Here is a 56,654-nt window from a genome sequence, read left to right as displayed (position 1 = left end):
CCTGCTGCGGCGGGGCAACGGGGCGCGAGTCCAGCGGGAGCTGATGGCGCGGACCGGGAGTCTGCGGGACGTCGTCACGGAGTGCGTGCGCCATACGCAGGAGTAGCGCGGTCCGCTCTCACCGCACCTGCAACAGGGCGTAGCCGAAGAAGACGGCCGCACAGAGCATCACGAGGACGACGAACACGACCAGGAGTGCTCTGGAGCAGCCCTTGGCGAGCCTCATGTCCTCCGAGTCCCCCGATTCCACCGCGTCCCTCGGTCACGCCGGGATCACAAGTCGCACCAGTTGTCGAATCCCTGCATCGAACGGGCTCACCTCGGCTAGATTCGGGCACCGCCGATAACAGTTCTCATCGGCGGAGTCACACCCCGTAAACATCAGGAGCAGCGCATGCGCGACGTCGCCCTCGCTCCCCCGTCCGTCCCGCCGCTGACGGGCGGGCTCGCCGACAGCGTCTTCGAGACGGCGGCCCAAAACCCCACGGTGCCGATGCTCGCGCGCCGCCGCGACCCCTCCTCCGGTGTGTGGGACGAGGTGACCGCCGTGGAGGTACGGGACGAAGTGGTCGACCTCGCCAAGGGACTGATCGCCTCCGGGATCTCGCCGGGGCACCGCGTGGCGATCATGGCGCGCACCCGTTACGAGTGGACGGTCCTCAGCCATGCGCTGTGGGCGGTGGGCGCCGAGGTGGTGCCGATCTATCCGACGTCGTCGCGTGATCAGGTCGAGTGGATCCTCAGGGACGCGAGCTGTGTCGGGGTGGTCGTCGAGGACGAGCAGAGCGTGATGACGGTCGGCTCGGTGTGCGCCTCGCTGCCGCTGCTGCGCCATGTCTGGCAGCTGGACGCCGGGGCGCTGGAACAGCTCGTGGAGCGGGGCGGGTTGATTCCGCTGACCACGGTCGAGTCGCTGCGCCGCATCGTCATGCCGGACTCCACCGCGGCCGTCGTCTACACCTCCGGCACCACGGGCCGGCCGCTGGGCTGCGCGGTGAGCCATCGCGGCCTGGCGAGCGCCTGCGACGTCCTGCTGGAGGGCTGGGGTCACACGGTGATACCGCCGGGCGAGCAGGGCTCGATGCTCGCCTTCCTGCCCTTCTCCCATGTGTACGGGCTTCTGGCCCAGAGTCTGTGCATCCGTGGCGGCCTGCTCATGGCCCACGAGCCCGACCTGAGCCCCGAGACGCTCTCGGCGTCGCTGCTGTCGTTCCGGCCCACGTACTTCTGCGGCGTGCCGTCGCTCTTCGAGAAGATCTACAAGAACTTCCTGCGGATGGCCCAGCAGGCGGGCCGCGGCACCCTGTTCGAGCGGGCCGCGGAGACGGCACGCGACTTCGCCGCCGCCGTGGAGCGCCATCGGCTGGGGCAGGGACCGGGGCCCGGCCTGGATCTGCGGCTCCAGCACGCGCTGTACGAGCGCACGGTGTACCGCAGGCTCCGGGCCGCGCTGGGGGGCCGCGTGCTCCGCGCGGCCTCGGGCGGATCGCCGCTGGGCCGCGAGCTGTGCCTGTTCTACGAGGGCATCGGCCTCTACGTGAACGACGCCTACGGCCTGACCGAGACGAGCGGCGGCATCACGGCACAGCCGCTCGGCCGGGAGAAGTCGGGCACCGTCGGCAAGCCCCTGCCGGGCACGGACGTCTGGGTGGCCGAGGACGGGGAGATCCTGGTCCGCGGCCCGTCGGTGTTCCAGGGATACGTCAACGAGGAGGCCGCGACCCGCGCGGTGCTGGGCGGCGGCTGGCTGGCCACGGGAGATCTCGGGCGGCTGGACCCCGAGGGCTATCTCACGATCACCGGCCGCAAGAAGGACGTCATCATCACCAGCGGCGGCAAGAGCGTCGCCCCGGCCTTCCTGGAACAGCGGCTGCGCATGCATCCGCTCATCCACCAGGCGGTACTGGTGGGGGACGGCCAGCCCTGTGTGGGTGCCCTGATCACACTGGATCCGGACTTCCTCGCCCACTGGCGCGGCGGGCTCGCGCTGCCGGGTGACGCCCCGAGCCGGGACGCGCGGGAGGAGAACGCGCTGCGGGAGGAGATCGGACGCGCGGTGGCCGCGGCCAACAGCACCGTGTCCCGTTCGGAATCCATCCGGGTCTTCCGGGTGCTGCCCGAACCCTTCGACCGCACCAGCGCGCTGCTCACGCCGTCGATGAAGCTGCGCCGGGACGCGATCGTCCAGCACTACGCGTTCGAGATCGACGCCATGTACCAGGCCCGCACCCGTACCCCACGGCAGGGCACGCCGGAGGAGCTGGCCTGGGAGGACTCGGACAACGTCTTCCGGTGACCCGGGACGGGTCCGGGGACACGATTGACCTGTGCGCCCCCGGGAACTCGCAGGGGCGACGGCGCCACAGGGCGTCGGAGACAGGACCGATACATGCGCACCTCGTAGGAACGAACAACCACATGGCCTCCGTGGAGATCCCGAGCCGCACGATGAGCTTTGCCGGCGAGCCGCAGAGCGTCACGGCTGCGCGGATCGCCGCGGACGAGTTCCTGTACGCCCTCTCGCGCTCCTCGCCCCCCGCGACGCCCGAGCACTGGGACGACATCCTGCTGGTCGTCACGGAGCTGGCCGCCAACGCGGTGCAGTACGCACCGGGGGCCTTCACGCTGTGCATGCGGCGCACCTTCGACGGTGTGCATGTGACGCTGCACGACAGCAGTCCCACCCCGCCCGCCCCGCGTCCGTTCCGCCCGAGGACCGGGGGCGGCGGCGTCGGGTGGCATCTCATCCATGCCCTGTCGGACCAGGTGAGTGTGGTGACGGAGGCGCACGGCAAGGACGTGCATGTGTTCCTGCCCTGGTGAGACACACGACTTTCACGCGCTTGCGGTGCACTCGCGCATCCGTGCGGGCATGGTGGTCCACGACGCGTTCGTCTGCCTGCCGTACTCGGCTGGCGGAACGGCTCGATGCACGGTGGGATCGATGTTGCCATGCACCGATCCGGGGGCAGGCGAACGGCGTCCGACTCGGACCGCCGGAGCCGCAGAAGGGAAGAAAGACCGTGACACGACCCAGGATCCTGGTGGTTGGCGCAGGCTTTGCCGGTGTGGAGTGCGTTCGACGGCTGGAACGCAAGCTCGCCCCGGACGAGGCCGACGTCACGCTGGTGACGCCGTTCGCCTACCAGCTCTATCTCCCGCTGCTCCCCCAGGTCGCCTCCGGCGTACTGACGCCCCAGTCGATCGCCGTATCGCTGCGCCGCAGCAAGAAGTACCGCACCCGGATCATCCCGGGCGGCGCGATCGGCGTGGACCTCAAGGCCAAGGTCTGCGTCATCCGCACCATCACCGACGAGATCGTCGACGAGCCGTACGACTACATCGTGCTGGCCCCCGGCAGCGTCACCCGCACCTTCGACATCCCCGGCCTCACGGACCACGCGTTCGGCATGAAGACCCTGGCGGAGGCCGCCTACGTCCGTGACCACGTCATCGCCCAGCTCGATCTGGCCGACGCCAGCGACGACGAGGCCGAGCGTACGGCGCGGCTGCAGTTCGTGGTCGTCGGCGGCGGCTACGCCGGCACCGAGACGGCGGCCTGTCTGCAGAAGCTCACCCATGCCGCGGTCAAGCGCTACCCGCGCATCGATCCGGGGCTGATCAAGTGGCATCTGATCGACATCGCCCCGAAACTGATGCCCGAGCTGGGCGACAAGCTGGGCAGCACCGCGCAGCAGATCCTCACCAAGCGCGGCATCGAGATCTCCCTCGGCACGTCCATCGCGAAGGCCGGCCCCGAGGAGGTCACGTTCACCGACGGCAGGGTGGTGCCCACCCGCACCCTGATCTGGACGGCCGGTGTGGTCGCGAGCCCGCTCATCGCGACGCTCGGCGCGGAGACGGTCCGGGGGCGGCTCGCGGTCACCTCCGACATGCAGCTGCCCGGCCATGACGGCGTCTTCGCGCTCGGCGACTCCGCCGCGGTCCCCGACGAGGCCAAGGGCGAGGAGGGCGCGGTCTGCCCGCCCACCGCGCAGCACGCGATGCGCCAGGGCAAGCATGTCGCCGACAACGTCATCGCCGTGCTGCGCGGACAGCAGACCACGCCCTACCGCCACAAGGACCTCGGTCTCGTGGTCGACCTCGGCGGCACGGACGCCGTGTCCAAGCCGCTCGGTATCGAACTGCGGGGCCTGCCCGCCCAGTTCGCCGCCCGCGGGTACCACTGGGCGGCGCTGCGCACCAACGTCGCCAAGGTGCGCGTCGCGACCAACTGGACGCTCAACGCGCTCGCCGGCGACGACTTCGTGCGCACGGGCTTCCAGGCCCGCAAGGCCGCCAAGCTGCACGACTTCGAGTACACGAACGCGTATCTGACGCCGGAGCAGGTGAAAGCGCATGTCGCGGGGACGGAACGCCAGGAGTAGTCGCGCGGCGTGAGAGCGGTGGTGCCTCCGGGGCGGGCGCGGTTGCGGGATCTCGCGGCCGCGTCCGACCCCGGACTGCTGCGGCTGGCCGCCGGGTTGCGGACGGTGGGCGCCATCGCGCTCACGCTGGCCGTGCTCGGCCTGTCGGCGGTCGACGTGCCCCATCTGGTGGCGGGCGCGATCGCGGCGATGGTGGCCACCTTCGCCATCCGCGAGAAACAGCGCGGCCCGCAGGCCGTCACGCTCGCGCTGGGTCTGCCGGTGGCGCTGGCCGCCGTGACGCTGGGCGCGGCGCTGCGCTCGCATGTGGTGGCCGGTGATCTGTTCTTCGTCGCGCTGATCTTCTGCGCGGTCTACGGACGGCGGTACGGCGACCGCGGCACCGCGCTCGGGCTGATCGGGTTCCAGGTCTACTTCCTGTCGTTGTTCGTCGGCGCGACCCTCTCCGGTCTGCCGGAGCTGTACGGCGCTCTCGGCGTCGCCTTCCTGAGCAGTGCCGTGATGCGGTTCGCGATCGTGCCCGAGACGCCGGCGGGAACGCTGGAACGGCTGCGGGAGGCCTTCCGGGCCCGGCTCGCCCGGCTGGTGGCGGCGCAGCTCGAACTCCTCGACGCGGCCGGCCCCGAGGAGGTGGAGAAGGCCCTGGAGCACCTGCGGGAGGGCACCGCGCGGCTGCACGAGACGGCTCTGATGATCCAGGGCCGGCTGGAGGACGGCACAGCCGACGAGTCCGTGGCCCGGCTGGTGCAGCGGCGGATCGCGGACGCGGAGGTCGCCGCCGAGCGGCTCGGCCTGCTGCTGCTCACCGCGCGCAGCGCCGAGCGGGCCGACACGCTGACGCTGCATCTGCCGGGAGCGCCGGTTCCACCGGGCGGTCTGCTGCCCGTGCGGGACGATTCGGTCGGCACGCTGCGGCGCGATCTGCAGGCGCTGCGGCTGCTCGTACTGAGGCCGGTGCCCGGTACGGCCGTCTCCCAGCTCCGCAACCGGCTGCTGGGATACCGGGACGGGGAGAACCTGCCGGCCGCATCACCGGCCGTCCAGGACGTGTTCCGGGGCATCGGAGAGGCGGCCCGTGCGGTGCTGGGGCTGCGGATCGCCCTCGACGGACCGCAGGACGAGTCGGACGACACCCCCTCGACGGCCCGCTCGCGCGAGGAGCTGGACGCCGAGGACGCGGCCATCGACGCAGGTGAGGAGGGCGCGCAGGAGCCGACGGGACTGCGGCGGCCCACGACGCGGGCAGCGGTGCAGGTCTCGGTGGGGTCGTCGCTGGCCATCGCGGGCGGTGAGCTGCTGTCCAGTCAGCGCTGGTACTGGGCGGTGCTGACCTGCTGGATCGTGTTCATCAACACCGCTTCCACGGGCGAGATCCTGGTCAAGGGCTACCGGCGGCTCCTGGGCACGGTGCTCGGGGTGGTGGCCGGCATCGCGCTGGCGGGGCTGGTCGGACGCCACACCTGGACCGCGTTCGCGGTGGTGCTGGTGTGCGTGTTCCTGATGTTCTACAGCGCGCCCCTGTCGTACACGCTGATGTCGTTCTTCGTCACCGCCGCCCTGGGGGTGCTCTACACCCTGCTGCACACCTACAGCCTCTCGGTGCTGGTGCTGCGGATCGAGGAGACGGCGCTCGGCGCGGCCTGCGGGGTGCTGGCGGCGGCGTTCGTGCTGCCGGTGCGGACGGACCGCCGTACCGACGACCTTCTCGCCGGGGTCCTGGACCGGCTCGCGGAGGTCACGGAGAGCGCGGTGGACCAGCTCAGCGGCGGGCCCCCGACGGAGCTGCTGGACAAGGCCCGCGACCTGGACAGCGCGCTGGCCGACCTGCGGGCCGCGACCCAGCCGCTCACCCACCCGGTCACACCCCTGCGGGCCCGGCGGGACACCGCGCGGTACGTCGTGGCACTCCTGGAGACCTGCGCCTATCACGCCCGCTCCCTCGCCGCGACGGCCGAACTGCTGCCCACCCACCCCTCGATCGCCGCGGACCCACGGCTGCGCCGCGCCGGAGAGCGCATCCTGCACAACATCCGGACCGTCGCCGCGCACCTCACCGACGAGCGCTCCGCGGACGAGGTCGAGACGGGCCCGAGCATCGCCGCGCTGCTGGAGCCCGGCGTCCCCGGAGTGCCCCGCTTCGGCCGGGTGACCGACCGGGTGCTGCGGCATCTGCAGCGGCTGGACGAAGGGGTGGTGGGGCTGGCCCGGCCGCTGGGGGTGGCGGTGCGACGGCCGAAAGGCTGACGGCGCGGGCTGTCCGGGCAGCCGCGGGCGCCCGGGTCCTCAGACCCTGCGCCAGCGCGCCATCGCGAACGAGAACAGGCCGAACAGCACCAGCCCCGCCGCCACACAGGCCAGCAGCCACGGGCCGAGGGGGGTGTCGGCGAAGGACCGGAGGGTGTCGTCCAGGCCCTTGGCCTTGTCGGGTTCGTAGTCGACCGCGGCGCGGACGGCGAAGGCTCCGGCGGTGGCGAAGACCAGCCCGCGGGCCGCTCCGCCGCCCACGCCGGTGATGTCCACCAGGCGGCGGGCCCGCGGCGACATCTCGCCCAGCCTGAGCTTGTCGTGGTAGGCCCGGAGCACGGCCCGCGCGCCGATCCACACCCCGGCGACGACGATCCCGGCCCCGGCCAGTCCGACGATCCACTGCCCGCCGGGCATCTCCAGCACCTTCGCGGTGACGTCACGGGACTGCTTGTCGCTCGATCCGCTGCCGCCGTCCCCGCCGCCGCCCGAGCCCGCCGCGAACGACAGCACCGAGTAGGCGACGAATCCGTAGAACAGGAACCGGGCGACCGCCAGCAGACGCTTCTTCGCCTTGCGGCCGTCCGGTCCGACTGACCCGAACAGTGCCTCGGACAGCCGCCACAGGGCCATGCAGACCAGCCCGATGCCAAGGGCCCAGAGCAGTACGGAGCCGAACGGTTTGTCGGAGAGCTCGGCGAGGGCGCCGCCGCGGTCCGCCTGGCGTTCGCCGTCGCCGAAGGCGATCTGCAGCGCCAGCACGCCGACCAGCAGGTAGATGACGCCCCGCGCGGCGAGCCCGGCGCGGGCCGCGCCCTCCGTCATGGAACCGGTGGCGCCACTGCGTGCCTCGATCCGACTGGTCGGTGCCATCGAAGTCGGGTTCATCTCGTCCTCCCGCCCTCCGAATGCCCCCGTCCCGGCGAGGCACACTCAACGCGCGATCCGGCGGCCGTGGTTGCTCCTGCCCAGGGCGTGCAGATGCTCCAGAGCGTCCAGGACCACCGTGCGGTCGTGCCAGGCGAGCCAGCGGCCGGCCTCGGTGCCCATCACCTCCAGGGCCTTCAGCTGCACCTTCGCCGGGGTCGCCATGGTGCGCTCGACGTGCGCCGAGACCATGCCCACGCACAGGCCCGCCGAGGTGGTCAGCGGCACGCTGTGGACGGCCCGGCTGCCCGACGCGAGGATCGCCTCGCGAGCCGGTTCGCTGAACACCGGGTCGGACTCCACGTCCCGCACGGTGACCTGGGCGACGTCCCGTGCGGCCTTCGCACAGGACGTGCCCTCCTCGCCGACATGGCCGAAGAAGTCCACGAAGTCCGCCGGGTGCCCGGTGTGCTTCTCGATGCGCAGTCCGCCCCGCACCCGGTCGGCCAGCTGGACATTGCCCATGTCCGTGCCGATCACGGCGAGCGTCTGGCTCAGTACGGCCGCCAGGACGCCGCCGCGGGTGCCGGGGCCGGTCCGCCGCGCCGCCGGGAAGCTCAGGACGGGCTCGGCGAGGCGGGCGCGGCGCGGGAACCACAGTTCGTCCCGGGCGGCGGGGCGGGGCGCGGCCACCAGCACCTCGGACAGCGTGCGCATCTTGATGTTGAACCGCTGGGAGGCGAGCCGCAGCAGTGCGAACGCGCTGTCCGCGTCGGGCAGTGCGTACCGTTCCTGGAGCAGGCCCTGCGCCTGTGCGATGAGGGCGTGGGCGCGGGCCCGGGTGCGCAGGTCACGCGCCTCGGCCCGCAGCCGCTCCAGTTCGTCGTGGTCCGCTCCGTCGTCCGCGGCTGTCCGTCCGGGCTGCGTCATGAGGCTCCTTCGTTCCGTTCACGGGAACAGAACACGTGCCCGGATAGTGCGCGGACACTCAGGCCTTCGCGCGTTCGCCCAGCACCTCGGCGCGCACCCGGGCACAGCTGCGGCTGATGAGCCGGGAGACGTGCATCTGGGAGATGCCCAGACGGTCGGCGATGCGGCTTTGTGTCATGTCCTCGAAGAAGCGCATGTAGAGAATGGCGCGCTCCCGTTCGGGCAGCCTCCGCAGTCCCGCCTTCGCGGACTCGCGGTCGACCACGACGTCGTACGAGGAGTCGGAGCTGCCCAGGGTGTCGGCGAGGCTGTAGCCGTCCTCGCCGGCCGACAGCTCGGCGTCCAGGGACAGGGCGCTGAAACTCTCCAGCGCCTCCAGTCCTGTGGCCACCTCGTCCTCGGTCAGGCCCGTGTGGGCGGCGAGCTCGGTGAGGGTGGGTTCGGCACTGCCCGGGGTCTGGGTGAGCTCGCGGCGGGCGACCCGGACCTTGTTGCGGAGTTCCTGCACCCGGCGGGGCACCCGAAGGGCCCACATCCGGTCGCGGAAGTGGCGCTTGACCTCGCCGGTGATCGTCGGCACGGCGTAGCTCTCGAAGGCGCCGCGCTCCGGGTCGAAGCGGTCGACGGCCTTGACCAGGCCCAGGGCGGCGACCTGGCGCAGGTCCTCGAGGGACTCGCCGCGCTCACGGAAGCGGCCGGCGATGCGGTGGGCCATGGGCAGCCAGGCGGTGACGAGTTCGTCGCGGATCGCCTCCCGCTCGGGGCCGTCCTCCAGGACGGCGAGCCGGGCGAAGAGCGCCGCGGTTTCGGGGGCGTCGTCATGGCGCCGCCTGCCGGCCGAGTTCGTCGTGTCAGGCGTACGGGGACGGCTTGTCGACATGTCGATGGGCATGCGGAATCGCTCCTGAACGGTGGTTCCAGGGAATTGCCGCGGGAACAGACGCTGTCCGGACACCCGGAGTGGGCTCTGCGGCAGTCATACCGATCCCGCCGGCGCGCCTCCGGTCCGAAGCACGAGACTTCGCCTGCCCGCACCCCGGGGGAACAAACTCCGCTTCGCCGCGAAAGGCCGGACTCTTCTCAGGACAGGGGCACGACCGCGGTGATGCACTTCCCTCCGGAGGGCAGATCGGTGACTCGTACGTCGCGGGCCAGCCGGCACACGATGGGCCAGCCGAGGCCGCCGACCCGCCGGCGCCCGTGCCCGTCGACGGGCTCCTGGGCCACGGGCAGTTCGTCGCTGCGGTCGCTCACCGAGACCCGTACTCCGGGCTCGACCACGTCGACGCGGAAGTCGGTGACGCCACCGCCGTGCAGGATGGCGTTGGTGGTGAGTTCGGAGGCGACCAGGAGGGCGTCGGCCAGGGCTTCCCGGCCGCAGCTGGTGTGGGTGGCGCGGCAGCGTTCGGCCACGGCGCGCTCGACGGCGCGACGGGCTTCGGCCGGCCTGCACGGCCGTCGGCGCCGCTCGACGGATTCGGTTCCGTGCTTCTGGCACATCCCTGGACTCCCTGATCGGTGGGGGCAAGCCGGGGCACTCGCGAACAGCACGGCATTCCCACCCGGCGGCAGCGGATCCGTCACGCTGCGCGAGCACCGAAGGTGTCTTCCTATCGGCTCACCGCTCCCCGGCCCGTCAAACCTCGTGCACACCGGGTCATCGGAAGACGCATGCGGGGTACCCGGGGTGCATGACGGATGTCGTGGACTCAGACGAGCTGCTGCGGCGCATGCAGCGGGCCCGGGCCTGTGCTCTGGAGGAGGAACGCACCTGGCGGACCCGCAGCGACGCCCTGTGGTCGAGCGACCCGGAGGGCTCGCGTGACGCGGCCGTGCGGACCCTGGCCTACGAGGCGGTGCTCAGGGTGCTGGACGAGATCCTGACGCCGGGCAAGCAGCCCGGGAGGCCGGAGCGGAGCGATTGGCGGCCGCACCCCCGGGCACCCGGTTCCCCATGAACGTGGATCACACCAGGGCACCCGTACTCGAAGCGCTGGACGACTACCACCGCAAGGGGCGGCTGTCGTTCACCCCGCCCGGGCACAAACAGGCCCGCGGCGCCGACCCCGCCGTACGGCAGGCGCTGGGCGACGCGGTGTTCCTCGGTGACGTGCTGGCCTCCGGCGGTCTCGACGACCGGCTCACGCGGGGCCGCGTACTGGAGCGCGCCGAGGAGCTGATGGCCGACGCCGTGCACGCGGAGCACACATTTTTCACCACGTGCGGGAGTTCCCTGTCCGTCAAGGCGGCGATGCTGTCCGTGGCGGGCCCGCACGAGCAGCTGCTCGTCGGGCGGGACGCCCACAAGTCGGTCGTCTCGGGTCTGATCCTCTCCGGGATCGAACCGGTGTGGGTCGAACCCCGCTGGGACGCCGGCCGGCATCTCGCCCATCCGCCGTCCGCGCAGGAGTTCGCCGACGCCTTCGCCGACCATCCCGACGCCAAGGGCGCCCTCGTCACCAGCCCGACCCCGTACGGCAGTTGCGCGGACCTGGGTGCCGTCGCCGAGGTGTGCCACCGGCACGGACGCCCGCTGATCGTGGACGAGGCCTGGGGCGCGCATCTGCCCTTCCATCCCGATCTGCCGTCGTGGGCGATGGACGCGGGCGCCGACATCTGCGTCACGAGCATCCACAAGATGGGCAGCGGGTTCGAACAGGGGTCGGTCTTCCATCTGCAGGGCGATCTCGTGCCGCCCGAACTGCTGCGGCTGCGCGCCGATCTGCTGGGCACCACCAGTCCGTCGGTGCTGATCTACGCGGGACTGGACGGCTGGCGGCGGCAGATGGTCCTGCGCGGCAAGGAACTCATGGGCGGCGCGCTGGATCTGGCGGCCGACGTCCGGGCCGCCGTCGAGGAGATCGAGGGACTGCACGTCGAGGGCCGGGACGACTTCTGCGGTCCGGGACTCGCGGACGACTTCGATCCGCTGCCCGTCGTCATCGACCTCGACGACCTCGGCATCACCGGGTTCCAGGCGGCGGACTGGCTGCGCGAACACCGGCGGATCGACGCGCATCTCACCGACCACCGCCGGATCGGGGCGCAGATCACCCACGCCGACGACCGTTCGACGGCCGACGAACTGCTCGACGCGCTGCGGGAGATGGCGCGCCACGCACCCGAGTTGCGGCCCGCCCCGCGCGTGGACGTCCCGCCGCCGCCCGAACTGCGGCTGGAACAGGCCGTGTTGCCGCGGGACGCGTTCTTCGGCCACACCGAGGACATACCGCTCCGACAGGCCGCCGGACGCGTCGCGGCAGAGATGATCACCCCGTATCCGCCCGGGATCCCGGCCGTCCTTCCCGGCGAGCGGCTCAACGAACCGGTGCTGCGCTATCTGTCGACGGGCCAGGCCGCGGGCATGAACCTGCCCGATCCGAGTGACCCCGAGCTGGAGACGATCAGGGTGCTGCGGCGGAACGCGGAGTGAAGCAGAGTGAAACCGGTCACGTGCCCGGCTTTTTTTACGCAAAATCCTCCGAGATGGTTTACGATTCATTCATACGTGGCCGTGGAGTTGACGGCACCCGTCCTCCGCGGGCCACCCTTGTACGGCCCTGGCTGGCCTCCCCCGTCCAGCCAGGGCTTTTCCTTGTCCGCGTGACCTGAGCACCGGAAGTGCCGTCCGCCGAGGTGCCCGGACCGTCCGCAGCGGCTGAAATGGGCGTAGGGAAAGCACCGGAACCGAACCGTCGGCGAGGAGCCCCGCGTCATGACCAAAGCGACGAAACTGCTCACCACCCTGCCCCCGCCCCAGCGGCAGCGTCTGATGGCCCTCGCCCGGGAGGTCTCCTTTCCCGAGGACGCCCGGATCTTCGAGGCAGGGGGCACGGCCGACCGCTTCTGGGTCATCCGCTCGGGCGCGGTCTCCCTCGACCAGCGGGTGACGTCCTTGCAGCGGGTGACCGTGGCCAGCCTCGGCTCGGGCGATCTGCTCGGCTGGTCCTGGCTGTTCCCACCGCACCGGTGGGACTTCGGAGCGGTGGCGTTCAGCCCCGTGCGCGCCTACGAGTTCGACGCGGCGGCGGTGCTCGGCCTGTGCGAGGAGGATCCCCAGCTCGGCCTGATCCTGGTGCGCAGCGTCGCCGAGATCCTGGCACACCGGCTGGAGACGACCCGGGGCAAGCTCCTGGAGCAGTACTCGATCCACAGGCGGGCGCTGTAGCGGGGCGTCGGACGCGGGCGGGGGCGGAGATGGGGATGGAGGCCGGAGGTGGCGGCGGGCCGGGCCGTGAGGGCACGAACCGGCTCGACGGCGCGCCGGAGCGTAAGGGCGCGACCGGACTCGACGGCGGGCCGGACTCAGTGACGGAGCCTGGCTCGGGGGCGGACCTGGGCTGAGCGGATCCGGTGAGGTCGGCTGCGGTTCGGCAGCGCCCTGAAGGGGCGCGAGGCTGTGTATGTCACCTCGGCTCAGCGGCTCCGCTGCGGTACGCGACCGGCTACGACGGCGGCGCCGCAGCCGGCCGACCACCCCTCGGCGCGCCTCCAGCGGAGCGCTCGGCCGGGTCAGATCCTGTAGCGGCGCAGTGCCGGTACCGCCGCGGCCAGGACCAGCATCACGGCCACGACCAGGAGGCCGCCGCCCGTGACCGCCGCGCGAGGGCCGAAGGCCGATCCGGCGGTGCCGTGCAGGACGTCGGCCAGGCGAGGACCGCCCGCCACGACGACCGTGAAGACGCCCTGCATGCGGCCGCGCATCTCGTCGGTGGCGGCGGAGAGCAGGATCGCCCCGCGGAAGACCATGGACACCATGTCCGCCACCCCCGCCAGCGCGAGGAACAGCACGGCGAGCCACAGGCTGTCGCTCAGCCCGAAGGCGGCGATGGCGGCGCCCCACGCGACGACCGCCCCGATGACCATCCAGCCGTGCCGGCGGGCCCGGGAGAACGTTCCGGAGAACAGTCCGCCGAGCACCGCGCCGATGGGGATCGCCGCGAACAGCAGACCGAGGGCGAGACCCTCGCCGTAGGGCGCGTAGGTCTGCGACGCCAGCTGCGGGAACAGGGCGCGGGGCATGCCGAGGACCATCGCGATGATGTCGGCGAGGAACGACAGCAGCAGCACCTTGTGCAGGGCTATGTAGCGGAATCCGGCCGCGATCTCGCGGACCCCCGCCCGGCGCTTGGTCTGTGTCGCCGACGGGGGCAGAGCGGGCAGCTTGTAGACCGCCCACACCGTGACGCAGAGCGCGACGGCGTCGATCAGATACAGCTCCGGCAGACCGATGACCGGGATCAGGGCGCCGGCCAGCAGCGGGCCGACGACCTGGCCGGTCTGCATGACCGTCGAGCCGAGGGCGTTGGCGGCGGTCAGTTCCTCCGCGGGTACGAGACGTGCGATGGAGGCGTTGCGGGCCGGGGCGTTCAGGCCCCAGAACGCCTGCTGCATCGCGAGCAGGACCATCAGCGCGGCCACGGACTCCATGCCCGTGACCGCCTGTATCCAGAACAGCAGCGAGGTGACGGCTATCCCGCTGTTGGTGATGAGCAGCAGCTTGCGGCGGTCCATGCTGTCGGCGATCGCGCCGCCCCACAGCGCGAACACCATGAGCGGCAGCAGCCCGGCGAGGCTCGCGTAGCCGACCCACGCGGAGGAGCCCGTGATGTCGTAGATCTGCTTCGGCACGGCGACCGCGGTGAGCTGACTGCCGACGGCCGTGACGATGGTCGAGCTCCACAGCCTGCGGTACGCCGGGTGGCGCAGCGGCCTGGTGTCCATGGCGAACCGGCGCCAGCCGCGCCGGTCCGGTTTCTGTGCCGGCGCCGGCGCTGTCGACTCTTCTGCGGTGCTGCTCTCGCTCGTGTCCACGGGCTTCCTGGTTGGTCGTTACATCTTTCGGAACCAGGGATCACTATGACACTTCGGTCTGAGCATGCGGGACACGCGATCTCAGCTTTCGGACAAGGCAGTTGCCCGGCCCGGGTTCGGGCCGGCTCTCGGGCTCAGGCACCGGCGATGAGCATCCCGCCCATGGCGAGCATCGTCACCGCGACCAGTGCGTCGAGGACGCGCCAGGCGGTGGGTCTGGCCAGGAAGCGGCCGAGCAGCCGGGAGCCGAAGCCCAGGGCCGCGAACCAGCACAGGCTGGCGAGCGCGGCCCCGATTCCGAAGGTCCAGCGCAGGTCACCGCGGTCGGCGGCGACGGAGCCGAGCAGGAAGACCGTGTCCAGGTAGACATGCGGGTTGAGCCAGGTCAGCGCGAGACAGGTCAGCACGGCCCGCTTGCGGGAGCCCGCCGCCTCGCCCTCCGTCCGCAGGGCGTCACCAGCCGGCCGGGCCACCCGGCGGGCGGCGAGGGCGCCGTAGCAGAGCAGGAAGACGCCGCCGATCCAGCCCACCGCGGTCAGCGCCTGCGGCCATGCCACCACCACGGCCCCCAGCCCTCCGACGCCCAGGGCGATGAGCGCCGCGTCCGAGAGGGCGCAGATGCCGACCACGGCGAGGACGGATTCCCGGCGTACCCCCTGCCGCAGCACGAAGGCGTTCTGGGCACCGATGGCGACGATGAGCGAGAGGCCGGTGCCGAATCCGGCGGCAGCGGCGGCGAGCGAAGCGGTCATGGCATCGACGCTAGGGAACGCGCTCTCTGGAGTACAGCTAAAGATTCTTACGTATCATTAGCAGTTGTGATGGCAGAGCTCCCCCTCGACCAGGTCCGGACGCTGCTGACGGTGGTCGACGAGGGCACCTTCGACGCGGCAGCCACGGCCCTGCATCTGACGCCGTCGGCGGTGAGCCAGCGCGTCAAGGCCCTCGAACAGCGCACCGGGCGGGTGCTGCTGGTGCGCACGAAGCCGGTGCGGCCGACCGAGTCGGGCGAGGTCGTCGTCCGGTTCGCCCGGCAGCTGGCGCGGCTGGAGCGCGACGCGCGGGCCGAGCTGGGCATGAGCACGGCCGGGGAGTCGACGCGGGTGTCGGTGGCGGTCAACGCCGACTCGCTGGCGACCTGGTTCCTCCCGGCGCTGAACCGGGTCCCGGACGAACTCCGCCTCACCTTCGAGCTGCACCGCGAGGACGAGGAGCACACGGCGACGCTGCTGCGGGAGGGCCTGGTGATGGCCGCGGTGACCTCGTCTCCGGACCCCGTGGCGGGGTGTTCCGTGCGCCCGCTGGGACGGATGCGGTACTTCGCGGTGGCGAGCCCGGAGTTCGTGGAGCGCTGTCTCGCCGGCCCGCTGCGGGACGCACTGGCACAGGCGCCCTCGGTGGCCTTCGACCGCCGGGACTCCTACCAGGACCGCTTCGTGCGCAGTCTGCGCCATGACCGGGGCGGCGCGGGTGCCGCCCGCCACTACGTCCCCACCTCGGAGGGCTTCGTGGCGGCCGTGGCGCTGGGGCTCGGCTGGGGCATGGTCCCCGACGTCCAGGCCTCTCCCCTGCTGGCCACGGGCCGGCTGGTCCACCTCGCACCCGACCGTCCGATGGACGCACCCCTGTACTGGCAGCAGTGGAAGCTGGACTCGCCCGCCCTGGCGGCCGTGGCCGAGGCGGTGGCCGCAGCGGCGGCCGAGGCGCTCACCTCTTAGGCGCTCTCAGGCGTGCCCACCGAACCCCCGGCCGCGGTTCGACGACGCGGCGGAGAGCCTCATCGCCCGCTCACGCTGCCGAGCAGCCCCTCCGCGCTGTCGAGCAGCATCTCCAGGGCCGTGGGATAGGCGCTCTCGACCATGCGCGTCGCCAGCAGCGGTGCCGCCTCCGCGATCCGGGGATGCGTGGCGCGGGGCAGCCGGGCGTACGTGGAGCGCCACATGTCCTCGTCGGCGTGGAGCGCGGCGCTCGGCAGGGCGAGGGAGGCGGCGTCGAGGGCGGCGAAGGCCAGGGTCTGGTCGATGAAGGCGTGGTAGACGCGGACCGTGTCGGGCAACGGGAATCCGGCGGTGCGCAGCACGTCGAGGACCGCCTCGTCGGCGGCGAGTTCGTTGGGCCGCCCGGTCACCCGGTTCGTGGTCAGCAGGGCTGCCTGCGGGTGGGCGACGTACGCGGCGTGGATGCGCAGGCCGACGGCGCGCAGGTCCGCCCGCCACTGCCCCGTCGGCTCCCAGCCGCGCAGGGCCTGGCCGATCAGCGCGTCGCCGATGGCGAGGGTCAGGTCGTCCATGCCGCGGAAGTAGCGGTAGAGGGTGCTCGGATCGGCGTCCAGGGCCAGGCCCAGCCGGCGGGCGGTCAGCCCGGTGCTGCCGTGTTCGCGCAGCATGCGCAGCGCGGTCTCGACGATCAGCGCCTCGGACAGCACGGTGCCGCTCTTGGTCGGGCGACGGCGGCGGCGCTTCTCCTCCGGGACGACGGCCTTCGGCATCTGAGGTCCTCCTTATGCCAACGCCATTGACCTTACGTGACGCCGCGGCGTTGTATCTCCGTCAGGGGCCCCACCGACGTCTTGGACCTTCGACCGACGGAGTGCTTGTCATGCGTGTACTGCTCGTGGGAGCCGGTGGAGTGGGCACCGCCATCACCCGGATCGCGGCCCGGCGGCCGTTCTTCGAGGCGATGGTGGTCGCGGACTACGACCTGGCGAGGGCCGAATCCGCCGTGGCGGCGCTCGGCACCGAGAAGGCCCGCTTCCGGGCCGAGCGCGTCGACGCGAGCGACGAGGCGGCGGTCACCGCGCTGCTTCGGCGGCACGCCTGTGACGTCCTGCTCAACGCCACCGACCCGCGGTTCGTGATGCCCCTGTTCCGGGCGGCCCGTGCGGCCGAGGCGACCTATGTCGACATGGCGATGTCGCTGTCCCGGCCGCACGCCGAGCGCCCGTACGAGGAGTGCGGGGTCAAGCTGGGCGACGCCCAGTTCGAGGACGCGGCAGAGTGGGAGAAGGCCGGGGTGCTGGCACTGGTCGGCATGGGGGTGGAGCCGGGTCTGTCGGATGTGTTCGCCCGGCACGCGGCCGACGAACTCTTCGACGAGATCGAGGAGATCGGCATCCGCGACGGCGCGAACCTCACCGTCGACGGCTACGACTTCGCCCCGTCCTTCAGCATCTGGACCACCATCGAGGAGTGTCTCAACCCGCCGGTGGTCTACGAGGAGGACCGCGGCTGGTTCACCACCGAGCCCTTCAGCGAGCCCGAGGTGTTCGACTTCCCCGAGGGCATCGGCCCGGTGGAGTGCGTGAACGTCGAGCACGAGGAGGTGCTGCTCGTCCCGCGCTGGGTCGACGCCAGGCGGGTCACCTTCAAGTACGGCCTGGGCGAGGAGTTCATCGACACGCTCAGGACGCTGCACCTGCTGGGCCTCGACCGTACGGAACCGGTCACCGTGCCGGGCGCGGACGGACCGGTCCGGGTCTCCCCCCGGGACGTCGTCGCCGCGTGTCTGCCCGACCCGGCGGCGCTGGGCGAGCGCATGCACGGCAAGACCTGCGCGGGCACCTGGGTGAAGGGCGTCAAGGACGGTGCGCCGCGCGAGGTGTACCTGTACCACGTGGTCGACAACCAGTGGTCCATGGCGGAGTACGGCTGCCAGGCGGTGGTGTGGCAGACGGCGGTCAACCCGGTCGTCGCCCTCGAACTCCTCGCCACGGGCGCCTGGTCGGGCTCCGGCGTCCTCGGCCCGGAGGCGTTCCCGGCCGGCCCGTTCCTGGATCTGCTGACCGCGTACGGCTCCCCGTGGGGGCTGCGCGAGCAGTGAGACCGGGATTCCCCGAAGTCCGTTGTTTCACATACGCATCGACAGGTGACCCGAAAGCGAGTAAGCCATCCGCGAGGGCACGGACGACTTCGAGCGCAGGTGACACCGATGGACAACTGGCGAGACCATGCCGCATGCCGCCACGAGGACCCCGACCTCTTCTTCCCGATCGGCAACACCGGACCGGCCCTGGTCCAGACGGAACAGGCCAAGGCCGTCTGCCGCCGCTGCCCCGTGCAGGAGCGGTGCCTGGAGTGGGCCATGGACACCGGGCAGGCGATCGGTGTCTGGGGCGGTACCAGCGAGGCCGAACGGCGTTCACTGCAAAGGCGCCGGGCCAGGGCCGGGCGCACCTCCGGCTAGCCCCGGCACCCGCAGGGTGAAGACACTCCCCACGCCCGGTTCGCTCGCGGCCCGGACCGTGCCCCCGTGCGCGGCGACCAGGTGGCGGACGATCGGCAAGCCGAGCCCGCTGCCGCCGGTGCGGCGGCTGCGGGACTTCTCGGCCCGCCAGAACCGGTCGAAGACATGCGGGAGGTCCTCGGCCGCGATCCCGCTTCCGGTGTCGGCGACTTCGAGGACGACCTCCTCGCCGTCGCACCGCGCGGTCAGCGTGACGGTGCCGTCGGCGGGCGTGTGCCGCAGCGCGTTGGACACGAGGTTGCCCAGCGCCTGCCGCATCCGCACCGGGTCGGCGTCCAGCCACGGCTCGCCGTCGGTCGCGGTGCGCAGGGCGACGCCCGCCGTGCCGGCCGCCACCCGGTGGGCCGCGGCGACCTGACCGAGCAGCTCGTCCGCGCGGACGGGCTCGCGGTGCAGCCGCAGGGTGCCCGCGTCGGCGGCGGCGAGGTCCTGGAGGTCGTCGATGACGCGCTGGAGGACGAGGGCCTCCTCGTGCAGGGAGGCGAGCAGTTCCGGCTCCGGGGGCACGACGCCGTCCTTGGTGACCTCGAGCCAGCCGCGGATGTTGGTGAGCGGGCTGCGCAGCTCGTGGGCGATGTCGCTGACCATGGCCTTGCGTTGGGCCTCCAGCTGTTCCCGGCGTTCGGTGAGGTCGTTGAAGGCCGCGGCGAGGATGCCGGTCTCGTCGCGCGTGGTCACGGGCACCCGTACATGCAGCTGAGGCGGCTGCTGGGCGGCCGCGGTCAGCGCGCGCAACGGCCGCACCAGCCGCGTGGCCACGACGGCGGTCACCGCGACGGTGACGGCGAGCACGAGTCCGGCGACGCCGACGACCTTGGTCTTGTTGGCCGGTGACATGTCGAACCGGACGGCGGTGCGGTCGCCGCCGCCCAGGAACAGCTCGGCGGTCGGCGCCACATAGGGGTCGAGCTGGGCGCGACGCGCGCTGTCGACGCAGTTCTGCAGGGTGCGGGCGGTCTTTGACCCGGGTGGCACGTCGATCTTGCCCAGGTAGTACCGGCCGAGCCGGCTCGGGTCGGTGGCGTCGAAGGCGACCAGCAGCGATTCGGCGGACCGCACTTCGTGCCGGTCGAGGCAGTCACGGGCGCGCCGTGTCAGGTCCGCGAGGGCCTTGTTCTCGGTGGGCGTCGGGGTGTTGAGCCGTCCGTCGGCACAGTCGAAGGGCGCAGGTTCGTCCTCGCTGAGGACCGGCCGGCCGCTCGGTGTCTCGACGATGCCGGTCTCGACACCGAAACGGGCGTAGCACTTCTGCCGGACCACGGCCAGCTTCTCCAGCTTGGCGCTCTCCACGGCCGTCAGCCGGTACGGCCCCACCGCCCTCGGATCGATGCCGCTGCGCTGTGCCGCGCGCTCGGTGTAGGTGTCGGTGCGCAGGGGGTCCACGGTGGCGGCGGCGCGCGGCGGCAGGGAGGTGCCGGGCGGTGCGGAGTCGGCGATGGGGGTGCGGTCGGTGGTGGTCAGGGCGATCCGGCGGCCGGTCTTCTCCGACAAGGCGCGCACGACCTGCTCGACTCCCTTCCACTCGGGGTGAGTCGCCGCGTACCCGCTGAGCCGCGCCAGGACGTCCATGTCCTCGGCGAGCACCTGCCCCTGCTCCTCCTCCAGCGCACGGGTGGTGGTCTCCACCGCCAGCCAGGCGGTCGCCGCCACGGAACACACGGCGATGAGCACGGAGGTGATCAGCAGCCGCACCGACAGGCGTTTGCGCAGGGGTATCCGGCGGCTCATCCTCGCCCGCCGCTGAGCTTGTAACCGACACCGAACACGGTCAGCAGCCGTACCGGTCTGCGCGGGTCGGCCTCGATCTTCCGGCGCAGGTTCATGATGTGGACGTCGACGGCCCGCTCGGTGGACGCCCGGTCCATGCCCCGGGTGCACTCCAGCAACTGCCGCCGGGAGAAGACCCGTTCGGGTTCGGCGGTCATGGCGAGCAGGATGGCGAACTCGGCGGGCGTGCACTCCACCTCCTCGCCGTCGCAGCGCACTTCGTGCCGTACGGGGTCGACCTGCAGCCCGGCGGCGCGCACGGGACCGCGTCCGCTGCGCCGCAGCACCGTGCGGATCCGGGCCATCAGCTCCCGTGGGCTGTAGGGCTTGGTCATGTAGTCGTCGGCGCCGACGTCCAGGCCGAGCAGCACATCGTCCTCGGTGGAGCGGGCGGTGAGCATGAGCACCGGGATGTCGTCCGCCCGCCGCAGCGCCCGGCACACCCCGAGGCCGTCGACCACCGGCAGCATCAGGTCCAGCACGACCAGGTCGGGTCTCAGCCGCCGGACCGCGTCGAGGGCGGCCCCGCCGTCGTGGACCACGGTCGCGGTGTGGCCCTCCGCCAGCAGGGAGCGGCGTATGAGTTCGGCCTGCATCTCGTCGTCCTCGGCGACCAGCACATGTGCGCACACCTGGCGGATCCTAAGCCGCTCAGCGGGCGAGGGAGCCGGCGTCACCCATGACGACGACCGGATGACGGGCCGGGTCCAGCGCCAGGAGGAGCTCCTTCATGTGTTCCTCGGCGACGCTGACACAGCCGTGGGTCGGGCCGCCGTGGTCGACGTGCAGCCATATCCCGCCGCCGCGCCCCGCGCCGAGGGGGCGGGTCCAGTCGAGGGGCGAAGTGCCGGGCTGCCGGTTGTAGTTGACGGCGATCACATAGTCGAAGGAGCCCGCCAGGGGCTCGCCCTCGAAGCCGGTGCCGGACACCGTGAAGCCGCTGCCCTGGTCGTACGGCAGTTTCGTCCCGGGGTCGCGGAGCAGTCCGCCCGCGTCGGTGAGGCCGAAGACGCCGATGGGCGAGCGCAGGTCACCGGCGCGGTGGTCGTCGCTCCAGCCGCGCAGCGCGTTGTGCGCGGGCCATGCCGTCCCGGCCTCCCACCCCGCGTCGGTGCGCTCGTACAGGACGACGGTGGACCGCGGGGAGTCCTTGCCGCGTCCGGTGACGACGACGGCCTGGCGGGCGTCGTCCGGCACCTTCGCCCAGGTCTTCGGTCCGAGGCCGGGCAGTTGCTGCGGGGCGACCTCCAGGGAGATCGTCGGCGCGGGCTGGATCGTCCTCGTGGCCGGCGGCCGCTCGGGGGTCGCCATGGCCCCTCCCCCGCACCCGGTGAGCACGAGGGAGGCGGCGAACAGCGCGACGTGCGGTCTGCGTGTGATCATGCGTCGACCTTGGCCGACACTTGTTTGGAACTCGTCAGGTTCCTGAGCCCGTTCGGTGCCGGGGCGTCTCCCGTTCTAGGGCGCGGCCGGCTTGCCCTGCTGGTACACCCATGTCTGGAACAACCCGTCCAGGTCCTTCCCGGACTCACGCTCCGCGAGGCGGACGAGCTGCGCGGTGGTCCCGTGGCCGTCCCGGTGCTCGGTCGCCCAGGCCCGCAGGATCCGGAAGAACACCCGGTCCCCGACGGCCTTGCGCAGCTGGTGCAGGGCCATGGCACCGCGGGCGTACACGGGGGTGCCGAAGATGTTCGCGCCGCTGCCCGGGTCGCCGGGCGGGAACTCCCGCAGTCCGTCGCTCGCCGGCCGTGCGTACAGCTTGTCGAAGGTCTTCTGCGCGCTGTCGCCGCCGTGCTGTTCGTCGTAGAGCCACTCGGTGTAGGTAGCGAAGCCCTCGTTGAGCCAGATGTCCTTCCAGCTGGTCGGCGTGACGGAGTCACCGAACCACTGATGGGCGCTCTCGTGGACGAGGGTGCTGAGGTCGGGTGCCCGGTCGTACACGGGCCGCGTCTGCGTCTCCAGGGCGTATCCCACGTTCGGGGCCCGGTCGACGATCGAGCCGGCCGCCTTGAACGGATAGGGCCCGAACAGCCTGCTCTCCCATTCGAGGACGGACGGCAGCTTCTTCAGGACGGGCGCCGCGGCCGCGGCCTCGCGCGGGTCGACGGCGTTGTAGACCTGGATGCCGCTGCGGGTGGTGAACTGCTCGACCTTGAACTTCCCGACCGTGGCCGTGGCCAGGTAGGCGGCCATCGGCTCGCTCTGGCGCCAGCGGAACGTGGTCTGCCCGTGTGCGCTCCGCTTCCCGAGGAAGACCCCGTTGGCGACGGCGGTGCGGCCGTCGGGAACGGTGATGGTGAAGTCGTACGACGCCTTGTCCTTGGGGTGGTTGTTCGCCGGGAACCAGGTCATCGCACCTTGCGGCTCGCCCGCGACGAACGCGCCGTCGTCGGTGGGGATCCAGCCGTCCAGCGAGCCGTCCGGGTCGGTGACCGGGCCCGCCTTGCCGTTGTAGGCGACGGTGACACGGAACCACTGTCCCTGGTGCAGGGCCTTGCGCGGGGTGACGGTGAGTTCCTGTCCGGCGCGGCTGAAGCCGGCCTTGTCGCGGCCGACGGTGAGGCTGGTGACCTTCAGGCCTTTGAGGTCGAGGTTGAAGCGGCTCAGGTGCTGGGTGGCGCGGGCGTACAGGACGGCCTTGCCGTCGAGGTGGCGGCTGCCCGGGTCGTAGCGGAGGGTCAGGTCGTAGTGCCCGACGTGGTAGCCGCCGTTGCCGGCCAGCGGGAAGTAGGGATCGCCGACGCCGGACGAGCCGGCCGTCGGGGGTGCGGCGGCTCCGAGCAGGACGGCGAGGGCGACGGGGACGGTTCCGATGACGAAGGTACGCCTGACGGCCTGCGGCACGTTCGCTCCAACGAGTGGGGGGTGGACGACGGCCTCACACTAAAGGTGATCATCGCGGAACTCGCCCTGGAACAGGTCAAGCCGTCCCCCGGCCCGCAGTACGCTCCGGGCACCCCGCCCCCGCAGAAAGGCCCCACCGTGAACGTTCGCCTGCGCCGCGTCTACGAATCGCCCGAGCCGGAGGACGGCGTACGCGTCCTCGTCGACCGGCTGTGGCCGCGCGGCCTGTCCAAGGACGCGGCACGGGTGGCCGAGTGGCCCAAGGCCATGACCCCGTCGACCGAGCTGCGCCGCTGGTACCACGCGGGCGAGGGGTCGTACGAGGAGTTCACACGCCGTTACGAGGCGGAGCTGGCCGCGCCCGAGGCGGCCGAACTCCTGGACCACGTGCGCGAGTTGGCCCACGAGGGCACGGTCACGCTGCTGACGGCCGCGAAGACTCCCGAGGAGAGCCACGCGGCCGTACTCGCGCGTCTACTGGGCTGACCCGGGGGGCTCAGCCCGTCTGCCGCGCCGCGGCCCGTCCCGCCGCCCGTCCCGAGAACAGGCAGCCGCCGAGGAAGGTGCCCTCCAGCGCGTTGTAGCCGTGCACACCGCCGCCGCCGAAGCCGGCCACCTCACCGGCCGCGTACAGTCCGTCGATCGGGTTGCCGTCGGTCCCCAGGGCGCGCGAGTCCAGGTCCGTCTGGATGCCGCCGAGGGTCTTGCGGGTGAGGACGTGCAGCTTGACGCCGATCAGCGGGCCGGCGTCGGCGTCGAGGATGCGGTGCGGGGTGGCGACGCGGCCGAGCTTGTCGCCGATGTAGCGGCGGGCGTTGCGGATGCCCTGGATCTGGGCGTCCTTGCTGTAGGGGTTGGCGATCTGCAGGTCACGGGCCTCGATCTGGCGCCGCACCTCGGCCGCGTCCAGGAGCGGCTTGTCCGTCAGGGCGTTCATCTTCTCGACGAGCTGCTCCAGATCCGGCGCGGTCACGAAGTCCGCGCCCTTGCGCAGGAACGCGTCGACCGGGCCCGGGGCGCCCTTGCCGAGGACGCGTGTCCTGAGGAACCCGACGCGGTCCTTGGCGGTGATGTCGGGGTTCTGCTCGGAGCCCGACAGCGCGAACTCCTTCTCGATGATCTTCTGGGTGAGGATGAACCAGGAGTGGTCGTACCCGGCGATGTCCTCGGTGGTGCGCAGGTACTTGAGGGTGCCGAGGGTGTCGTAGCCGGGCAGGCACGGGTCGGGAAGCCGGCGGCCCAGGGCGTCGAACCACATCGAGGACGGGCCGGGCAGGATGCGGATGCCGTGGCCGGGCCAGATCGGGTCCCAGTTCTGCAGGCCCTCGGTGTAGTGCCACATGCGGTCGCGGTTCACGAGTCGTACACCCGCCTGCGCGCTGATGTCGAGCATGCGGCCGTCGACATAGGCGGGGACGCCGGTGACCATCTCGGCGGGCGGGGTGCCGAGGCGCTCGGGCCAGTGGCGGCGGACGATGTCGTGGTCGGCGCCGATGCCGCCGGTGGTGACGACGACGGCCTGGGCGGTGAGTTCGAAGTCGCCGATCGGGTCGCGGCTGGACTTCACGCCGCGGGCCGAGTTGTCCTCGGCGAGGACCGTGCCGCGCACCCCGCGCGCCTGTCCGTCCTCGATGACGAGCTCGTCGACCTGGTGGCGGTGGTAGAAGGTGAGCAGGCCGTCGCGGGCGGCCTGCTTGGCGTGGTTGACGAAGGGTTCGACGACGCCCGTGCCGGTGCCCCAGGAGATGTGGAAGCGCGGCACGGAGTTGCCGTGCCCGTGCGCCCGCAGGTCGCCGCGCTCGGCCCAGCCGACGGTCGGCAGGAACTTGATGCCGTGCCCCTCCAGCCAGGACCGCTTCTCCCCGGCCGCGAACTCGACGTAGGCGCGCGCCCAGCGCACCGCCCAGGAGTCCTCGTCGTCCTCGCGGTCGAACTGGGCGCTGCCCTGCCAGTCGCTCCAAGCCAGGTCGAAGGAGTCCTTGATGCCGAGCCGTCGCTGCTCCGGCGAGTCGACGAGGAAGAGCCCGCCGAAGGACCAGAAGGCCTGGCCGCCGAGGTTGGCGGCGTTCTCCTGGTCCACCAGCGCGACCCTGCGGCCCCGGCTGGTCAGTTCGTGCGCGGCGACCAGGCCCGCGAGCCCCGCTCCGACGACGATGACGTCGGCATCCATGGCGACCGTCCTTTCCTCATGCGGTGGTGTCAGCAGTACTGCCGTCGGTCAGCAGCGCGGTGAGCAATTGCCCCAGCCAGACGCGGGCCCGTTCGAGGTCCCGGTCCAGCAGCAGTTGGGTGGTGACCCCGTCGTAGGCGGCGACCACGGCATGGGCGGCGCCGTCCACGTCGCCGAGCACGGCGGGAAGCGCGGTGTGGCCCCGGGCGCGGGCCAGCCGTTCGGCGATCGCGCCGCGCAGTCGCGCCCGGTGCTCCAGCAGGGTCTCGGCCACGGCCGGTTCCCGGGCGGCGTGCACCAGGAAGTCCGTCTTCACCAGCAGCCAGTCCCGGTCGAGGAGCAGCACCTCGGTGACCCGCTCGACGGCGGCCGGTACGTCGAGGCCGGGGCCGTCGAGGGCGAGGGCGCCGGAGACCTGGTCGGCGATCAGCTCGGCCCGCTGCTGGTAGAGGGCGAAGAACAGCTCGTCCAGGCTGTCGAAGTTGGAGTAGAAGGCGCCGCGGCTGTAGCCGGCGGCCTCGCAGACCTCCTCGATGGAGACCCGGCCGAAGCCCTTCGCCGCGAACACCTCGAAGGCGGCGTCGAGCAGATTGGCGCGGGTGCGCACCCGGCGCCTGGTCACCCGCCGCGCTGTCTCCATGACCGCCCTCCGTTCGATACGCGAATGTATCCGATACACCGATGTATCAAAAGGGCGGGGCGAGGGCGGGAAGCCGCCGGAAAGCCATGGGAACAGATTTTCGAATAAGGAGTACGCTGGAACCATGACCCCGCACCTCCAGGCCTCCCTCTTCGACCAGACGGACGAGCTGCGCCTCGGCCCCCTCGACGGGATCCGCCGGACCGCCCTCGGCCACGGCGCCTGGATCGACGTGCTGCCCGGCTGGCTCGGCGGCTCGGACGCGCTGTTCGAACGGCTCGCCGACGAGGTCCCGTGGCGGGCGGAGCGCCGGCAGATGTACGACCACGTCGTCGACGTACCGCGGCTGCTCGCGTACTACGGTGCGGACGACCCGCTGCCGCACCCGGTGCTGACGGCAGCGCGCCAGGCGCTCAGCGCGCACTACGCCGACGAGCTCGGCGAGCCGTTCGCCACGGCCGGGCTCTGCTACTACCGCGACGGCCGGGACAGCGTCGCCTGGCACGGTGACCGGATCGGCCGGGGCGCCCGTGAGGACACGATGGTCGCCATCCTGTCCGTCGGCTCGCCGCGCGATCTGCTGCTGCGTCCGATGCGCGGCGGCGACACCGTACGGCGGCCGCTGGGGCACGGGGATCTGATCGTGATGGGCGGCTCCTGTCAGCGGACCTGGGAGCACTCCGTACCGAAGACGTCACGCGCCGCGGGACCGCGCATCAGCGTCCAGTTCCGCCCGCACGGCGTGCACTGAGGCAGAGAGGCGGCTGCTTCGGTCGCACGCAGGGGGCTGCCTCCGGCGGACGGTGCCGGAGGCAGCCCTTCCGCTGTGCGCCGTCCCCTCGCCGACCCGTCCACCCGCCGAGTCCGCCGTCCCGCCGGTCTGCTTTGCTGTGCCTGTCGAGCAGGCACCTCATCACTCGGGACCGATCATGCGGACGGACGTGCAGCAAGTCGCCGACGGCATCTATCTGGTGCACGGCAGCAACACCAACTGGGTGATCCTCACGGAGGGGGACGCCGTCACCCTGGTCGACACCGGCTACCCCGGCGACCGCGAGCAGCTGCTCGCCTCCCTCGCCCAGGTGGGGAGTTCACCCGAAGCGGTCGCGGCGGTGCTCATCACGCACGCCCACAACGACCACCTGGGTTCCGCCGAGCATCTGCGCAGCACCTACGGCACCCCCGTCTACCTCCATGCCGCCGAAGTCCCGCACGCCCGCCGGGAGTTCCTGCACCAGGTGACCGTCGGGGACGTCATGAGGAACGCCTGGCGGCCCGGCGTCGTGCCGTGGGCCCTGCACGCCCTCCGCTCCGGCGGCAAGGCGCACGTCCCGGTCACCGCTCCCGAGGCGTTCTGCGGGCCGGGCGCCCTCGACCTGCCCGGCCGCCCCGTCCCGGTGCACACTCCCGGCCACACCGACGGACATGTCGCCTTCCATCTCCCGGAGTCCGGCGTGCTGATCTCCGGAGACGCCCTGGTCAGCGCTCACCCGACCTCCCGGCTCAAGGGGCCGCAGCTGCTGCCGGACATGTTCCACCACGAGCGCGCCCGCGCCGTGGCCTCGCTGGACGTGCTCGCGGATCTGGAGGGCGACCTCATGCTCCCGGGCCACGGTCCGGCGCACCGCGGTCCGGTCCGTGAAGCGGCACTTCAGGCCAAGGAGCGGGCCCTCTAAGGTGAGGTGACGATCACCCGCGAGACGAGGACGAACGGCCCATGGCACTGCAGATCAGCGCGACGAACCCGGAGCACCCCGCGCTCCTGCTCGAACTGCCGTGGGACATGCCGCTGGAGGAGTGGCCGGAGGAGGTCCTGGTCCCGCTGCCGCGCGGCATATCCCGGCACGTCGTGCGGTACGCCCGCGCCGGCGACGAGGTGATCGCCGTCAAGGAGCTGGCCGAGCGGCCGGCTCTGCGCGAGTACGACATGCTGCGCGACCTGGACCGGCTCGGCATCCCCTCCGTGGACCCCCTCGCCGTGGTCACGGGGCGCACCGACGCCGACGGCGGCCCGCTGGAGCCGGTCCTGGTCACCCGGCACCTCGGCGGCTCGATGCCGTACCGGTCGATGTTCGAGACGACCATGAGACCCGCCACCATGCACCGTCTGATGGACGCGCTGGCCGTCCTGCTGGTGCGCCTGCACCTCGCCGGGTTCGCGTGGGGCGACTGCTCGCTCTCCAACACCCTCTTCCGCCGCGACGCGGGCGCCTACGCCGCCTACCTCGTCGACGCCGAGACCGGCGACCTGCACCCCCAGCTCAGCAACGGACAGCGCGAGTACGACCTCGACCTGGCCCGCGTGAACATCAGCGGCGAACTCCTCGATCTGGAGGCCTCGGGGGCGCTGCACCCCTCCGTCGACCCGATCGAGTTCGGCATGGAGATCTGCGCCCGCTACCGCGGCCTGTGGGAGGAGCTGACCCGCACCTCGGTGTACCCGGCGGGCAAGTACCACTACATCGAGCGCCGGATCCGGCGCCTCAACGAGCTCGGCTTCGACGTGGCCGAGATGCAGATCGAGCACGCGGCCAACGGCGACACGGTCACCTTCGTGCCCAAGGTCGTGGACGCCGGCCACCACCAGCGCCAGCTGCTGCGTCTGACGGGCCTGGACACCGAGGAGAACCAGGCCCGGCGGCTGCTGAACGACCTGGAGAGCTGGATGGCCACCCAGGACGACTACGCCCCGGGCGACCCCCTCGGTGCCCGCCCCGAGGTGCTCGCCCACCGCTGGGTGCGCGATGTCTTCCGCCCGACCGTGCGGGCGGTACCACTGGACCTGCGGGGGTCGATGGACCCGGCGGAGATCTACCACGAGCTGCTCGAACACCGCTGGTACCTGTCCGAGCGGGCGCAGCACGACATCGGTCTGGACGCGGTGGTCGCGGACTACATCGAGAACGTCCTGCCCAAGACGCGCGAGACGCTGCAGCCCACGACCACCGAGGAGTGACTCAGGCGGGCGGGACCACCGCCACCGGGCACCCCGCGTGATGCAGCACGCCATGGGCGACGGAGCCGATCCGGGCGCCCACGGCGGTGCGGTGGGCACGCCGGCCGACGACCATCAGCTGGGCCCGTGCCGCCACCGACAGCAGCACCTGTCCCGCGCTGCCCATCTCCACGTGCTCGACCACGGGGACGTCGGGGAAGCTCGCCCGCAACGGCTCCAGAGCCGCGCCCAGCGCCTGCTTCTCGCGCGGCTCCAGGCCGCCCGCCTCGTCGAGCAGCTTGAGCGAGCCGGGGCTGTAGGCGAACACCGGCGGCAGCGTCCAGGCCCGTACGGCACGGACCGTCGCCCCGCGGACGGCGGCGGTCTCGAACGCGAACCGCAGGGCGGCCTCGCTGTCCTCGGGGTCGCCCTGCTGACCCACCACGATCTCGCGCCCGGCGGCCTCGGCGGTGGGCTGGTCCCCGGCGCGCACGAGCACCACGGGCCGGGTCGTCTCGGCGATCACCTGTTGTCCGACGGAACCGAGCAGGAACCCGATGACCGGCCCGTGGCCGCGCGATCCCAGCACCAGCATCTCGGCGTCCGCCGCGGCCGCGACCAGCGTGTCGGCGCTGCCGCCCTCGATGACGTCGGTGGTCACGGTGAGTTCCGGGTGCCGCCCGGTGACGGCCCTGGTCGCCTCGGTCACCGTCTCGCGCACCCACCCGGCCTGGGTGTCAGGGGTCGCCACCTCGACGGCGTCGTACGCCTGGAACCGCCAGGCCTGTACCACCCGCAGCGCGAGACCGCGGCGCACCGCCTCCCGGGCCGCCCAGTCCAGCGCGGCGAGACTCTCCTCTGATCCGTCGACTCCTGCGGTGATCGGGCGCGTCATCCTGCTGTCTCCCTGTGTCCCTGTGTCACGGTCACGTCCGTCGGACGGGCTTCCTCTTGCCATGTCGTCGCCCCCAGTCTTCATTACGCTGCCGGTATGAGCTTGGAATGGGAGCAACTGAACGTGGACGCGGCCGATCCGGTGGCCCTCGGCCGCTGGTGGGCCGAGGCCCTCGGCTGGGTGGTGGTCAACGACGACCCCGACGAGTACGAGATCCGCCCGGACAAGGACCGCCTGCCCGGCCTGCTCTTCGCCCCGGTCCCGGAGGCCAAGACCATCAAGAACCGTCTCCACCTCGACCTCCGCCCCGAGGACCAGGCCGCGGAGGTCGCCCGGCTCCTCGCGCTCGGCGCCCGGCACACGGACGTCGGACAGGGCGAGCAGTCCTGGGTGGTGCTCCAGGACCCCGAGGGCAACGAGTTCTGCGTGCTCAGTGACCGCCGACCGCGAACCTGAGCGAAGCGGTACGTTCGAACATACGATGGCCGAAGTCGCAGCCGAACTCTCGGGGTGGGAGACGCATGGCACAGGCCGCCGAATCAGCGCGGACCGTCATCCTGACCGTGGACGACGACCCGGGGGTCTCCCGTGCCGTCGCCCGTGACCTGCGGCGCCGCTACGGCGAGTCGTACCGGATCGTGCGCGCGGAGTCCGGTGAGTCCGCGCTGGAGGCGCTGCGCGAACTCAAGCTCCGCGGTGACCTGGTGGCCGTGATCCTGGCCGACTACCGGATGCCGCAGATGAACGGCATCGAGTTCCTGGAGCAGGCCCTGGACGTGTATCCGGGGGCGCGCCGGGTGCTGCTGACGGCGTACGCGGACACCAACGCGGCGATCGACGCGATCAACGTCGTCGATCTGGATCACTACCTCCTCAAGCCGTGGGACCCGCCGGAGGAGAAGCTCTATCCGGTCCTCGACGACCTGCTGGAGGCCTGGCGTTGCAGCGACTACCGGCCGGTGCCCAGCACCAAGGTCGTCGGGCACCGCTGGTCGGCGCGCTCCTCCGACGTGCGGGAGTTCCTGGCCCGCAACCAGGTGCCCTACCGCTGGTACTCCGCCGACGAGCCCGAGGGCCGGCGACTGCTCGCGGCGGCCGGGCAGGACGGGCACCGGCTGCCGCTCGTGATCACACCGGACGGGACGCCGCTGGTTGCGCCCGAGGCGCCGGAGCTGGCCGCCCATGTGGGGCTGGCGACGACCCCGACGGCCGACTTCTACGACCTCGTCGTCATCGGCGGCGGCCCGGCCGGGCTGGGTTCGGCCGTGTACGGGGCCTCGGAGGGGCTGCGGACCGTGCTAGTGGAGCGGTCGGCGACCGGTGGCCAGGCGGGACAGAGCTCGCGGATCGAGAACTACCTGGGCTTCCCCGACGGTGTCTCCGGCGGCCAGCTCACCGACCGGGCCCGGCGGCAGGCCGCGAAGTTCGGCGCCGAGATCCTCACCGCGCGTGAGGTGACGGGCCTTGAGGTCAACGGGGCCGCCCGGGTCGTACGGTTCTCGGACGGGTCCTCCGTCGCCGCGCACAGCGTGATCCTGGCGACCGGTGTGTCGTACCGGCAGCTGGACGCGCCGGGCTGCACCGATCTGACGGGGTGCGGGGTGTACTACGGCTCGGCGCTGACCGAGGCGGCCTCCTGCCAGGGGCAGGACATCTTCATCGTCGGCGGCGCCAACTCGGCCGGTCAGGCGGCGATGTATCTGTCCCGGGGCGCCAAGTCGGTGACGCTGCTGGTGCGCGGCCCCGACCTGGCGGCGTCGATGTCGCACTATCTGATCCAGCAGATCAACGAGGCGCCCAACATCTCGGTCCGCGCGCGTACCGTCGTCGAGGCCGCCCACGGTTCGGACCATCTGGAACAGCTCACGCTGCGCGACGTGGACACCGGGGAGACCGAACTGGTCGATGCGCAGTGGATGTTCGTGTTCATCGGCGCGGCCCCGCTGACCGACTGGCTGGACGAGATCGTGCTGCGCGACGACCACGGGTTCATCCTGGCCGGGCCCGACCTGACCGCCGACGGGCGGCCGCCGGCGGGCTGGGAGCTGGACCGGCCGCCCTACCACCTGGAGACCAATGTCCCCGGCGTGTTCGTGGCGGGTGACGCCCGTGCGGAGTCGGCCAAGCGGGTCGCGTCCGCCGTAGGAGAGGGAGCCATGGCCGTGATGCTCGTCCACCGTTATCTGGAGCAGTCATGAGCGGCCGGCTCATGCCGTGCAGCCCCGAGGAGATCGGGTCGCTGTTCCTGTTCGAGAAGCTGTCCCCCGAGCAGCTGGGGCAGTTGTGCGCCGCGGGGCGCGTGGAGCTGTTCGAGCCCGGTCCCGTCTACACCGAGGGCGAGCCCGCCACCTGCTTCTACGTGATGATCGAGGGCACGGTGGTGCTCTCGCGCCGGGTCGGCGGCGACGACGTGGAGGTCTCCCGGACCTCCCAGCGCGGGGTGTACGCCGGCTCGATGCAGGCCTATCTCGGCGACCGGGTGCCGCAGGTCTACAACAACTCCATGCGGGTCACCGAGCCGACCCGGTTCTTCGTGCTGCCGGGCGAGAAGTTCTCGGACTTCATGCAGGAGTGGTTCCCGATGGCGGTCCACCTCCTGGAGGGGCTCTTCTTCGGCTCCAAGAGCACCCAGCGGGCCGTCGGACAACGCGAACGGCTGCTGGCGCTCGGCTCCTTGTCTGCCGGCCTCACGCACGAGCTCAACAACCCGGCCGCGGCGGCGGTGCGCGCGACGGCGACCTTGCGGGAACGCGTCGGCAAGATGCGCCACAAGCTCGCCATCATCGCGCAGGGCAACTACGCCCCCGAGGTGATGGCGAACCTCATCGACATCCAGGACCGCACCGCCGAACGCGTCGCCAAGGCACCGACGTTGAGCCCGCTGGAGGCCTCGGACCGGGAGGACGCGGTCACCGACTGGCTGGACGACCACGACATCCAGAACGGCTGGCGGCTCGCGCCCACCTTCGTACAGGCCGGGCTCGACGTGGACTGGCTCGACCAGGTCGCGGCGGCCGTGGACGAGGAGCTCCTGCCGAACGCCATCGGCTGGCTCAACTACACCGTCGAGACCGAGCTGTTGATGGACGAGATCAACGACTCCACCAACCGCATCTCGCACCTCGTCGACGCCGCCAAGCAGTACTCGCAGCTCGACCGGGCCCCTTTCCAGAACGCCGATGTGCACGAACTCCTCGACAGCACCCTGCTGATGCTGTCCGGGAAGATCGGACAGCAGATCAAGGTCGTCAAGGAGTACGACCGGACGCTGCCGAAGATCCCGGCGTACCCGGCGGAGCTCAACCAGGTGTGGACCAACCTGATCGACAACGCGGTCGCCGCGATCAACGGCGCGGGCGGGGAAGGGACGCTGACCGTGCGGACGGCGCTCGACCGCGAGCGGCTGCTGGTCGAGTTCCGGGACACCGGGCCCGGGGTGCCGAAGGAGATCCGCAGCCGGATCTTCGATCCGTTCTTCACCACGAAACCGGTGGGCGAGGGCACGGGGCTCGGGCTCGACATCTCCTGGCGGATCGTCGTGAACAAGCATCACGGGACGCTTCAGGTCGAGTCGGAGCCCGGGGACACGCGGTTCCAGGTGCTGCTTCCGCTCACCGCCGCGGAGAGTGACACGACCGAGGAGTTGGAATGACCGAGATCCAGGGACTCGACGCGAGCGTGCCGCCCAGCGGGACCGGATGTGTCGAGTGCGACGCCGACGGCGGGTGGTGGTTCCATCTGCGGCGCTGTGCGCAGTGCGGGCACGTGGGGTGCTGCGACTCCTCCCCCGCGCAGCACGCCACCGGGCACTTCCAGGAGACCGGGCATCCGCTGGTGCAGAGCTTCGAGCCGGGTGAGGACTGGTACTGGAACTTCTCGACCAAGGAGATGTTCGAGTCCGGGCCCGAGCTCGCGGCGCCGGACAGCCATCCGGTGGACCAGCCCGCTCCGGGACCGCAGGGGCGGGTTCCGGCGGACTGGGCCAGGGCGCTGCACCGATAACAGGACGCTGCACCGATAAAGGGCTCGGGGGCTTCTGTGCTCAGGTGACAGGATGTGTTCGTGCCTCCGACCTCCTTTGTCTCTCCGCTCATCGGCCGCGACGACGAACTCGCCCGGCTCGACGGCGTACTGTCACGTGCCCGCAGCGGTGAGGCCCGTGCCGTTCTGATCGCCGGGGACGCCGGGGTCGGCAAGACCCGGCTCCTGGGCGAAGCCGCCGGGCGGGCCGCCGAGGCGGGGATGACCGTGCTCACCGGGCACTGTGTCGATCTCGGTGACGTGGGTCTGCCGTATCTGCCGTTCACCGAGATCCTGGGGCTGCTCGCCTCCGACGAGCGGTTCGCTCCCGTGCTGTCGGGGCATCCGGTGGCCGGGCGGCTGCTGGGCGGCGAGGGTGACGGCGGGCGGTTGCAGCTGTTCGAGGGGATGGCCGGGCTGCTGGCCGATCTGGCCGGGGTCGCACCGCTGTTGCTGGTGCTCGAGGATCTGCACTGGGCCGACCAGTCGTCGCGGGATCTGCTGCGGTTCCTGCTCAGCCGGGGCATCCTCCAGCGGTCCGCGGGCGGGGCGCCCACCCACCGGCTGGCGGTGCTCGCCTCGTACCGGGCCGACGACCTGCACCGGCGGCACCCGCTGCGGCCGTTGCTGGCCGAGCTCGTGCGGCTGCCCGGCGTGGAGCGACTGGAGGTGCGGCCGCTGGCCGACGCCGAGGTGACACGGCTGGTGCAGGCGCTGCAGGAGCGGCCGCTGCCGGACGCCACGGTCCGACGGATCGTGGAGCGCGCCGAGGGCAATGCCTTCTACGCCGAGGAACTGGTCGCGACCGCGGACACCGGGGTCAGTGGCATGCCCAGCGCGCTGGCGGACGTCCTGCTGATCCGGATCGAGCAGCTGTCGGAGACCGCGCAGCAGGTGCTGCGCACCGCGGCCGTCGCCGGACGGCGGGTCGAGCACGAGCTGCTGCGGGACGCCGTCGGGCTCCCGGAGGACGAGCTGGAGTCGGCGCTGCGGGAGGCCGTCGGACGGCAGCTTCTCGTACCGGGCGACGGGAACACGTACTCCTTCCGGCACGCCCTCGCCCGCGAGGCGGTCTACGTCGATCTGCTGCCCGGTGAACGGGCACGGCTGCACGGCGCGTTCGCCCGGCTGCTGTCCGGGCGGGGCCGGCGGGCGGAGTCGGCGGCGGAGCGCGCCCACCACTTCCGCGAGAGCCACGATCTCGCCGAAGCACTGACCGCCTCGCTGGAAGCGGCCGATCACGCCCAGCGGGTCGGGGCACCGGCCGAGGAGCTGCGCCATCTCGAGACGGCCCTCGATCTGTGGTCGGCGGTCGAACCCTCCGCGCGTCCCTCGGAGGACCGGGTCACGCTCACCCTGCGGGCCTCCGCCGCCGCGGCGCACGCCGGGGAGCCGCACCGTGCGGTGTCCCTCACCCGTTCCGCGCTGGCGGGCATCGACCAGGACGCCGACTCCGAACTCGCCGCACGGGTCCGCTACACCCTCGCCGGAAACCTGCTCGACGTCGACAACCTGACCGCGGCGTTCCAGTACAGCAGCGAGGCGCTCGCCCTCATCCCGGCCGATCCGCCGTCGCGGACCTGGGTGTGGGCAGCCGCCACCCATGTCATGGCGGCCCGCCAGATCGGTGAGACGGAGACCGCGCTCCGGGTCGCCCGTGAAGCCCTGCGCGTCGCCGAGCAACTGGACGCGTCGGACGCCCGGGCGGACCTGATCATCTCCCTGGCCGCCCTGGAGAGCGGCGGCCGCGGCACCCCCGAGGGGCGCGGACGGATCACCGAGGCCAGGGAGTTGGCCCACGCCGCGGGCAACGGGCCGGTGGAGATGCGCGCGCTGTTCAACCTCGCCATCGGCTCCTACGAGTCCGGCGACCTCGAGGAGGCGCTTCCCCTGCTGGCCGAGGGCATCGACCGGGCCCGCCGGGCCGGGCTGCTGTCCTCCGCCTACCCCCGGGCGATGCGCCATCTCCAGCTGGTGGTGCTCTACACCCTGGGCCGCTGGGACGAGTGCCTGCGCGCGGCGTCCGGCAGCGCCGGACTGCCCGCGCTCGGCGGGTACGCGGCCGGTCCCGCGCTCTATGTCGCCCTCGCGCGCGGAGACTTCACGGTCGTCGACCGGGCCCGCGCCCTGCTCCAGGGGCCCTTCGACTGGATGGCCTCGCTCGTCGCGGGCATCGCGCTGACCGAGGCGGCGGCGCTGCGCGGTGACGCCGAGGCCGCGGTGGAACAGCTGCGGTCGACCGTCGAGGCCCTCACCGACGACGCGGGCCGGCGTCCCGACGTCACGGTGCGACTCTCCGCCCGCGCCCTGTCCGCGGTCGCGGACACGGTCGCCGCGCTGCGCGCCACCGGCGACGAGACGGGCGCGGGACGGTGGAAGGCCACGGCCGACGAGCTGGTGGAGATGGCCCGGCGCGCGAGCGCGCGCGGGGAGGACGGCACTCCGCAGGGGCCGGAGGGGCAGGCGTGGCTGGCGCGTGCCGAGGCGGAGTGGACCCGGGCCGTGACCGGGCCGGATGCGGCGGCCTGGGAGAAGGCGGTCACCGCGTTCGACTTCGGCGACACTTACGAGCGTGCGCGCTGTCAGCTCCGGTACGCGGAGGCCCTGTTGGCGGCCGAGCGCCGCGAGGAGGCGGCCGCCGAGGCCGGTGCCGCGCGGGAGACGGCCGTACGGCTCGGAGCCACCCTCCTGCTGGAGGAGACGGACACGTTGATACGCCGGGGCCGGCTGTCCGCCGCGCCCAGGAGCGCGGACGGCCCCTCGCCCCTGACCGCCCGCGAGCAGGACGTGCTGCGGCTCCTCGCCCGCGGGCGCAGCAACCGGCAGATCGGCGAGGAGCTGTTCATCAGCGGCAAGACGGCCAGCGTCCATGTCTCCAACATCCTGGCCAAGCTGGGCGCTTCGAGCCGTACCGAGGCGGTGGCCGTCGCCTATCGCGAGGGCCTCGTCACCCCGGAGTGATCAGCGGTCCGGGCAGTCCAGGGTCCGCAGGTCGACGGCGTCCGCCATGGCCTGCATCCCCTTGTCGTTGGGGTGGATGTGGTCCCCGCCGTCGAGGGCGGGCAGCATCCGCTCCTGGTCGTAGGGGCTGCGCAGGATCCGGTCGAAGTCGGTGACCGCGTCGAACTCCCCGCTGCCGCGGATGAAGGCGTTGACCTCCTGACGTACGGCCTCGGCGGCGGGGTCCCATTCCGGCCAGCCCTTGAAGGGCGCGATGGTCGCGCCGACCACGCATTTGCCGGACGCGTGCACCCGGTCGGCGATCTCCCGGTAGCCGTCGATCAGATCCTGGGCGGTGACCCCGGTGTGGGCCTTGATGTCGTTGACGCCCTGGAAGAGGAAGACGGTGCGTACGCCGGGCTGGGAGAGCACGTCCCGGTCCAGCCGGTGCAGGGCGCTCTGCCCGGGGCCGTCCGCCAGCACCTTGTTGCCGGCGATCCCTTCGTTGGCCACGCCCTTGACGGCGTTGTCCGACTTCTGGAGCCTGCGGGCGAGATAGTCCGGCCAGCGGCGGTTGAGGTCGGTCGTGGACTGCCAGCCGTCGGTGATGGAGTCGCCGAGGGCGACCACGGCCCCGGCGTCTGCGCGCACCGACACCGCGTCCAGGTAGAACCACGACCCGATGGTCTCGGTCCAGTGCGCCCCGCTCTCCTCGGCCGTGTGGTCGCCCCGGGTGGCGTAGGAGGTCTGCATCGCCATCCAGTGCCCGGTGACGGGACCCGCCGCGTCCGGGCTGTGGAGGCTGACGACGAGGTCGGACCCGGCGGGCAGCTTCCCGGGCAGCGGATCGCTGTACACGAGGGCGCCGGACGGGACGGTGACGGACGCCGAGCCGTCGAAGGTGAGCCGTCGGTTGCTGCCGCGGACCAGTTCGGCGCCCTCCCGCCGGATCCCGGCGTAGACGCTGCCGAAGGTCACCGGGCGGTCCCCGAAGGCGTTGGAGAGGCGGATCCGCGCGTCCCGGCCGCCGACGCTGGTGTGCACGACCATGCGGTAACCGCGGTCGGCCACCGCGTCGCCGATGCGGTCGGCGCTGGTGCCCCAGGTGACGACCCCGTCGGGCGGGCTCACGGCGGCCCGCACCGGGGTGGCCTGGAGGACCGCGGCCATGAGCGTGACGACGAGCAGGCGGCAGGTGCGGGCGAGGCGGGCGGTCACCGGTCGAAGTCCTTCAGGGTGACCGAGGCCCCGGGCTTCAGCGTCACGGTGCGGGAGGTCCCGGCGTACTCGACCGTCGTGGTGCGGCCGCCGATGCTGCGGATACGTGCCTCGGTCGGTGTCCCATCCCTCCACCGTAGATCGACGACGAAGCCGCCGCGCGCCCCGGCCCCGGTGAGGGAGCCGGAGGCGGCCCACGCGTCGGGGAGCGCCGGGAGGAGTTCGAGGTGCCCCGGGCGCGAGTACAGGAGCATCTCGATCATCGCGGCCGGGGTGCCGAAGTTGGCGTCGATCTGGAAGATGCCCCGGCCGCGCTCCACCTCGTAGATGTCGAAGAGGTTGAACGCGGTGCCGTTGCCGCCGTCGGTCGACGGGTGGAGGTTGTTGACGACCAGCTGGTACGCCTTGTCGGCGTTCTTCAGCCGTGCCCAGCACAGCGCGCGCCAGGCGTTCGCCCAGCCGAAGCTCTCCGTGCCGCGTGCGGTGAGCAGGGCGGTGGCTCCCCCGACCACGTCGGCCGGGGTGGAGCCGTCCGGGCGGATGCGGTCGCCGGGGAAGAGGCCGACCAGCGGGGAGAGATGGCGGTGGGTGGTCTCGCCGAGGTTCTCCGGGGACATCCACTCCTCCAGCCAGCCGGTCGTGGGACTGACCCGCGGCAGATACAGCCGCTTGCGGAGTCCGGCGACAGTGTCGGCGAAGCCGGAGTCCTTCTTCAACTCCGCCGCGGCGGCGCAGTAGTTGCCGAACAGCGTCCACACGAGCTCCTGGGCGTAGGTGATGCCCTTGGCGTCGAGCGGGCCGTGCTCGGGCGACCAGTCGCTGTCGGCGATGAGGACCTCCTCGGCGGTGCCCGGAAGGGTGGTGGTGAGCAGCCGGGCCTCCCAGAACTCGCAGGCGCCCTTCAACAGCGGGTAGATCTTCTCCAGATGGGAGCGCCGGCCGGTGAACTCATAGTGTTCCCAGAGGGAGTTGCACAGCCACGCGTTGCCCGCAGGGTGCCACCACCAGCCCATGCCGCCATGGATGTTGGTGGAGATGGCGACGGTCCAGCCGGCGGTCCGCCCGGTCGAGTTGCGGTAGCGGTTGCGCGGGTCGTCGAAGAGCGCGCGGGTCAGTTCGGTCCATGACGGGAGCTGCGCCGTGCAGTAGTCGGTGAACGCGTCGAAGCACTCGGACAGCCCGGCCCGGTCGGCCATCCAGTAGTTCATCTGGACGTTGATGTCGGTGTGGTAGTCGCCCATCCAGTCCGGGTCGTTGCCGTCGAGCCAGAGCCCCTGGAGGTTGAGGGGCAGGCTGCCGCGTGACCCGGCGATCATCAGGTATCTGCCGAACTGGAGGTACTGCGCCTCCAGTTCGGGGTCGGGCACCCCGTCCCGGGCGCGGGCCCGCACCCGTTCCCAGGTGTCGAGGGCGCGCTGCCCGTCGGTGGAGGTGCCGAGCGAGACGTCCAGCTGCCCGAACAGGGCGCGGTGGTCTGCGGCATGGGTCCGCAGCAGGGTGTCCGCCGAGTGGCGTGCGGCGGCCCGGATCTTGGTGCGGGCCAGCTTCTCGGGGTCCAGGGACGGGTCCCGGTAGTGGTGGGCGGCGTCCGGTGCGTAGTTGGTGCCGCCGCTCAGGACCACGGTGAGGTCCTTGCAGCGGGCGAACGAGATCCGCGAGCCGCCGGCCGTGACGGTGCCGCCGCTGCCGTACGCCGTGACGGCCGCCCCGTACCGCAGCCCGTTCGGGAAGGCCGCCCCGAACGACACCGCGCTGCCCTCGCCGTGCGTTCCCTCCAGTGTCACCGTGCCGGTGTACCGTCCGCCGCCGCTCTGCGTGAAGTGCAGGACGATCACGTCGTCGGGGCGGCTGGCGAAGATCTGCCGCCGGTAGGTCACTCCGGCGCGGACGTACGACGTGGTGAGCACGCCCCGGGCGAGGTCGAGGGTGCGGCGGTAGCCGGAGACGGCGGACAGGTCGTGGTCGGGGATGTCGACGAGGAGTCGGGCCAGGAGGGTGAAGGAGCCGAAGTCGTCACGGCCGTAGGGGAATTGACCGTCGCCGTCGAGCGTGTCGTTGAGCGTGCCGGTCCACATGGTGGCGTCGGTGACGAGCAGGAGTTCACGGCCGGGGTCGTTGCTCGCGAGGGCGCCGAGGCGGCCGTTGCCGACGGGCAGGCCCTGTTCGATCATCGAGTGCTCGTCGGCGGGGGCCTGCCACCAGAGCTCGTCCGGTGAACTGGTGTCGTACGGCGTGGAGTTGTCGGGGCGTGGCGGTGCGGCCGAGGCGGTGAACGCGGGCAGGGCTGCCAGCGCGCCGGTGGCCGTGGCGAGGGCGATCAGGTTGCGTCTGGACGGTTCGGGGGTCATGGCGGCTCCTGGAGGGGTGTCAGGACTGCTTCGGTACGTCGATCCGGTCGATGTCCGGTGCGTAGCCGGTGCCGCTGTCGAAGGTGATCGTGTTGGAGCCGGCCTTGAGGCTCACGGGCACGCTGACCGTCGCGACGGTCCCCCAGTCGCCCGTCGACGGGAACTTGTGGCGCGTGCCGCTGGCGCCGCCCGCGGAGATGCCGACCGAGCGGGAGTCGCCGCTGATGTACGCGATCCTGACCTGGTAGGTGCCGGCCTTGTCGACGACGACGTCGTTGAAGGTGAGCTTGCCGCCGAGGTAGAGGTTGCCGACCTTGCGCTCGCCGGAGCAGGGGGCGCAGTCGGCGACGGAGGCGTTGCCCGCGAGGGTGTTGGCGCCGGCCTCGGCCTCGTAGGGGGTCGAGGTCACCGGTGAGGTGCCGCGCGGGGTCACCTTGAAGAGGCGGGAGCCGTGGGCGGGCAGGGCCTGGGTGATCCGGTTCCGGTACGTGCCGAGCTCCTCGTGGTTCCAGAGGTCGCGGACGGTGGCCTTTCCGGTGAAGCCGAGGGTGGTCCAGTCGGCGGTGACGGCGGCAGGGGCGTCGGCGAGGTTGAACAGGGCCACGGTGTGGGTGCCGTCGGGGTTCCTCGCGGCCCAGACCTGCTGGGGGTCGGACGGGGTGACCGGGTGCGCGGGCGGGTTGGGGCCCTGGTTCAGGGCGATGACCTCGCGGTTGGTCAGCAGGGACAGGCCGTAGGAGTCGAGGCGGGTGAGGTCGTCGCCGGTGTAGAGCGGGGACTTGGCGATGGCCCACAGGGTGGCGTAGCTCTGCCGCTCGGCCTTGGTCAGGCCGTCCATCTCGCCGTTGCCGACGTCGAGGGAGTCGAGGTCGTTCCAGCCGCCGGGGCCGGCGTGCCGAGTCCAGGCCGGGGTGTCGTCCCAGCGGTCGTCGACGGAGTTCTCCCAGCTGACGAGGGTGTTGCAGTAGCACTCGACGTCGGTGTCGACGCGCCAGCCCTGGGAGTACTTCTTCCAGTCGGCGGCGCGGCCGATGTCCAGCGACCAGGACAGTTCGAGGTGGATCGGGCGGCCGGTGGCGGCGATCGCCTCGTTCCAGGCGGCGACGTCGGCAACGTTGTCGTACTGGTCGCCGCTCTTGCCTGAGCCGGGGCCGACGCCGTCGAGCTTGAGGAAGTCGTAGCCCCAGTCGGCGATCAACTGGGCCTGGGAGTCTATGTACTTGGGAGTGCAGGGCTTGGCGAAGTCGAGCTTGTAGGAGCTGTCCCAGCCGTTGGTGGTGCGCAGGTCGTCATAGACGATGTCGGCGGTGGTGCAGCCGTCCGCGTCCCGGATCGGCGTCTTCCCGTCGCCGTAGGCGCCCTTCTCCAGGCCGGCCGGGAGGTAGATGCCGGCCTTGAGGCCCTTGGCGTGGATGTCGTCGGCGACGGCCTTCATGCCACGCGGGAAGCGGGTGGGATCGGGCTTCTGACGGCCGTACTGGTCGAAGCCGGACTTCCAGTTCTTGTCCATCCACCAGCCGGCGTCGATGTTGACGTACTCGTAGCCGTACTTCTTCAGCTTGGCGGCCAGCGCGCCGGCCTGCTTCAGGACGTTGGCCTCGGTCAGGTAGCTGTAGTCGCCGTCCGGGTTGAGGCCGGGGTACTTGGAGGACTGCATGCTCCAGCTGGACCAGCCCATGTAGGGCTTGGCGGCGAGGGCGGGGGCGGGCGTCTCGGCGCGGGCCGTCGGCGCGGTGACGACGGCACCGGCGGTGAGGGCCAGGACCACCAGGGCTCTGAAGGGGCGTGCGGGCAGGACGGAGTACGAGGATGACCGCATGGGTCGTACCTCCAAGGTGGGTGCGGGTGCTGTGTCGGCTCAGTGGCTATGTGTCGGCTCGGACGAAGGACTGGATCGCGGTGGCCGCGGCCCCGCGGGCCCACTCCTCGAAGGGCAGCGGGCGGGTCAGGACGTCGCACTGGGCGGCGGAGCCGAAGGCGGCCGCGACGAACGTGTCGCGGATCTGTTCGGCGAAGAGGTCGTAGGCGGCGAGGCCCTCGCCGGAGATGACCACGCGCTCGGGGCCGAGCAGGTTGGCGACGGTGGCGATGCCGCGGCCGATCGCCTCGCCGGCCCGTGCGTACACCTCGCGGGCACCGGCGACGCCGCGATGGGCGAGGCTCAACGCCTCGGCGGCGTCGGCGGGTTCGACGCCGGTGGCCTCCTGGATCTGCCGGACGATCGCGGCCTCTCCGGCGATCGCCTCCACGCAGCCACGGTTGCCGCAGTGGCACAGCGGGCCGTTCGGGTCGACGGTGACATGACCGATCTCACCGGCCACGCCGTGCGCCCCGGCGACCACCCTGCCGTGCACCACCAGTCCGCAGCCGATGCCCGCGCCGACGGTCACCACGGCGAAGTCGGTGAGGCCCGCACCGGCCCCGAACCACTGCTCGGCGACGGTGAGGGCACGCACGTCGTTGTCGACGGTGACGGGCAACCCGGTGGTCATGGCGGCGAGTTCGGCGAGAGGTACGTCACGCCACTCCAGGAACGGCGAGTAGCGGACGGTGCCTTCGGTGCGGTCCACGTCACCGGAGACGGCGACGCCGAGGCCGAGAACGGGTACGCCTGAGCCGGTCGCCTCGGCCAGCAGGTCCTGGACCAGATCCGCGATCGACGCCAGTACCGCCTTGGGCGCGCGGTCGCTCAACGGCACGTGCCGGGCGACACGAATCCGGCAGCACAGGTCGGTGAGGACGCCGATGATCTCGTCGCCGGTCACCTTGGCGCCGACGAACATCGCCCGACTGCCGTCCACCCGGACCAGGTTGGCGGGTCGCCCGAGCGCCGGACGGGCCTCCTCGTCCACGTCCTCCACGAGATACCCGGCCTCGATCAGGGGCCGGACCGCCTTGGTGACGGCGGCCGGGGAGAGACCGACGCGGCGGGCCACCTCCAGCCGGGCGAGGGGGCCTTGGGTGAGGACGGTGGTGAACACCTGCGCGGCGGCAGGTGTGTTGACGGGGAACGTCTCGGCTTGAGAGGTCGGGCGGGTCGGGCACATGGCCGGAAACCTATGAGCCTTCTTTTCCGTCGTCAATAAAAGAAACAGGATTGGCTGTGCGGAAGCTCTGAGACGCACGGCGCCCGGTGGGCCGGGTGGGGTCAGTGCCGTGCCGCGGGCGTGTTGGCCGGGGTCACGTTGACGGCGGCCCAGGAGCGGTCCACCGCCTTGTACTCGGTGCTGCCGGCGCCGTAGAGGTCCTTGGCCGCCTTCAGCGTCGCCACGCGGGCGTCGTGGAAGTCGGTGGTGGACACCATGTAACGGGTCAGGGCGCGGTAGTAGATCGCCGTGGCCTTGGCGCGGCCGATGCCCTTGACGGGCAGACCGTCGAAGGTCGGCGAGTCGTAGGTGACGCTGCCGATCTTCTTGCGGCCGCTGCCCTCGGCGAGCAGGTAGTACGCGTGCGAGGAGACGCCGGAGCCGGCGTGCACCTCGGCGTCGTGGGCGGCCGGTGACCAGTAGTCGATGGCGCCTTCGAGCTTGTCGAGGGAGGGCCTGTCGAGGCGGCGCAGGAACTTCTGGTCCAGGCCGAGCTTCTCGCCGAGGAGGTAGTTGGGCGGGTTCTTCGGGTTGTTGGCGCTGAACTCGACGTTGGCGCCGAAGATGTCGGCGAGGGACTCGTTCAGGGAACCGGGCTCGCCGTACTGGTTGCCGTCCGCGTCCACGCGGGTCGGCTCCAGGCGGGCGGTGGCGTCGACGACGCCGTGGGTGAGCTCGTGGCCGGTGACATCGAGGACGACGAGCGGCTTCTTGATGAAGTCGCCGTCACCGTCGCCGTACAGCATGCAGCCGCAGGCCGGGGCCCAGAAGGCGTTGCCGACCTTGTTGCCGAAGTGGACCATGGCGCGGGCGCCCTTGGAGTTGTCGGCGATGCCCTTGCGGCCGAAGGTCTTCTTGTAGAAGTCCAGGGTCTTGGTGATCCCGTACTGGGCGTCGACGGCGGCACTGGCCCGGTTGGAGACGGTGCCGTTGCCCCACTTGTCGGTGGTGGAGGTGAACTTCTTGCCGCGGGCGAAGTTCTCCAGCTCCTGACCCTTGGCGTCGCGGGTCTCGGTGCCCCAGCGGCTGGGGTCCTTCAGGAGGTAGCTGCGGCTGCCCGTCTTGGTGGTGGTGAGCGGGACCTTGCCGGCGAAGAGGGAGTTCCCGGTGCCGGAGGCCGTCGCCGCGAGCGCGGAGGTCTGCGGGGCGGTGCCGGTGGCGGGGTCGAGCGTCTCACCGCGCTCGCGCAGGGTGTCGACGAGCTCGGGCGACAGGAACTCGTCGCTGTCCGGCGTGTTGCTGCGCACCTTGCCGGTGAGGGCGTCGACGACGACCGTCCGGGAGCCGCCCGCCTCGGCGGTGGCGCTGTCGCTCACCCGCACCTGGTAGGCGAGGGCGCAGGCGCCGCGGCGGGCGTCGATGACGAGTTCGGCCGTGCCCGCCTCGCCCTTGGCGACGGCTGCGGCACGTTCCTCGGCCTGCCGGGCGGTCAGCCGGGCGTGCGGCGCCTCGGGGGCGACGGTGTGATCGGCCGCGCGGGTGACTCCCGCGTAGGCCAGCCGCTCGGTGAGGTGGACGACGAGATCGCCGCCGAGGACCGGCATGCCCCGATGGGACCGGACGAACCGGACATGCCGGCCGCCCTCGGGGTCGATCATCACGTCCTGGGCCTGGAGCTCGTCGCCCGGGGCGACGCCCGTCGCCCCGGCATGGGCGAACGCGGCGGTACGGGCCGCGTCGGCCACCGAGGCAGCGGTGGCGGCCCGGGGCTTCGCCGTGGACGTGGACGGGCCGGCGAACGCCGTACCCGCGAGCCCCGTGGCGGCCGTCGCCACCGCGACAGCGACGGCCAGGCCGCGTATGTGGGGTCTGCGCACTGTTGAGGGTTCCTTCGTGCGAAGGCGGCCGGGATCGCCAACCGCCCTGATTCATGGCGCGGTTGAGCGCCATGGGGGCTGGTCGGGCCCCCGGACGGAACCCTTACGGATGAGACATGTCCATGCAAAGCCGGAATAGTCGCTTTTCCAACACTTCAGGGCAATACTTTGTGAATCCGCAGCGCTCGGTGAGCGACGAGTGACCAACTGTGCGCCGGATGTGGAGATGTGACGGGATGCGAGGAGGTTGCCCGGAGGTCGTGTGACCGATCTCGCATCGAGGAGACACGGGAGAACACTCGGATGACATCAGCAACCCTGCGTCGGGCAACGGTCTCGGGAGCGGTCCTGCTGTCCCTGCTGGCGGTCCCGGCACACGCCACGGCAGAGGACAGGGACACGGTCCCGACGAGTGCCGCGGCACTGGCGAAGCCCGATCTCGCGGGTCTGCGCGGTGTGCTGCGCACCGCCCTGCGACAGGGCGCGCCCGGTGCGATGGCCCGGATCGACGACGGCGACACCGTCCACCGCGCGGTCACCGGCCTCGCCGACCGCCGGACCCGACGCACCATCAGCACCCGCGACCGGTTCCGCATCGGCAGCGTCACCAAGACCTTCTCCGCCGTGGTGCTGCTGCAGCTGTCCGACGAGAAGAAGCTCAGGCTCGACGCGCCGGTCAACCGCTATCTGCCGGGCCTGCTCCCCGACGACCGGATCACCGTGCGCCACGTCCTGAGCCACCGCAGCGGTCTGTACGACTACACCAACGACATGTTCGCCCGCTCGGTCCCCGGCTTCGAGGCCGTCCGCACCAAGGTCTTCACCTACCGCCAGCTGGTGAACCGCTCGCTGCGCCACGCCCGCACCAACCGGCCCGGTGCCGCCTACTCGTACTCCAACACCAACTTCGTGGTCGCCGGCATGCTCATCGAGAAGCTCACCGGCCGCTCCGTGGGCACCGCGTACCAGAGCCGCATCATCGAGCCCCTCGCACTCGACGACACGCTGTACGTGCATCCCGCCACGAAGATCCCCGGCCGTCACACCCGCGGCTACCTGACACCGGACGCGGCGGGCGCCTGGCTCGTCGACGCCACCCGGCAGACGACGTCCTGGGCGCAGAGCGCGGGCGCGCTCATCTCCACCACCGGCGACCTGAACACCTTCCTGTCGGCGCTGCTCGGCGGAGAGCTGACCTCCGCCAAGAGCCTCAAGCAGATGCAGCGCATGTGGACGGTCAACAGCACCACGGCGTACGGCCTCGGCCTGCGCCGCCGCACCCTGTCCTGCGGGGTGTCGGTGTACGGCCACACAGGCGCCGTCCAGGGCTACTACACATACGCCTTCACCTCGAAGGACGGCAGACGCAGCCTCAGCGCGCTCGCCAACACCTCCAACAACGGGGCGGTGCTCAACACGATGACGGGCACCCTGGAGTCGGCCTTCTGCGGCAAGGCGACCAGGGCGGCACGGGGCTCGGCGGCCGTCGAGCGGTAAGAGGACGTCGCTCCGGGGGTGGCCCTGTTCTGACCGGGGGAACCCCGGTGGGCGGACGCACGTTTTCCGGACGACACCCCCACCGGGTTCCGCACCACGACACCAGGACGGCACGATGACCGAGTTGGTCCCCGGCGGCAATCTGCCCCTCCCGGGCGGTGCCGTGACCGTCCGGGTACCCGGTCCCTTCGATGTGTCCGCGCTGATCACCGACGACGGCGGCAAGGTGCGGGGCGACGGCGACTTCGTGTTCTACAACCAGCCCGCCGCCCCGGGGGCGCGACTGTCCGGCGACACCCTGACCGTCGACCCGGCGCGTCTGCGCCCGGGCGCCACGCGGATCACGGTCGCCGTCAGCGCGGCCGACCCCGGCACTCCCCTGGGCCTCCTGCCCTCCCCGACTCTGCTCGTCACCGGCCCGGGCGGCCGTCAGCTGACCCGGTTCGCCCCGCCGCGCCCGCGGCAGGAGACGGTCCTGCTGCTCGTGGAGATCTACCGGCGCGGCGCGGGCTGGAAGCTGCGGGCGCTGGGGCAGGGGTACGCGGACGGACTGGCCGGGCTGGCACGGGACTTCGGGGTGGAGGTGGCCGACGAAACGCCGCCGGCAGCGGCACCGGCGACGCCGCGCACCCCCGTCGCCCTGCGCGCACAGGCACCCACCACGCCCATCAGCCCCGGTGCTCCGCCGACCCCGTCACACAGCCCCACGGGTACGCCGCCATGGGGCGCGCCGCCCGCGTCTCGGGCACCGACACCCCGTGCCGGGCAGGCGGTCACCCCCAGCACGCCCCCACACGCCCCGCAGTCTCCCCACGCTCCGGCCCCCGACCCCGACGGCTTCCTCGCCCTGGTCAACCCGGCCCGCGCCGCCGCCGGTTCCCCGGCCGTCTCCCTCGACGCGCGCCTCGTCTGCGCCGCTCAGTCCCACGCCTCCGCCATGGCCGCGGCGGGACGCCTCGGCACCGAGGGCCGTGACGGCGTCTCCGTGTACCAGCGCCTGACCGCCACCGGATACACGTACATCACGGTCGGTGAACAGCTCGTCTCCGGCCCCCGCACCCCCGCCGAGTTCGTCGACTACTGTCTGCGCACCGACCAGCCCCGCCAGACCCTGCGCGAGGGGGCCTTCACCCATGTCGGGCTGGGCCGCGCGTCCGGCGGCCGCCACGGTGACACGTACTGGACGGCTCTGTGGGCCAGGCCGCTCACCCCGGGTGAGCTGACCCGTACCGCCGCCGAGGTCGTCGACCTCACCAACGGGGAACGCGCCCGGCACGGCCTGCCTCCCCTGGCCGTCGACCCGCACCTCACCACCGCCGCCCAGGCGCACAGCGCCGACATGATCGCCCGCTCCTTCTACTCCCACACCTCGCCGGACGGCAGCCGGCCCTGGGACCGGGCGGCCGCGGCCGGAGCGCGGCGGCGGTCGATCGGCGAGAACATAGCCTGCGGCCAGCGGTCCGCCGCCGAGGTCGTGGAGGGCTGGATGAACAGTCCGGGGCACCGGGCCAACATCCTCAAGCCCGACTTCACCCACATCGGAATCGGCTTCGCGGGCGGCGGCCCGGCGGGCACCTACTGGACCCAGCTCTTCGGCGCATGACCGAGCCCGCCCGACACACCGCCCGGCCCCATGGCGGAACGCGAACGTCCGGGACACGATGCCCGCATGAAGGGTGACCTCTTTTCCAGCGAGCACATGGTGCAGCCGGCCACGGCGCCGGGCATGACGGTCGAGAACGCCAAGTGCGTCAAGTACGCGGTGAACGGCGAGATGTTCGCCCGGCAGGGGGCGATGATCGCCTACCGGGGCAATCTCCAGTTCGAGCGCAAGGGCCAGGGTGTGGGCGGCATGCTCAAGCGCGCCGTCACCGGTGAGGGGCTGCCGCTGATGGCGGTCCGCGGCCAGGGCGAGGCCTGGTTCGCCCAGGAGGCGCAGAACGTCTTCGTCGTCGACATCGACCCCGGCGACGAGTTCACCGTCAACGGCCGCAACGTCCTGTGCTTCGACGCCTCGTTGTCGTACCGGATCGCGACCGTGAAGGGGGCGGGGGTCGCCGGCGGCGGCCTGTTCAACAGCGTCTTCACCGGGCACGGCCGACTGGGGCTGATCTGCGAGGGCAGTCCCCTCGTCATCCCGGTCTCGCCGCAGTACCCGGTCTACGTCGATACCGACGCGGTGGTCGGCTGGACCGCCGGTCTGCAGACCTCGCTGCACCGGTCCCAGTCCATCGGCTCGATGCTGCGCGGCGGTTCGGGCGAGGCCGTCCAGCTGATGCTGCAGGGGCAGGGGTACGTCGTCGTACGGCCGAGCGAGGCGACGCCGCAGAAGGCGCAGCAGCACTAGCCGTAAACCGATTTGACCTCTGCCGTGCACCGGGTCAGGGTGCGAGGGAGTACGTCCCTGCCCCGGAAAGGTGACTGTCTTGATCGGGATCTCCGACATCGAAGCCGCGGCCGAGCGGATCGCCGGACACGTCGTACGCACTCCGACCGTGCCGAGCCCCGGACTGTCCGCACTGCTCGGTGCGCCGGTCACCGCCAAGCTCGAACTGCTGCAGCACACCGGTTCGTTCAAGGCGCGCGGGGCGACGGCGAAGCTGCTGTCGCTCAGCGACGCCGAGCGGGCCGCCGGGGTGGTGGCGGTCAGCGGCGGCAACCACGGCATCGCGCTGGCGATGACGGCCGCCGCACTCGACGTGAAGGCCACCGTGGTCATGCCGCGCTCGGCCTCGGCCCGGGCCGTGGAGATCGCGGAGGACGCCGGTGCGTCGGTGCGGCTGACCGACGACATGGACAGCGCTTTCTCCCTCGTGAACCGGTTGCGGGACGAAGGGCTGACGCTGGTCCACCCCTTCGACGACCCGGTCGTGATCGCCGGACAGGGCACCGTGGGGCTGGAGTTCGCCGAGGACGCCGGTGAACTCACCGACGTCCTGGTCAGCATCGGAGGCGGTGGACTGATCGCCGGGGTCGCGGCGGCGCTGCGGGCCCGGCGGCCCGGGGTGCGGATCTGGGGTGTGGAGACCGAGGGCGCCGAGGCCATGTCCCGGGCGCTGGCCGCGGGCGGACCGGTGCCGGTCGCGCTGTCGTCGATCGTCACGACGCTCAGCGCGCCTGCCGTGTCCCGGCTGACGTACGACCATGTGTCGGCGCAGGTCGACGAGGTCCTCGTGGTCACCGACCGGGAGGCCGTGCAGGGCTCGCTCCAGCTCGCCGACCACGCCAAGGTGTGGGCGGAGCCCGCCGCCGGCTGTCTGCTGCCCGCGGCCCGGCGGGTGCTGGAACGGGTCGGCGACGGCGCCCGGCTGGGTCTGGTGGTGTGCGGGGGCAACGCCACGACCGGAGATGTCAAAATCTGGGCAGAACGTTTCGAACTGCTCTGACAGTTCGTCAATTCACTTGCGATGACTGGCCGTCAGGAAAAGCGCTTGCCGTTCGACTGAACGCATCCCGTCATACCCCTCGTACCTGTGGGAAAGGGTGAGAACCAGGGTTCGGCGAGGGATGACCATGGTCAAGGCGCACGTCTCCACACATGAGTTGGTGGCCGGAAGGTACCGGCTCCTGGAGGTCCTCCACCGCGAGACCAACCGCGTGTCCTGGTACGGCGAGGACGTCGAGGCCGGCCGGCCGTGTCTGCTCACCCAGATCGGCCTGCCGGCGGACCCTGAGGGCGAGAGCTCGCGGCGGGCGATCGCCCGGGTCATCCGCATGTCCGAGACCATGGGACGGCTCTGCCCTGGCCGGGTCGCCCCGGTCGTCGACGCCGTCGAGGAGTACGGCACCCTGTGGACCGTCACCGAGTGGATCGAGGGCACCCCGCTCGGTGAACTCCTGGAGCGGGAGGGCACGTTCGACCAGGTACGGGCGGCCCGTATCGGCCTCGAACTGCTCGATGTGCTGGAGGCCGGACACAGCCAGGGCATCACGCACGGCGAGCTCAGCCCGGGCCAGGTGTTCGTGCGGGACCGGTCCCCCCTCGTGGTCACCGGCTACGGACTGACCGGCGCGACCCTCACCCCCCGGGTCAGCGCCCCGTCGTACGCCTCCCCGGAACAGGCCCGCGACGAGCGGATCGGACCGGCGGCGGATCTGTGGGCACTGGGCGCGATGCTCTACACGATGGTCGAGGGCCGGCCGCCGTTCCGTGACCGGGACAGCCCGGAGACCACGCTGAAGGGCGTGGACCGGCTGCCGCTGCGCAGCCCGGTGCGGGCCGGTCCGCTCACCCAGATCGTGCAGGGGCTGCTCCGCAAGAACTCCCGCGAGCGACTGAGCCGCCAGGTGGTCCGCGAGGCGCTCACCCGCATCGTGGCCGAGGACCCCGACGCGGTTCTGGCGGCGGCTCCGCGGCAGTCCCGGCTGCGCGGCCTGGCCTCCGGGGGCCCCGGCCGGCGCAAGCGGGCCATGGTCGTCGGCACCGCGCTGGCCGTCGTCACCGTCGCGGTGGCGGTCGTCGCCGTGGCCCGTGAACTGCCCGGCGGCTCCGACGACTCCGCGGCCGGTGCGGCAACTCCCGGACCGTCGGCGACCGCGCCCCCCTCCGCTCCGGCGTCCGCGCCCGCGTCCGTGTCTCCGTCCGCCTCCGCGCCCGCGGCACCGCCGCGCCAGGCACCGGCCCCGACACCGACACCCACCCCGACGAGCGCTTCCCCGACAATTCGACAACCGGAGTTCCAGAAGTACGTCTCGCCGCAGGGCTTCTCCGTCTCCCTGCCCAAGGGCTGGAAGCCGTTGAGCACGACGAAGCAGGACGACCTGGCGTACCGGGTCGTGCTGGGCCGTGAGGGCGATCCGCGTACGCTCGCGGTCACCTTCAGCACACGGGTGGGCGACGACCCGGTCGCCGTCTGGCGTGACGACGTCGAGCCGGATCTGAAGGCGGCGGGCGACTACGTGCGGATCGGGGAGATCCGCGCGACGACGTACCAGGGCCGCGAGGCCGCCGACCTGGAGTGGCTCGACACCGTCGAGGGCACCCGCGTGCACACCCTGGGCCGCGGCTTCCTCATCGGCTCGGGCCGCGGTTTCTCGCTGCGCTGGACGACGCCCGCGGACGACTGGGACGACGCCGCCAACCAGCAGGCCCTGAGCACGGTCCTGCACACCTTCCGGATCCCGTCAGGCTGAGTCCCGGGGTGCGCACATCGCCCGGATCCGGGAGCTGTGCAGCGGCTGCGTGCGCCACTTCGCGGTGAACGTCCGGTCCGTGAGCGAGCAGGACAGGTCCACGTGGTGCGGTGTCTCCAGCAGTGCCACGTCGAGGACGAGGGTGTCCTCGTCGGTCCATCCCCCGCTCACGGCGGCGGGCACCGGTCCTTCGGTGACGGTCCAGCCGGGTTCACCGAACCGCAGTTCCAGCCGCCGGCCGTCCTCGACGAGGGTCAGGGACCGGCCCTCCTCGTCCACCTCGACCGCCGTGAGCTTGGGCAAGCCCTCGCAGCCACCGTCGTACGGCGTGAACACGGCCGTCTCCTTCAGGGTCGCGGCCTTGCCCGCGGCCGGTGGCAGCGCGAGCCGGGACATCCGCTCGGCGAGCGCGGTGTCCGCCGCCTCGCGCCCGGACAGCGGCGCGGCGCCGAACGCGGGGAGCAGGTGCTCCCAGACCAGGTCCAGCACCGCCTGCATCTGCTCGGTGTCGCCGGTGAACGCGACCACCGCGTCCTGCTCGGGCAGCACCAGGCAGTACTGCCCGTACGCCCCGTCGCCGCGGTAGCCGTGCCGGGACATCCAGAACTGGAAGCCGTAGCCCTGCCGCCAGTCGGCCCACCCTCCCTCGTCGCTGTTGCGGATGTGCGGTCGGGTCGCCTCCTCGACCCATCCCTCGGGCAGCAGCCGCTCGCCCTCCCACACTCCGCCCCGGAGATACAGCTGGCCGAGCCGGGCGATCGCGTCCGTGGTGGCGTGCAGCCCGCTGAAGCCCAGCTGGCGTCCGGTCCGGTCCGCCACCCACGCCACGTCCCCGATGCCGAGGGGGTCGAAGAGGCGCGGACGCAGATAGTCGGTGAGGGACTGTCCGGTCACCCGCTGGACGATCGCGGCGAGGGTGTAGGTGGTGGGCTGGTTGTAGGCGAAGACCGTGCCGGGGTCGCGGTCCGGCGGCAGCAGGAGGAAGCCGCGCACCGGCTCCTCGCGGTCGGCCGCCAGTGCCCGGTCATGGGTCTCGGCCTCGTGGCCGCTGGCCATCGTCGTGACATGCCGCACGAGCATCGCGCGGCTGCGCGGGTCGGTGATGTCGGCGTCGAACTCCGGGAAGTACGAGATCACCGTGTCGTCGAGCCGCAGCAGTCCCTCGGCGACGGCGAAGGCGGCGGCCGTCGCGGTGAAGCTCTTGCTGAGCGAGTACAGCAGATGGAGGCGGTCGGCGGTGTACGGCGCCCACCAGCCGCAGGCCACGACCTTGCCGTGGCGCAGGACCATCAGGCTGTGCGGTTCGATGTCCGGTGCGGCTTCGAGGGCGTCGAGGAGGGCGTGGACACCGGTCGCGTCGACGCCCTCGGCGGACGGGGTGCTCGTGGGCAGGGGGCGAACACTCATACGGTCATCCTCCACGGCGATCCGGCCATGATCCAGACGCCCGCGAGCCGTTTTCGCTCCCGCAGCCCGGGGACTCGCGCCTTATGGTGCAAATCGGATACACGATGATGACCGAGCAGGCGGGCCCTCGTGACCTCGTCGACCATGTGGTGCGGGCCGAGGAGGCCGGCTTCGACTTCTCCGTGACCTCGGACCACTACTTTCCGTGGCTGCGCTCGCAGGGTCACTCGCCCTACGCGTGGAGTGTGCTGGGCGCGGCTGCGCAGGCGACGACACGCATCCCGCTCATGACGTACGTGACCTGTCCGACCTTCCGCTACCACCCCGCCGTGGTGGCCCAGAAGGCCGCGACGATGCAGCTGCTCTCCGAGGGCCGGTTCCGGCTGGGGCTCGGTTCGGGGGAGAATCTCAACGAGCATGTGGTGGGCGGCGGTTGGCCGTCCGCGGATGTGCGGCACGAGATGCTCCAGGAGGCGGTGGAGATCATCCGGGCGCTCTTCCGGGGCGGGCATGTGAACCATCGGGGCACCCACTTCGACGTGGAGTCGGCGCGGCTGTGGGACCTCCCCGACGAACCGCCGCCCCTCGGTGTCGCGGTCTCCGGCGAGCAGTCCTGCGAGCTGGCGGGCCGCCTGGCCGACCTGGTGATCGCGACCGAGCCGAAGGCGGGACTCCTCGACGCCTTCGACCGGCACGGCGGCTCGGGCAAGCCCCGCGTCGGCCAGCTCCCGGTCTGCCACGACCCCGACCGGGACACCGCGGTGAAGCGCGCGCACGCCCAGTTCCGCTGGTTCGGCGGCGGCTGGAAGGTCAACTCCGAGCTGCCGCACCCCGATTCCTTCGAGGGCGCCACCCAGTTCGTGACGCAGGACGACGTCGCCGACTCCATCCCGTGCGGCGACGACCCGGACGACTTCGTCGAGGCGGTACGGCCGTACGCGGAGGCCGGGTTCACCGAGATCGCCCTGGTGCAGATCGGCGGCGAGTCGCAGCCGGCGTATCTGGAGTGGGCGGAGAAGACGCTGCTGCCCGCTCTCCGCGACGCCTTCGGCCACGAGACACACAGGGCCTGACAAAGCATCTCCAATGGGTGGATATAGGCTGCCTCCCTGCACCTGTGCAGTACGACCGGGCACCTGTGCACACGACCGGCCCCCACCCAGGAGAGTCACCTGTGACCCTAGCGATCGCCCCGTCCGAGACGTCACCCGCGCCCCTGTCCGACCTCGTCGCCCGGGACGCGCGCGAGTTCGGTGCCTATGCGCGGACCGGTGGATGGGCCTTCGGCCTGATGGTCGCCCGCAGTGTGCGGCCCGGCGGCCAGGGCGCGGACGAGACGCCGAAGGTGTCCGCGAAGGAGTTCGCCGAGCTCGCGGGCTGCTCCGCGGATCGTGTCATGCGCTACTACAAGGCCTGGGACCGGGCCGCCGACGACGGTCTCGTCCCGCACTTCGAGGCGATCGCGCCGGGCCAGGAGGTGGAGCTGCCGGACGCCGACGTGTGGCTGAGCTACTACGTCTCCCGCAACAGCGCCGGCTCCGAGCGCGGCACCGCCATCTCCGAGGCGGCCGAGGCCGAGGGGATCCGCCCGACGAAGGCGCTGGAGGTCGCCGAGAACCCCACCGCGCTGCGCGCCGCGATCCTCGCCGACCCCTCCACCGCCCGCGCCGCCCGCCAGGCCCTCCTGGACCGGGTCCGCGAGGACCCCGAGCTCCAGGCCGAGCTGGCCCGGGACGTGGTGCGCACCGACGACCTCAAGAAGGCCGTCGCCACCGAGAGCCGGTCCGCCGACCGCATCGACTACGTCCGCCAGATCGCCGAGTCCGGCCAGATCAAGACCCCCGCCGGACAGACCGTCGACGCCCCCGCCGACCTCCGCCAGGAGGCCGAGCGGCACCTGTCGCTCCTCGACGAGCTGGACGAGGACGAGGACACCGGCGAGTGGGCCACCGAGGCCTACGGCACCATGAGGACCCTCGTCGTCGAGGCCGTGGAGGCCGATCCCGAACTCCGTGTCCAGGAGCGGCGGACGAAGTTCTACAGCAGCCTCCAGAAGGCCACGAAGGTCTTCGAGGAGCTGACCTTCGACGACGCGCAGGACTTCTACGAGGACGACATGGTCGCGCAGCTGGAGGAATTGCAGCAGGCCATCGGCGCGTGCATCACCGCGCTGCGCGGAGCTCGCGGAAATCAGCCGCAGGACTGAGCATTTCGCGCGTGGGAGGGGTACTTGAGGACACCAAGCCCGTTCTCCCCGGAGGCGCTCCCCCGTGAACGTGAAGCCCTACGTGCACAAGACCTTCGTCGTACAGCTCCAGGCGGGCGACACGGACCGCTTCCCCGTGCTCGCCCACCTGGGGTACGACCCCGACGACCCGTTCGCCGTCACGGCGGTGTTCAGCCTCGACGGCCGGGTGCTGGCCCGGTGGCGCCTGGACCGGGAGATGGTCGCCGAGGGGCTGGCCGGTCCGGTCGGTGTCGGCGACGTACGGCTTCGCCCGGTGTCGTCGGGTGCGCAGCGGGAGCTGCGCATGGAGTTCCTCGGCGACCCGCTGCCGGGCGGCGGCCGGCATCACGCGGTGGTGTTCGTGTGGGCCCCGGCGATCGCGTCGTTCCTCAGCCGTACCTACGACGTGGTGCTGCCGGGGCAGGAGGAGATCAGGGTCGACGACTTCCTCGCTGAGGTGATCGCGCGGGGCTGAGCTGAGTAGCGGTACTCATGCCCGGGGGCGGCCGCGCCGACACGATGGGGCTCCGACGACAAGGAGCCCCGAAATGACAGCAGTTCGCCGCCCTCTGCCCCCTCTTCTCGCCGGAGTCGTGGTCGTGGGAGCGGCCCTCTCCGCCTGGGGGCCGCAGGACCGCACGACGTGGTTCCTGGAGACGGTGTGGGTGCTGATCGGCCTGCCGCTGATCGTGCTGACCTGGCGCCGCTTCCCGCTCACCGATCTGCTGTGCGCCCTGCTGGCCGCCCACGCGCTCGTGCTGCTGATCGGCGGCCACTACACCTACGCCGAGGTGCCGTTCGGGAACTGGCTGCGCGACGAACTGGGCCTGGAGCGCAATCCCTACGACCGGTTCGGCCACCTCATGCAGGGCTTCGTGCCGGCGGTGCTGGTGCGGGAGCTGCTCAGCCGTACCTCGCCGCTGCGCGGGAGCCGCTGGCTGGCGCCGCTGACGGTGTGCGCGTGTCTGGCCTTCAGCGCCGTCTTCGAGATGCTGGAGTGGCTGGCCGCGGTGACCGGCGGTCAGGCGGCGGACGCCTTCCTGGCCACCCAGGGCGATGTGTGGGACACCCAGTGGGACATGTTCTGCGCCCTGATCGGCGCCACCGTGTCGGTGCTGGTGTGGCGTCGGCTGCACGACCGGCAACTGGCCCGGCTGCTCGACGGACGGCCGGCCGCGCCGCGTCTCACTCCGTCGTATAGCGCCGCCTGACCCACAGCGGCAGC

Annotated in this window: 50 protein-coding genes (2 of these 50 only partly in view); 29 read left to right on the top strand and 21 right to left on the bottom strand. The window is 71.7% G+C overall.

The genetic code is table 11. The features are described 5' to 3' along the window. The 5 genes from PH203_RS21250 to PH203_RS21230 all read left to right on the top strand — a co-directional run. A protein-coding gene (locus tag PH203_RS21250) for a glutamate--cysteine ligase (RefSeq protein ID WP_289921861.1) crosses the window boundary here: on the top strand, nt 1-106 show its final stretch. The gene continues 980 nt to the left of window position 1, outside the view; the window shows 106 of its 1,086 coding nt (coding positions 981-1,086); its start codon lies off the left edge, out of view; its stop codon occupies nt 104-106. A gap of 288 nt (nt 107-394) precedes the next feature. After that, nucleotides 395-2,296 carry an AMP-dependent synthetase/ligase gene (locus PH203_RS21245; RefSeq protein WP_289921860.1) on the top strand — a complete coding sequence of 634 codons (1,902 nt, stop codon included), beginning with the start codon at nt 395-397 and terminating at the stop codon, nt 2,294-2,296. Nucleotides 2,297-2,418: 122 nt separating this feature from the next. After that, on the top strand, nt 2,419-2,823 hold the full coding sequence (locus PH203_RS21240; RefSeq protein WP_289921858.1) for an ATP-binding protein: 405 nt from the start codon (nt 2,419-2,421) through the stop codon (nt 2,821-2,823). A 200-nt stretch (nt 2,824-3,023) separates the two neighbouring features. After that, the gene (locus tag PH203_RS21235; protein WP_289921857.1) at nt 3,024-4,388 is read left to right on the top strand and encodes an NAD(P)/FAD-dependent oxidoreductase; all 1,365 of its coding nucleotides are present in this window, start codon (nt 3,024-3,026) and stop codon (nt 4,386-4,388) included. Nucleotides 4,389-4,397: 9 nt separating this feature from the next. Continuing rightward, nucleotides 4,398-6,632 carry an FUSC family protein gene (locus PH203_RS21230; protein WP_289921856.1) on the top strand — a complete coding sequence of 745 codons (2,235 nt, stop codon included), beginning with the start codon at nt 4,398-4,400 and terminating at the stop codon, nt 6,630-6,632. A gap of 39 nt (nt 6,633-6,671) precedes the next feature. Here the strand turns inward: PH203_RS21230 and PH203_RS21225 are convergent, their stop codons facing one another. The 4 genes from PH203_RS21225 to PH203_RS21210 form a co-directional block, all read right to left on the bottom strand. After that, nucleotides 6,672-7,520 carry a DUF1206 domain-containing protein gene (locus tag PH203_RS21225; protein WP_289921855.1) on the bottom strand — a complete coding sequence of 283 codons (849 nt, stop codon included), beginning with the start codon at nt 7,518-7,520 and terminating at the stop codon, nt 6,672-6,674. A 45-nt stretch (nt 7,521-7,565) separates the two neighbouring features. Continuing rightward, nucleotides 7,566-8,429: an ANTAR domain-containing protein gene (locus tag PH203_RS21220; RefSeq protein WP_289921854.1), complete on the bottom strand. Its 864-nt coding sequence runs from the start codon at nt 8,427-8,429 to the stop codon at nt 7,566-7,568. Between the two features lie 58 nt (nt 8,430-8,487). Next, nucleotides 8,488-9,321 carry a SigB/SigF/SigG family RNA polymerase sigma factor gene (locus PH203_RS21215; protein WP_289921853.1) on the bottom strand — a complete coding sequence of 278 codons (834 nt, stop codon included), beginning with the start codon at nt 9,319-9,321 and terminating at the stop codon, nt 8,488-8,490. 188 nt (nt 9,322-9,509) lie between these two features. Then, nucleotides 9,510-9,929, bottom strand: coding sequence for an ATP-binding protein (locus PH203_RS21210; protein WP_289921852.1), 420 nt, complete (start codon nt 9,927-9,929; stop codon nt 9,510-9,512). Nucleotides 9,930-10,120: 191 nt separating this feature from the next. Between PH203_RS21210 and PH203_RS21205 the strand changes: the two genes are divergently transcribed. From PH203_RS21205 to PH203_RS21195, 3 genes are all read left to right on the top strand, one after another. After that, nucleotides 10,121-10,387: a hypothetical protein gene (locus PH203_RS21205; protein ID WP_289921849.1), complete on the top strand. Its 267-nt coding sequence runs from the start codon at nt 10,121-10,123 to the stop codon at nt 10,385-10,387. Continuing rightward, the gene (locus PH203_RS21200; RefSeq protein ID WP_289921848.1) at nt 10,384-11,862 is read left to right on the top strand and encodes an aminotransferase class I/II-fold pyridoxal phosphate-dependent enzyme; all 1,479 of its coding nucleotides are present in this window, start codon (nt 10,384-10,386) and stop codon (nt 11,860-11,862) included. The genes PH203_RS21205 and PH203_RS21200 overlap by 4 nt, the downstream gene beginning before the upstream one ends. Before the next feature lie 282 nt (nt 11,863-12,144). Beyond that, complete coding sequence (locus tag PH203_RS21195) at nt 12,145-12,597, top strand: cyclic nucleotide-binding domain-containing protein (RefSeq protein WP_289921847.1); 453 nt, start codon at nt 12,145-12,147, stop codon at nt 12,595-12,597. 344 nt (nt 12,598-12,941) lie between these two features. Here the strand turns inward: PH203_RS21195 and PH203_RS21190 are convergent, their stop codons facing one another. Together PH203_RS21190 and PH203_RS21185 are read right to left on the bottom strand one after the other, a co-directional pair. Then, nucleotides 12,942-14,243: an MFS transporter gene (locus tag PH203_RS21190; RefSeq protein ID WP_289921845.1), complete on the bottom strand. Its 1,302-nt coding sequence runs from the start codon at nt 14,241-14,243 to the stop codon at nt 12,942-12,944. A 134-nt stretch (nt 14,244-14,377) separates the two neighbouring features. Further along, on the bottom strand, nt 14,378-14,995 hold the full coding sequence (locus PH203_RS21185; RefSeq protein ID WP_289921844.1) for a LysE/ArgO family amino acid transporter: 618 nt from the start codon (nt 14,993-14,995) through the stop codon (nt 14,378-14,380). A gap of 69 nt (nt 14,996-15,064) precedes the next feature. On the opposite strand from PH203_RS21185, the gene PH203_RS21180 reads away from it, so the two are divergent. Continuing rightward, nucleotides 15,065-15,961, top strand: coding sequence for a LysR family transcriptional regulator ArgP (locus tag PH203_RS21180; protein WP_289921842.1), 897 nt, complete (start codon nt 15,065-15,067; stop codon nt 15,959-15,961). 59 nt (nt 15,962-16,020) lie between these two features. On the opposite strand, the gene PH203_RS21175 is transcribed toward PH203_RS21180, so the two are convergent. After that, nucleotides 16,021-16,731: a TetR/AcrR family transcriptional regulator gene (locus PH203_RS21175; protein WP_289921841.1), complete on the bottom strand. Its 711-nt coding sequence runs from the start codon at nt 16,729-16,731 to the stop codon at nt 16,021-16,023. 110 nt (nt 16,732-16,841) lie between these two features. On the opposite strand from PH203_RS21175, the gene PH203_RS21170 reads away from it, so the two are divergent. Further along, nucleotides 16,842-18,062 (top strand): saccharopine dehydrogenase C-terminal domain-containing protein, encoded by a 1,221-nt coding sequence (locus PH203_RS21170; protein ID WP_289921840.1) that lies wholly within the window; start codon nt 16,842-16,844, stop codon nt 18,060-18,062. A 108-nt stretch (nt 18,063-18,170) separates the two neighbouring features. Next, nucleotides 18,171-18,425 (top strand): WhiB family transcriptional regulator, encoded by a 255-nt coding sequence (locus tag PH203_RS21165; RefSeq protein ID WP_289921838.1) that lies wholly within the window; start codon nt 18,171-18,173, stop codon nt 18,423-18,425. Here the strand turns inward: PH203_RS21165 and PH203_RS21160 are convergent. The 4 genes from PH203_RS21160 to PH203_RS21145 form a co-directional block, all read right to left on the bottom strand. Then, on the bottom strand, nt 18,381-20,213 hold the full coding sequence (locus PH203_RS21160) for a HAMP domain-containing sensor histidine kinase (protein ID WP_289921836.1): 1,833 nt from the start codon (nt 20,211-20,213) through the stop codon (nt 18,381-18,383). The genes PH203_RS21165 and PH203_RS21160 overlap by 45 nt on opposite strands. After that, a complete protein-coding gene (locus PH203_RS21155) occupies nt 20,210-20,884 on the bottom strand; it encodes a response regulator transcription factor (RefSeq protein WP_289921835.1) in 675 nt (224 codons plus the stop codon). Before PH203_RS21155 ends, PH203_RS21160 begins: the two co-directional genes overlap by 4 nt. Nucleotides 20,885-20,903: 19 nt before the next feature. Continuing rightward, nucleotides 20,904-21,635, bottom strand: a complete 732-nt coding sequence (locus PH203_RS21150) for a L,D-transpeptidase family protein (RefSeq protein ID WP_289921834.1) — start codon at nt 21,633-21,635, stop codon at nt 20,904-20,906. Nucleotides 21,636-21,710: 75 nt separating this feature from the next. Next, complete coding sequence (locus tag PH203_RS21145) at nt 21,711-23,096, bottom strand: M1 family metallopeptidase (protein ID WP_289921833.1); 1,386 nt, start codon at nt 23,094-23,096, stop codon at nt 21,711-21,713. A 138-nt stretch (nt 23,097-23,234) separates the two neighbouring features. Between PH203_RS21145 and PH203_RS21140 the strand changes: the two genes are divergently transcribed. Further along, the gene (locus PH203_RS21140) at nt 23,235-23,582 is read left to right on the top strand and encodes a DUF488 family protein (protein ID WP_289921912.1); all 348 of its coding nucleotides are present in this window, start codon (nt 23,235-23,237) and stop codon (nt 23,580-23,582) included. Between the two features lie 10 nt (nt 23,583-23,592). Here PH203_RS21140 and PH203_RS21135 read toward each other — a convergent pair whose 3' ends face one another. Beyond that, nucleotides 23,593-25,266, bottom strand: a complete 1,674-nt coding sequence (locus tag PH203_RS21135; protein ID WP_289921832.1) for an FAD-binding dehydrogenase — start codon at nt 25,264-25,266, stop codon at nt 23,593-23,595. Nucleotides 25,267-25,282: 16 nt separating this feature from the next. Next, nucleotides 25,283-25,906 (bottom strand): TetR/AcrR family transcriptional regulator, encoded by a 624-nt coding sequence (locus PH203_RS21130; RefSeq protein WP_289921831.1) that lies wholly within the window; start codon nt 25,904-25,906, stop codon nt 25,283-25,285. Nucleotides 25,907-26,030: 124 nt separating this feature from the next. Between PH203_RS21130 and PH203_RS21125 the strand changes: the two genes are divergently transcribed. The 3 genes from PH203_RS21125 (at nt 26,031) to PH203_RS21115 (ending at nt 28,862) form a co-directional block, all read left to right on the top strand. Then, complete coding sequence (locus tag PH203_RS21125; RefSeq protein ID WP_289921830.1) at nt 26,031-26,657, top strand: alpha-ketoglutarate-dependent dioxygenase AlkB; 627 nt, start codon at nt 26,031-26,033, stop codon at nt 26,655-26,657. Nucleotides 26,658-26,835: 178 nt separating this feature from the next. Beyond that, nucleotides 26,836-27,582, top strand: a complete 747-nt coding sequence (locus PH203_RS21120; protein ID WP_289921829.1) for an MBL fold metallo-hydrolase — start codon at nt 26,836-26,838, stop codon at nt 27,580-27,582. A 41-nt stretch (nt 27,583-27,623) separates the two neighbouring features. After that, nucleotides 27,624-28,862, top strand: a complete 1,239-nt coding sequence (locus tag PH203_RS21115) for a DUF4032 domain-containing protein (protein WP_289921828.1) — start codon at nt 27,624-27,626, stop codon at nt 28,860-28,862. 1 nt (nt 28,863) lies between these two features. Here PH203_RS21115 and PH203_RS21110 read toward each other — a convergent pair whose 3' ends face one another. Then, nucleotides 28,864-29,736: a universal stress protein gene (locus PH203_RS21110; protein WP_289921827.1), complete on the bottom strand. Its 873-nt coding sequence runs from the start codon at nt 29,734-29,736 to the stop codon at nt 28,864-28,866. 96 nt (nt 29,737-29,832) lie between these two features. Here PH203_RS21110 and PH203_RS21105 point away from each other — a divergent pair, with 96 nt between their 5' ends. The 5 genes from PH203_RS21105 to PH203_RS21085 all read left to right on the top strand — a co-directional run bounded on the left by PH203_RS21105 (nt 29,833) and on the right by PH203_RS21085 (nt 36,717). Next, nucleotides 29,833-30,192, top strand: coding sequence for a VOC family protein (locus PH203_RS21105; protein ID WP_289921826.1), 360 nt, complete (start codon nt 29,833-29,835; stop codon nt 30,190-30,192). Between the two features lie 65 nt (nt 30,193-30,257). After that, nucleotides 30,258-31,934 carry an FAD-dependent oxidoreductase gene (locus PH203_RS21100; protein ID WP_289921825.1) on the top strand — a complete coding sequence of 559 codons (1,677 nt, stop codon included), beginning with the start codon at nt 30,258-30,260 and terminating at the stop codon, nt 31,932-31,934. After that, a complete protein-coding gene (locus PH203_RS21095; protein WP_289921824.1) occupies nt 31,931-33,388 on the top strand; it encodes an ATP-binding protein in 1,458 nt (485 codons plus the stop codon). The genes PH203_RS21100 and PH203_RS21095 overlap by 4 nt, the downstream gene beginning before the upstream one ends. After that, nucleotides 33,385-33,738 carry a UBP-type zinc finger domain-containing protein gene (locus tag PH203_RS21090; RefSeq protein WP_289921823.1) on the top strand — a complete coding sequence of 118 codons (354 nt, stop codon included), beginning with the start codon at nt 33,385-33,387 and terminating at the stop codon, nt 33,736-33,738. Before PH203_RS21095 ends, PH203_RS21090 begins: the two co-directional genes overlap by 4 nt. Before the next feature lie 60 nt (nt 33,739-33,798). Further along, nucleotides 33,799-36,717: a helix-turn-helix transcriptional regulator gene (locus tag PH203_RS21085; protein ID WP_289921822.1), complete on the top strand. Its 2,919-nt coding sequence runs from the start codon at nt 33,799-33,801 to the stop codon at nt 36,715-36,717. On the opposite strand, the gene PH203_RS21080 is transcribed toward PH203_RS21085, so the two are convergent. From PH203_RS21080 to PH203_RS21060, 5 genes are all read right to left on the bottom strand, one after another. Further along, a complete protein-coding gene (locus PH203_RS21080) occupies nt 36,718-37,866 on the bottom strand; it encodes an SGNH/GDSL hydrolase family protein (protein WP_289921909.1) in 1,149 nt (382 codons plus the stop codon). Between the two features lie 44 nt (nt 37,867-37,910). Further along, nucleotides 37,911-40,262 (bottom strand): glycoside hydrolase N-terminal domain-containing protein, encoded by a 2,352-nt coding sequence (locus PH203_RS21075; protein ID WP_289921820.1) that lies wholly within the window; start codon nt 40,260-40,262, stop codon nt 37,911-37,913. 19 nt (nt 40,263-40,281) lie between these two features. Beyond that, nucleotides 40,282-42,081, bottom strand: a complete 1,800-nt coding sequence (locus tag PH203_RS21070) for a carbohydrate-binding protein (RefSeq protein ID WP_289921818.1) — start codon at nt 42,079-42,081, stop codon at nt 40,282-40,284. A gap of 46 nt (nt 42,082-42,127) precedes the next feature. Then, nucleotides 42,128-43,309, bottom strand: coding sequence for an ROK family transcriptional regulator (locus tag PH203_RS21065; RefSeq protein WP_289921816.1), 1,182 nt, complete (start codon nt 43,307-43,309; stop codon nt 42,128-42,130). 101 nt (nt 43,310-43,410) lie between these two features. Further along, nucleotides 43,411-45,165 (bottom strand): M4 family metallopeptidase, encoded by a 1,755-nt coding sequence (locus PH203_RS21060; protein WP_289921815.1) that lies wholly within the window; start codon nt 45,163-45,165, stop codon nt 43,411-43,413. Between the two features lie 303 nt (nt 45,166-45,468). Between PH203_RS21060 and PH203_RS21055 the strand changes: the two genes are divergently transcribed. The 5 genes from PH203_RS21055 (at nt 45,469) to PH203_RS21035 (ending at nt 51,795) form a co-directional block, all read left to right on the top strand. After that, complete coding sequence (locus PH203_RS21055) at nt 45,469-46,662, top strand: serine hydrolase domain-containing protein (RefSeq protein WP_289921814.1); 1,194 nt, start codon at nt 45,469-45,471, stop codon at nt 46,660-46,662. 115 nt (nt 46,663-46,777) lie between these two features. Continuing rightward, on the top strand, nt 46,778-48,265 hold the full coding sequence (locus tag PH203_RS21050; RefSeq protein ID WP_289921813.1) for a CAP domain-containing protein: 1,488 nt from the start codon (nt 46,778-46,780) through the stop codon (nt 48,263-48,265). Between the two features lie 66 nt (nt 48,266-48,331). After that, complete coding sequence (locus tag PH203_RS21045; protein ID WP_289921812.1) at nt 48,332-49,009, top strand: AIM24 family protein; 678 nt, start codon at nt 48,332-48,334, stop codon at nt 49,007-49,009. 79 nt (nt 49,010-49,088) lie between these two features. Next, nucleotides 49,089-50,048: a threonine/serine dehydratase gene (locus tag PH203_RS21040; protein ID WP_289921811.1), complete on the top strand. Its 960-nt coding sequence runs from the start codon at nt 49,089-49,091 to the stop codon at nt 50,046-50,048. A 121-nt stretch (nt 50,049-50,169) separates the two neighbouring features. Beyond that, entirely contained in the window at nt 50,170-51,795 is a 1,626-nt protein-coding gene (locus PH203_RS21035; RefSeq protein ID WP_289921809.1) for a serine/threonine-protein kinase, read from the top strand. Here the strand turns inward: PH203_RS21035 and PH203_RS21030 are convergent. After that, a complete protein-coding gene (locus tag PH203_RS21030; protein ID WP_289921808.1) occupies nt 51,787-53,202 on the bottom strand; it encodes a serine hydrolase domain-containing protein in 1,416 nt (471 codons plus the stop codon). The two genes, PH203_RS21035 and PH203_RS21030, sit on opposite strands and share 9 nt — an antisense overlap. Nucleotides 53,203-53,285: 83 nt before the next feature. On the opposite strand from PH203_RS21030, the gene PH203_RS21025 reads away from it, so the two are divergent. The 4 genes from PH203_RS21025 to PH203_RS21010 all read left to right on the top strand — a co-directional run bounded on the left by PH203_RS21025 (nt 53,286) and on the right by PH203_RS21010 (nt 56,640). Next, nucleotides 53,286-54,275, top strand: a complete 990-nt coding sequence (locus tag PH203_RS21025) for an LLM class F420-dependent oxidoreductase (RefSeq protein ID WP_289921807.1) — start codon at nt 53,286-53,288, stop codon at nt 54,273-54,275. A gap of 101 nt (nt 54,276-54,376) precedes the next feature. Next, a complete protein-coding gene (locus PH203_RS21020) occupies nt 54,377-55,408 on the top strand; it encodes a hypothetical protein (protein ID WP_289921806.1) in 1,032 nt (343 codons plus the stop codon). Nucleotides 55,409-55,478: 70 nt separating this feature from the next. Then, the gene (locus tag PH203_RS21015; protein WP_289921907.1) at nt 55,479-55,904 is read left to right on the top strand and encodes an SsgA family sporulation/cell division regulator; all 426 of its coding nucleotides are present in this window, start codon (nt 55,479-55,481) and stop codon (nt 55,902-55,904) included. 73 nt (nt 55,905-55,977) lie between these two features. Then, nucleotides 55,978-56,640, top strand: a complete 663-nt coding sequence (locus tag PH203_RS21010) for a DUF2238 domain-containing protein (RefSeq protein WP_289921805.1) — start codon at nt 55,978-55,980, stop codon at nt 56,638-56,640. On the opposite strand, the gene PH203_RS21005 is transcribed toward PH203_RS21010, so the two are convergent. Further along, a protein-coding gene (locus PH203_RS21005; RefSeq protein WP_289921804.1) for a DUF6328 family protein crosses the window boundary here: on the bottom strand, nt 56,615-56,654 show its 3' end. It continues 449 nt past the right edge of the window; 40 of the gene's 489 nt are visible here — the last part of the coding sequence; the start codon falls outside the window, past its right edge; it ends in the stop codon at nt 56,615-56,617. The two genes, PH203_RS21010 and PH203_RS21005, sit on opposite strands and share 26 nt — an antisense overlap.

Source organism: Streptomyces sp. S.PB5 (genome assembly GCF_030403745.1).
GTDB lineage: Bacteria > Actinomycetota > Actinomycetes > Streptomycetales > Streptomycetaceae > Streptomyces.
Note: the sequence above shows the minus strand (reverse complement) of the source record. Positions and strands in the feature narration are given on the sequence as shown.

Excerpts from the sequence above, each read along its gene's own strand:
- PH203_RS21130 (WP_289921831.1), bottom strand. The coding sequence starts at position 25,906 with ATGGAGACAGCGCGGCGGGTGACCAGGCGCCGGGTGCGCACCCGCGCC.
- PH203_RS21165 (WP_289921838.1), top strand. The coding sequence starts at position 18,171 with ATGGACAACTGGCGAGACCATGCCGCATGCCGCCACGAGGACCCCGAC.
- PH203_RS21135 (WP_289921832.1), bottom strand. The coding sequence starts at position 25,266 with ATGGATGCCGACGTCATCGTCGTCGGAGCGGGGCTCGCGGGCCTGGTC.
- PH203_RS21075 (WP_289921820.1), bottom strand. The coding sequence starts at position 40,262 with ATGACCCCCGAACCGTCCAGACGCAACCTGATCGCCCTCGCCACGGCC.
- PH203_RS21080 (WP_289921909.1), bottom strand. The coding sequence starts at position 37,866 with ATGGCCGCGGTCCTCCAGGCCACCCCGGTGCGGGCCGCCGTGAGCCCG.
- PH203_RS21160 (WP_289921836.1), bottom strand. The coding sequence starts at position 20,213 with ATGAGCCGCCGGATACCCCTGCGCAAACGCCTGTCGGTGCGGCTGCTG.
- PH203_RS21035 (WP_289921809.1), top strand. The coding sequence starts at position 50,170 with ATGACCATGGTCAAGGCGCACGTCTCCACACATGAGTTGGTGGCCGGA.
- PH203_RS21045 (WP_289921812.1), top strand. The coding sequence starts at position 48,332 with ATGAAGGGTGACCTCTTTTCCAGCGAGCACATGGTGCAGCCGGCCACG.
- PH203_RS21210 (WP_289921852.1), bottom strand. The coding sequence starts at position 9,929 with ATGTGCCAGAAGCACGGAACCGAATCCGTCGAGCGGCGCCGACGGCCG.
- PH203_RS21200 (WP_289921848.1), top strand. The coding sequence starts at position 10,384 with ATGAACGTGGATCACACCAGGGCACCCGTACTCGAAGCGCTGGACGAC.
- PH203_RS21195 (WP_289921847.1), top strand. The coding sequence starts at position 12,145 with ATGACCAAAGCGACGAAACTGCTCACCACCCTGCCCCCGCCCCAGCGG.
- PH203_RS21100 (WP_289921825.1), top strand. The coding sequence starts at position 30,258 with ATGGCACAGGCCGCCGAATCAGCGCGGACCGTCATCCTGACCGTGGAC.
- PH203_RS21205 (WP_289921849.1), top strand. The coding sequence starts at position 10,121 with ATGACGGATGTCGTGGACTCAGACGAGCTGCTGCGGCGCATGCAGCGG.
- PH203_RS21095 (WP_289921824.1), top strand. The coding sequence starts at position 31,931 with ATGAGCGGCCGGCTCATGCCGTGCAGCCCCGAGGAGATCGGGTCGCTG.
- PH203_RS21240 (WP_289921858.1), top strand. The coding sequence starts at position 2,419 with ATGGCCTCCGTGGAGATCCCGAGCCGCACGATGAGCTTTGCCGGCGAG.
- PH203_RS21185 (WP_289921844.1), bottom strand. The coding sequence starts at position 14,995 with ATGACCGCTTCGCTCGCCGCCGCTGCCGCCGGATTCGGCACCGGCCTC.
- PH203_RS21025 (WP_289921807.1), top strand. The coding sequence starts at position 53,286 with ATGGTGCAAATCGGATACACGATGATGACCGAGCAGGCGGGCCCTCGT.
- PH203_RS21105 (WP_289921826.1), top strand. The coding sequence starts at position 29,833 with ATGAGCTTGGAATGGGAGCAACTGAACGTGGACGCGGCCGATCCGGTG.
- PH203_RS21245 (WP_289921860.1), top strand. The coding sequence starts at position 395 with ATGCGCGACGTCGCCCTCGCTCCCCCGTCCGTCCCGCCGCTGACGGGC.
- PH203_RS21215 (WP_289921853.1), bottom strand. The coding sequence starts at position 9,321 with ATGCCCATCGACATGTCGACAAGCCGTCCCCGTACGCCTGACACGACG.
- PH203_RS21225 (WP_289921855.1), bottom strand. The coding sequence starts at position 7,520 with ATGAACCCGACTTCGATGGCACCGACCAGTCGGATCGAGGCACGCAGT.
- PH203_RS21090 (WP_289921823.1), top strand. The coding sequence starts at position 33,385 with ATGACCGAGATCCAGGGACTCGACGCGAGCGTGCCGCCCAGCGGGACC.
- PH203_RS21125 (WP_289921830.1), top strand. The coding sequence starts at position 26,031 with ATGACCCCGCACCTCCAGGCCTCCCTCTTCGACCAGACGGACGAGCTG.
- PH203_RS21055 (WP_289921814.1), top strand. The coding sequence starts at position 45,469 with ATGACATCAGCAACCCTGCGTCGGGCAACGGTCTCGGGAGCGGTCCTG.
- PH203_RS21065 (WP_289921816.1), bottom strand. The coding sequence starts at position 43,309 with ATGTGCCCGACCCGCCCGACCTCTCAAGCCGAGACGTTCCCCGTCAAC.
- PH203_RS21170 (WP_289921840.1), top strand. The coding sequence starts at position 16,842 with ATGCGTGTACTGCTCGTGGGAGCCGGTGGAGTGGGCACCGCCATCACC.
- PH203_RS21180 (WP_289921842.1), top strand. The coding sequence starts at position 15,065 with ATGGCAGAGCTCCCCCTCGACCAGGTCCGGACGCTGCTGACGGTGGTC.
- PH203_RS21220 (WP_289921854.1), bottom strand. The coding sequence starts at position 8,429 with ATGACGCAGCCCGGACGGACAGCCGCGGACGACGGAGCGGACCACGAC.
- PH203_RS21070 (WP_289921818.1), bottom strand. The coding sequence starts at position 42,081 with ATGCGGTCATCCTCGTACTCCGTCCTGCCCGCACGCCCCTTCAGAGCC.
- PH203_RS21120 (WP_289921829.1), top strand. The coding sequence starts at position 26,836 with ATGCGGACGGACGTGCAGCAAGTCGCCGACGGCATCTATCTGGTGCAC.
- PH203_RS21175 (WP_289921841.1), bottom strand. The coding sequence starts at position 16,731 with ATGCCGAAGGCCGTCGTCCCGGAGGAGAAGCGCCGCCGCCGTCGCCCG.
- PH203_RS21115 (WP_289921828.1), top strand. The coding sequence starts at position 27,624 with ATGGCACTGCAGATCAGCGCGACGAACCCGGAGCACCCCGCGCTCCTG.
- PH203_RS21050 (WP_289921813.1), top strand. The coding sequence starts at position 46,778 with ATGACCGAGTTGGTCCCCGGCGGCAATCTGCCCCTCCCGGGCGGTGCC.
- PH203_RS21010 (WP_289921805.1), top strand. The coding sequence starts at position 55,978 with ATGACAGCAGTTCGCCGCCCTCTGCCCCCTCTTCTCGCCGGAGTCGTG.
- PH203_RS21110 (WP_289921827.1), bottom strand. The coding sequence starts at position 29,736 with ATGACGCGCCCGATCACCGCAGGAGTCGACGGATCAGAGGAGAGTCTC.
- PH203_RS21030 (WP_289921808.1), bottom strand. The coding sequence starts at position 53,202 with ATGAGTGTTCGCCCCCTGCCCACGAGCACCCCGTCCGCCGAGGGCGTC.
- PH203_RS21150 (WP_289921834.1), bottom strand. The coding sequence starts at position 21,635 with ATGATCACACGCAGACCGCACGTCGCGCTGTTCGCCGCCTCCCTCGTG.